Annotated in this window: 49 protein-coding genes and 1 pseudogene (2 of these 50 running past the window's edge); 28 read left to right on the top strand and 22 right to left on the bottom strand. The window is 69.2% G+C overall.

Annotated features, from left to right (window positions below; all coding sequences use genetic code 11):
- Together RNZ50_00565 and RNZ50_00560 are read right to left on the bottom strand one after the other, a co-directional pair.
- On the bottom strand, positions 1–892 hold the beginning of the coding sequence (locus tag RNZ50_00565) for a S8 family serine peptidase (GenBank protein MDT8853546.1). The gene continues 3,296 nt to the left of window position 1, outside the view; the window shows 892 of its 4,188 coding nt (coding positions 1–892); it begins with the start codon at positions 890–892; its stop codon lies beyond the left edge, outside the window.
- A 58-nt stretch (positions 893–950) separates the two neighbouring features.
- Positions 951–1,199, bottom strand: coding sequence for a hypothetical protein (locus RNZ50_00560; protein MDT8853545.1), 249 nt, complete (start codon positions 1,197–1,199; stop codon positions 951–953).
- Positions 1,200–1,654: 455 nt separating this feature from the next.
- Between RNZ50_00560 and RNZ50_00555 the strand changes: the two genes are divergently transcribed.
- The 4 genes from RNZ50_00555 to RNZ50_00540 all read left to right on the top strand — a co-directional run bounded on the left by RNZ50_00555 (position 1,655) and on the right by RNZ50_00540 (position 5,733).
- Entirely contained in the window at positions 1,655–1,879 is a 225-nt protein-coding gene (locus tag RNZ50_00555; GenBank protein ID MDT8853544.1) for a hypothetical protein, read from the top strand.
- Positions 1,880–2,138: 259 nt separating this feature from the next.
- Positions 2,139–3,977, top strand: coding sequence for a glycosyltransferase (locus tag RNZ50_00550; GenBank protein MDT8853543.1), 1,839 nt, complete (start codon positions 2,139–2,141; stop codon positions 3,975–3,977).
- Between the two features lie 4 nt (positions 3,978–3,981).
- Complete coding sequence (locus RNZ50_00545) at positions 3,982–4,743, top strand: sulfotransferase domain-containing protein (protein ID MDT8853542.1); 762 nt, start codon at positions 3,982–3,984, stop codon at positions 4,741–4,743.
- Between the two features lie 33 nt (positions 4,744–4,776).
- Positions 4,777–5,733: a hypothetical protein gene (locus tag RNZ50_00540; protein ID MDT8853541.1), complete on the top strand. Its 957-nt coding sequence runs from the start codon at positions 4,777–4,779 to the stop codon at positions 5,731–5,733.
- Positions 5,734–5,807: 74 nt separating this feature from the next.
- Here the strand turns inward: RNZ50_00540 and RNZ50_00535 are convergent, their stop codons facing one another.
- On the bottom strand, positions 5,808–6,086 hold the full coding sequence (locus tag RNZ50_00535; GenBank protein MDT8853540.1) for a hypothetical protein: 279 nt from the start codon (positions 6,084–6,086) through the stop codon (positions 5,808–5,810).
- A gap of 233 nt (positions 6,087–6,319) precedes the next feature.
- Between RNZ50_00535 and RNZ50_00530 the strand changes: the two genes are divergently transcribed.
- The 3 genes from RNZ50_00530 to RNZ50_00520 all read left to right on the top strand — a co-directional run bounded on the left by RNZ50_00530 (position 6,320) and on the right by RNZ50_00520 (position 8,907).
- Positions 6,320–8,212, top strand: coding sequence for a hypothetical protein (locus RNZ50_00530; GenBank protein ID MDT8853539.1), 1,893 nt, complete (start codon positions 6,320–6,322; stop codon positions 8,210–8,212).
- Between the two features lie 26 nt (positions 8,213–8,238).
- Complete coding sequence (locus RNZ50_00525) at positions 8,239–8,475, top strand: hypothetical protein (GenBank protein ID MDT8853538.1); 237 nt, start codon at positions 8,239–8,241, stop codon at positions 8,473–8,475.
- 84 nt (positions 8,476–8,559) lie between these two features.
- Positions 8,560–8,907: a hypothetical protein gene (locus tag RNZ50_00520; GenBank protein ID MDT8853537.1), complete on the top strand. Its 348-nt coding sequence runs from the start codon at positions 8,560–8,562 to the stop codon at positions 8,905–8,907.
- 185 nt (positions 8,908–9,092) lie between these two features.
- On the opposite strand, the gene RNZ50_00515 is transcribed toward RNZ50_00520, so the two are convergent.
- On the bottom strand, positions 9,093–10,166 hold the full coding sequence (locus RNZ50_00515) for a ParB N-terminal domain-containing protein (GenBank protein MDT8853536.1): 1,074 nt from the start codon (positions 10,164–10,166) through the stop codon (positions 9,093–9,095).
- A gap of 173 nt (positions 10,167–10,339) precedes the next feature.
- Here RNZ50_00515 and RNZ50_00510 point away from each other — a divergent pair, with 173 nt between their 5' ends.
- The gene (locus RNZ50_00510; protein ID MDT8853535.1) at positions 10,340–11,173 is read left to right on the top strand and encodes a hypothetical protein; all 834 of its coding nucleotides are present in this window, start codon (positions 10,340–10,342) and stop codon (positions 11,171–11,173) included.
- A gap of 65 nt (positions 11,174–11,238) precedes the next feature.
- Here the strand turns inward: RNZ50_00510 and RNZ50_00505 are convergent, their stop codons facing one another.
- Positions 11,239–12,699, bottom strand: a complete 1,461-nt coding sequence (locus RNZ50_00505) for an AAA family ATPase (protein MDT8853534.1) — start codon at positions 12,697–12,699, stop codon at positions 11,239–11,241.
- A 608-nt stretch (positions 12,700–13,307) separates the two neighbouring features.
- On the opposite strand from RNZ50_00505, the gene RNZ50_00500 reads away from it, so the two are divergent.
- A complete protein-coding gene (locus tag RNZ50_00500; GenBank protein ID MDT8853533.1) occupies positions 13,308–14,285 on the top strand; it encodes a replication initiator protein A in 978 nt (325 codons plus the stop codon).
- Positions 14,286–14,300: 15 nt separating this feature from the next.
- On the opposite strand, the gene RNZ50_00495 is transcribed toward RNZ50_00500, so the two are convergent.
- Both RNZ50_00495 and RNZ50_00490 read right to left on the bottom strand, forming a co-directional pair.
- Complete coding sequence (locus RNZ50_00495) at positions 14,301–15,407, bottom strand: polysaccharide biosynthesis/export family protein (protein MDT8853532.1); 1,107 nt, start codon at positions 15,405–15,407, stop codon at positions 14,301–14,303.
- Positions 15,408–15,691: 284 nt separating this feature from the next.
- The gene (locus RNZ50_00490; protein ID MDT8853531.1) at positions 15,692–16,996 is read right to left on the bottom strand and encodes a UDP-glucose/GDP-mannose dehydrogenase family protein; all 1,305 of its coding nucleotides are present in this window, start codon (positions 16,994–16,996) and stop codon (positions 15,692–15,694) included.
- Between the two features lie 165 nt (positions 16,997–17,161).
- Between RNZ50_00490 and rfbC the strand changes: the two genes are divergently transcribed.
- The 4 genes and pseudogenes from rfbC to rfbA all read left to right on the top strand — a co-directional run bounded on the left by rfbC (position 17,162) and on the right by rfbA (position 20,497).
- Positions 17,162–17,725, top strand: a complete 564-nt coding sequence (gene rfbC / locus RNZ50_00485) for a dTDP-4-dehydrorhamnose 3,5-epimerase (protein MDT8853530.1) — start codon at positions 17,162–17,164, stop codon at positions 17,723–17,725.
- Positions 17,726–17,728: 3 nt separating this feature from the next.
- Entirely contained in the window at positions 17,729–18,769 is a 1,041-nt protein-coding gene (gene rfbB / locus RNZ50_00480; GenBank protein ID MDT8853529.1) for a dTDP-glucose 4,6-dehydratase, read from the top strand.
- Positions 18,766–19,619: pseudogene (gene rfbD / locus RNZ50_00475) on the top strand (dTDP-4-dehydrorhamnose reductase). The gene rfbB and the pseudogene rfbD overlap by 4 nt, the downstream one beginning before the upstream one ends.
- Positions 19,616–20,497, top strand: coding sequence for a glucose-1-phosphate thymidylyltransferase RfbA (rfbA, locus tag RNZ50_00470; protein ID MDT8853528.1), 882 nt, complete (start codon positions 19,616–19,618; stop codon positions 20,495–20,497). Before rfbD ends, rfbA begins: the two are co-directional and overlap by 4 nt.
- Before the next feature lie 10 nt (positions 20,498–20,507).
- Here the strand turns inward: rfbA and RNZ50_00465 are convergent, their stop codons facing one another.
- From RNZ50_00465 to RNZ50_00450, 4 genes are all read right to left on the bottom strand, one after another.
- Positions 20,508–21,497: a hypothetical protein gene (locus tag RNZ50_00465; GenBank protein MDT8853527.1), complete on the bottom strand. Its 990-nt coding sequence runs from the start codon at positions 21,495–21,497 to the stop codon at positions 20,508–20,510.
- 43 nt (positions 21,498–21,540) lie between these two features.
- Positions 21,541–23,526 (bottom strand): FkbM family methyltransferase, encoded by a 1,986-nt coding sequence (locus RNZ50_00460; protein MDT8853526.1) that lies wholly within the window; start codon positions 23,524–23,526, stop codon positions 21,541–21,543.
- Complete coding sequence (locus tag RNZ50_00455; GenBank protein ID MDT8853525.1) at positions 23,516–24,496, bottom strand: glycosyltransferase family 2 protein; 981 nt, start codon at positions 24,494–24,496, stop codon at positions 23,516–23,518. The genes RNZ50_00460 and RNZ50_00455 overlap by 11 nt, the downstream gene beginning before the upstream one ends.
- A gap of 156 nt (positions 24,497–24,652) precedes the next feature.
- Complete coding sequence (locus tag RNZ50_00450; GenBank protein ID MDT8853524.1) at positions 24,653–25,483, bottom strand: ABC transporter permease; 831 nt, start codon at positions 25,481–25,483, stop codon at positions 24,653–24,655.
- Between the two features lie 349 nt (positions 25,484–25,832).
- On the opposite strand from RNZ50_00450, the gene RNZ50_00445 reads away from it, so the two are divergent.
- Positions 25,833–27,383 carry a sugar transporter gene (locus RNZ50_00445; GenBank protein MDT8853523.1) on the top strand — a complete coding sequence of 517 codons (1,551 nt, stop codon included), beginning with the start codon at positions 25,833–25,835 and terminating at the stop codon, positions 27,381–27,383.
- A gap of 33 nt (positions 27,384–27,416) precedes the next feature.
- Positions 27,417–28,115, top strand: a complete 699-nt coding sequence (locus RNZ50_00440; GenBank protein ID MDT8853522.1) for an ABC transporter ATP-binding protein — start codon at positions 27,417–27,419, stop codon at positions 28,113–28,115.
- Between the two features lie 12 nt (positions 28,116–28,127).
- Here the strand turns inward: RNZ50_00440 and RNZ50_00435 are convergent, their stop codons facing one another.
- The 3 genes from RNZ50_00435 to RNZ50_00425 all read right to left on the bottom strand — a co-directional run bounded on the left by RNZ50_00435 (position 28,128) and on the right by RNZ50_00425 (position 32,787).
- The gene (locus RNZ50_00435; GenBank protein MDT8853521.1) at positions 28,128–29,264 is read right to left on the bottom strand and encodes a glycosyltransferase; all 1,137 of its coding nucleotides are present in this window, start codon (positions 29,262–29,264) and stop codon (positions 28,128–28,130) included.
- Positions 29,261–30,406, bottom strand: a complete 1,146-nt coding sequence (locus RNZ50_00430; GenBank protein ID MDT8853520.1) for a UDP-galactopyranose mutase — start codon at positions 30,404–30,406, stop codon at positions 29,261–29,263. Before RNZ50_00430 ends, RNZ50_00435 begins: the two co-directional genes overlap by 4 nt.
- Positions 30,407–30,594: 188 nt before the next feature.
- Positions 30,595–32,787: a hypothetical protein gene (locus RNZ50_00425; GenBank protein ID MDT8853519.1), complete on the bottom strand. Its 2,193-nt coding sequence runs from the start codon at positions 32,785–32,787 to the stop codon at positions 30,595–30,597.
- Between the two features lie 17 nt (positions 32,788–32,804).
- On the opposite strand from RNZ50_00425, the gene RNZ50_00420 reads away from it, so the two are divergent.
- From RNZ50_00420 to RNZ50_00380, 9 genes are all read left to right on the top strand, one after another.
- Positions 32,805–33,635, top strand: coding sequence for a hypothetical protein (locus RNZ50_00420; GenBank protein ID MDT8853518.1), 831 nt, complete (start codon positions 32,805–32,807; stop codon positions 33,633–33,635).
- A 177-nt stretch (positions 33,636–33,812) separates the two neighbouring features.
- A complete protein-coding gene (locus tag RNZ50_00415; GenBank protein MDT8853517.1) occupies positions 33,813–34,217 on the top strand; it encodes a hypothetical protein in 405 nt (134 codons plus the stop codon).
- Between the two features lie 27 nt (positions 34,218–34,244).
- Positions 34,245–37,133: a hypothetical protein gene (locus RNZ50_00410; GenBank protein MDT8853516.1), complete on the top strand. Its 2,889-nt coding sequence runs from the start codon at positions 34,245–34,247 to the stop codon at positions 37,131–37,133.
- A gap of 51 nt (positions 37,134–37,184) precedes the next feature.
- A complete protein-coding gene (locus tag RNZ50_00405; protein ID MDT8853515.1) occupies positions 37,185–38,102 on the top strand; it encodes a WcbI family polysaccharide biosynthesis putative acetyltransferase in 918 nt (305 codons plus the stop codon).
- Positions 38,103–38,310: 208 nt separating this feature from the next.
- Positions 38,311–38,841 carry a hypothetical protein gene (locus RNZ50_00400; GenBank protein ID MDT8853514.1) on the top strand — a complete coding sequence of 177 codons (531 nt, stop codon included), beginning with the start codon at positions 38,311–38,313 and terminating at the stop codon, positions 38,839–38,841.
- A 127-nt stretch (positions 38,842–38,968) separates the two neighbouring features.
- Positions 38,969–39,679 (top strand): class I SAM-dependent methyltransferase, encoded by a 711-nt coding sequence (locus RNZ50_00395; GenBank protein MDT8853513.1) that lies wholly within the window; start codon positions 38,969–38,971, stop codon positions 39,677–39,679.
- Between the two features lie 174 nt (positions 39,680–39,853).
- Positions 39,854–41,242, top strand: coding sequence for a hypothetical protein (locus RNZ50_00390; protein ID MDT8853512.1), 1,389 nt, complete (start codon positions 39,854–39,856; stop codon positions 41,240–41,242).
- Positions 41,235–43,415 (top strand): hypothetical protein, encoded by a 2,181-nt coding sequence (locus RNZ50_00385; GenBank protein MDT8853511.1) that lies wholly within the window; start codon positions 41,235–41,237, stop codon positions 43,413–43,415. The genes RNZ50_00390 and RNZ50_00385 overlap by 8 nt, the downstream gene beginning before the upstream one ends.
- Positions 43,416–43,428: 13 nt before the next feature.
- Positions 43,429–44,424 (top strand): sulfotransferase, encoded by a 996-nt coding sequence (locus RNZ50_00380; protein ID MDT8853510.1) that lies wholly within the window; start codon positions 43,429–43,431, stop codon positions 44,422–44,424.
- 178 nt (positions 44,425–44,602) lie between these two features.
- Here RNZ50_00380 and istB read toward each other — a convergent pair whose 3' ends face one another.
- The 3 genes from istB to RNZ50_00365 all read right to left on the bottom strand — a co-directional run bounded on the left by istB (position 44,603) and on the right by RNZ50_00365 (position 48,150).
- Positions 44,603–45,418: an IS21-like element helper ATPase IstB gene (gene istB / locus RNZ50_00375; protein MDT8853509.1), complete on the bottom strand. Its 816-nt coding sequence runs from the start codon at positions 45,416–45,418 to the stop codon at positions 44,603–44,605.
- A complete protein-coding gene (gene istA, locus RNZ50_00370; protein MDT8853508.1) occupies positions 45,415–46,923 on the bottom strand; it encodes an IS21 family transposase in 1,509 nt (502 codons plus the stop codon). The genes istB and istA overlap by 4 nt, the downstream gene beginning before the upstream one ends.
- A 120-nt stretch (positions 46,924–47,043) precedes the next feature.
- A complete protein-coding gene (locus tag RNZ50_00365; GenBank protein MDT8853507.1) occupies positions 47,044–48,150 on the bottom strand; it encodes a hypothetical protein in 1,107 nt (368 codons plus the stop codon).
- Positions 48,151–48,371: 221 nt separating this feature from the next.
- Here RNZ50_00365 and gmd point away from each other — a divergent pair, with 221 nt between their 5' ends.
- The 3 genes from gmd to RNZ50_00350 are packed head-to-tail and all read left to right on the top strand — an operon-like array spanning position 48,372 to position 51,977.
- A complete protein-coding gene (gene gmd, locus RNZ50_00360) occupies positions 48,372–49,490 on the top strand; it encodes a GDP-mannose 4,6-dehydratase (protein MDT8853506.1) in 1,119 nt (372 codons plus the stop codon).
- Positions 49,491–49,525: 35 nt separating this feature from the next.
- Complete coding sequence (locus tag RNZ50_00355) at positions 49,526–50,506, top strand: GDP-L-fucose synthase (GenBank protein ID MDT8853505.1); 981 nt, start codon at positions 49,526–49,528, stop codon at positions 50,504–50,506.
- 49 nt (positions 50,507–50,555) lie between these two features.
- Positions 50,556–51,977, top strand: coding sequence for a mannose-1-phosphate guanylyltransferase/mannose-6-phosphate isomerase (locus RNZ50_00350; GenBank protein MDT8853504.1), 1,422 nt, complete (start codon positions 50,556–50,558; stop codon positions 51,975–51,977).
- Between the two features lie 28 nt (positions 51,978–52,005).
- Here the strand turns inward: RNZ50_00350 and RNZ50_00345 are convergent, their stop codons facing one another.
- The 5 genes from RNZ50_00345 to RNZ50_00325 form a co-directional block, all read right to left on the bottom strand.
- Positions 52,006–52,563: a hypothetical protein gene (locus tag RNZ50_00345; protein MDT8853503.1), complete on the bottom strand. Its 558-nt coding sequence runs from the start codon at positions 52,561–52,563 to the stop codon at positions 52,006–52,008.
- Between the two features lie 139 nt (positions 52,564–52,702).
- The gene (locus RNZ50_00340; protein ID MDT8853502.1) at positions 52,703–53,488 is read right to left on the bottom strand and encodes a sulfotransferase family 2 domain-containing protein; all 786 of its coding nucleotides are present in this window, start codon (positions 53,486–53,488) and stop codon (positions 52,703–52,705) included.
- A 196-nt stretch (positions 53,489–53,684) separates the two neighbouring features.
- Entirely contained in the window at positions 53,685–54,125 is a 441-nt protein-coding gene (locus RNZ50_00335; GenBank protein ID MDT8853501.1) for a hypothetical protein, read from the bottom strand.
- A complete protein-coding gene (locus RNZ50_00330) occupies positions 54,122–54,451 on the bottom strand; it encodes a hypothetical protein (GenBank protein ID MDT8853500.1) in 330 nt (109 codons plus the stop codon). Before RNZ50_00330 ends, RNZ50_00335 begins: the two co-directional genes overlap by 4 nt.
- Position 54,452: 1 nt before the next feature.
- Positions 54,453–56,015 carry a DUF2793 domain-containing protein gene (locus RNZ50_00325; GenBank protein ID MDT8853499.1) on the bottom strand — a complete coding sequence of 521 codons (1,563 nt, stop codon included), beginning with the start codon at positions 56,013–56,015 and terminating at the stop codon, positions 54,453–54,455.
- 182 nt (positions 56,016–56,197) lie between these two features.
- Here RNZ50_00325 and RNZ50_00320 point away from each other — a divergent pair, with 182 nt between their 5' ends.
- On the top strand, positions 56,198–57,190 hold the 5' portion of the coding sequence (locus RNZ50_00320) for a phosphomannomutase (GenBank protein ID MDT8853498.1). The gene runs 390 nt beyond the window's last position; the window shows 993 of its 1,383 coding nt (coding positions 1–993); it begins with the start codon at positions 56,198–56,200; its stop codon lies off the right edge, out of view.

The raw sequence follows: 57,190 nt of genomic DNA, 5'->3' as shown, positions 1-57,190 counted from the left end.
CGTCGCGCCAGCCCAGCCCGGCGTTGGCGTCATACATCAGCGACACCACGCCGGTCACCATGGGTGCCGCCGCCGAGGTGCCGTTGAACGACGAGGTGAAGTCGGTGCTGTTGTAGCCCGCCGAGCCGGAGCGGTCGGTGGTCAGCACCTGTCCCGGCGTGCCGAAGCCCGACACCAGGTTGGCCGCGCCATAGCTGGAATAGGACGACACGAACCCGTTCTGGTCTACGGCGGCCACCACCACCTGCCGGGTGTCGTTGGTCCAGTCGTCCGAGTTCACGTCATACTGGCTGCCGCGCGAGTTGCCGGCCGATTTCACGATGGTCATGCCAAGGCCGCCGCGGCCGAGGTTGACCGCATCGCCGATCGAGGCCTCGATCTCGTCGAAGCGCAGGGGGTCGTAGCCGAAGCCGAATTCGCTGGCGGAATCGTTGGCGATGCCCTGGCTGATGTTGGCCACATCGCCCTGCGCGCTGACCGCCGCATGGTGGATCGCATCGCGGATGTCCTGCAGCCAGGCATCGGTGATGAAGCCCGCCGTGCGATAGCCCACCAGAGACGCGCCGTAGGCCACGCCGACCACGCCCGAGCCGTTCGCCGCGGCGCCGATGATGCCCGACACCGCCGTGCCATGGGCATCCGACGAGGCGCCGAAGGGGTCGAGGGTGTTGAACTCGAAATCGAAATCGAGGCCCTGGTCATAGTTCGGGGCGAGATCGGTGTGGTTGTAGTCGAAGCCGTCGTCGATCACCACGACCCGGGTGCCCGCCCCGGTATAGGCCGGGCCTTCGGTCGGATTCCACACGCCGAATACGTTCAGGTCCAGAAGACCCGCGGTCGGATTGTTCAGATGCCATTGCTGGGCAAGGAGCGGATCGGTCGGGAGTGCCATGACACTGTCCTCTTATGGGTTTGCCGTTTGAAATCATGCCGCACCGAAAACCCGGTGCTCAGTCCTGGGGAATGCTTTCTTCTTCAACCACAAGAACAGTGCCGAGGCAGCGCGTCGTGATGGCGTAAAAGCCGCTGACCTTGACCCTGTCACCGATCGCCACCCCGGGCGAAAGGTAGGAAACCGTGTGGACCTTGCCGCTGTCATCGCGGATCTGCGGGCAATCCACGGCATTGCCCTCGGTGATGCGCACTCCGGTGACGGAACCCGTCTGGCGCGAATTCTGAATCGGAGCCGGTTCCCGCATCTGTCTTTCCTCGCTCTTTCCCGAAACGGGAGGGGCAGCGCCGACCCCGTCCGGCAATTGCGGCACATTGGCCCCGAGGGCAGAAAGTCCGCCCTGCGCGCAACTGGCCATGCACAGGAATGCTGCACTGCATGTCGCCGCCAGAGAAACCCGTGATCTCATGGACATATCCAATGCAGAGAAACGGCGCGCCGCCCTGCCATAAAAACCGACCGGCCCTTCAAAAGGGGAGCTTCCCGCTCCCGACTCCCGAAGCGCCCAAATTGTAGCCATTAGATAGGATGAACAAAGAATCTCAAGAAATTTCTTTAACTATTCTGCCCCCCTGGACGCAGCCTCCGGCACGCCGCCGCAATCCGCAGCCGCAGCGCAAGGACCGCCCGCGTCCCGGCCCCGGAAACGGCCGAAAGCGTTCGGGTCCGGGGTCCGGCCCGGGGGGCGGAAGGGCGGCGTGCTTGACCCCGCGGACGTTCCGGGGCTTTGCTGCCGGACAGATTGCACCCCGGATGCGGCCTTCCCGGCGGCACCCCGACCCGGCCTGCGACCCGGCCCCGCTGGCCGAAACCCGCCTGCGCCCGCACCGCCTTTCCGGGCTGGCGCGGCTGGTGCGCTGTCGCCCGGCGCCGCCGGGCAAGCGCCCGATGCCGGCCGGGCATGACCCTGCGGCGGCCGGGGGCTGATCGCGGTCACAAGGCGGGCATGTGCCGGAAAGTTGCCTGGCAGACCGGCAGAACGGCCCCTGCGGCGGCGCAGGGCGGGGCGCTGCGGGGTTGAAACCACGGTGGCCACGGGCTAACGAGAACCGGCATGATCCGGCGTTCGCCCTCTCTTACCCCATGGTCCCCCATTGATGCATATCCTTCAGACGACCCTGCTGCCCACGCCCGGTCTGCCGAAGCACTTTATCTGCGGGTGCGCACCCCCAGGATGTCGCGCGCCGTGGCCCCCAGAACGGCCGCAGACGGGGAAAGCCATGTCGGGCTTGAAGCAGGCGACATCCTGTCTACCGACACCTTCTTCGGGTCGTTCTACCGCGCCTACTGGCAGGCCTTCACCGCGGTCAAGGATATCGCGGTCGTCGTGGGGTTCCGCGGCCGGGGCAAGGTGCGGGTGTTCGAGGATATCGGCCGCGGGGTGGTGCTGCTGTGCGAATACGACCTGCAGACCCCCGGCCTGCACCGCCACCTGATCCGGTTCCGCCCCACCAGCCTTGACACCACGCTGTTCGGCGGCGAGCCGACCAGCCGGCTGTTCGTCGAGGTCGAGGCGAAACGGTCGTCCGAGGTGCATTCGATCGACTTCGTCACCGAAGAGGCCCCCCAACGCCAGGCCACCCTGTCGATCGGGCTGTGCACCTTCAACCAGGAGGCGTATTTTGCCCGCACGCTGGGCCTCGTGGCCCGGCTGGCCGCGGGCAGCGACGCCATCCGCGCGGTGCATGTCATCAACCAGGGGGCGCCGTTCCAGTCCCCGGCGATCCTCGGCCTGCTGGAGGCCCCCAAGATCCACGCCATCGCGCAGCGCAACCTGGGCGGCTGCGGCGGCTTCACCCGCAGCCTGGCCGAGGAACTGGCGGCCCCTGCCCCGGCCAGCCATCACCTGATGATGGATGACGACATCGTGCTGGACGAACGGATGATCCTGCGCGCCCTGCGCTTTCTCGACTATGCCGACCGCGACATCGCCCTTGGCGCGGGGATGCTTGACAGCCTGCGCCCCACCGTCATGTACGAGGGCGGCGCCTTCCTGCGCAACGACAACACCATCCACCCCTATTGCCACAACGTCGATCTGGCCGACACCGCGCAGCTGTGGCACTTCAACACCCCGGTCAGGACCGACTACAACGCCTGGTGGTTCTGCATCCTGCCGGTGGAACAGGCGCGCAAGCTGGCGCTGCCCGCCCCGGTCTTCATCCGCGGCGACGATTTCGAATATGGCCAGCGGCTGGCGCGGGCGGGCGTGCCGACGGTAACCCTGCCCGGCATCGGCGTCTGGCACGAGCCGTTCTATGCCAAGCCTTCGGGCTGGCAGGATTATTACGACCTGCGCAACCGGCTGATCTTCGGCGCCACCTATGGCGACAAGGTGCAGCAGCTGTCGCTGGCGCATGTGACCGGGCTGATCACCACCGCGATCCTGACGCACAACTACATGTCGGCCGAACTGCGGATGCGGGCGGTGACCGATTTCCTGACGGGCCCCGACCGGCTGTTCGGCAGCGACCCCGAAGAGATCCACAAGGGCATCATGGCGCTGGCCAGACAGCACGCGCCCGAAAGGCTGGATGCAAGCTGGAAGCAGCGCCCGCTGTCCCAGGGCAAGCCCCGGCCGACCTCGATGCGCGGGCTGGCAATCGCCCAGCTGGTCTCGATGCTGCGCACCGGGCTGGGGCCGCTGCGCCGCGGCACGGCCATGCTGCTGGATGCCGATGCCCATCCGGGCAACACCGCCGGGCGCGGCTATGTGCTGACCAACGGGCCGCGCAGCTACCATCTGCGCTTCGTGCCGCGCCGGGGGCGGATGTGGTCGATGATGCTGCGCGCGGCCCTGCTGACGCTGCGCTACCGCTCGGGCCGCACGGCCGCGGGCGAGGCCTGGGCCGCAGGCATCGCCACCTACCGCGACCCGGCCTGGTGGGCCGGAACCTTCGGGCCCGCGGCGGCCCCGGCGCAACCCGGCACGGCCGCCCCCGCCCTGTCCCCTGCCCTGCCCGCCGTGCCCGGCGGCGCGCCAACCCCTGCGGCCAAGCCCCAAGAACAGCTGGAAAAGATCTGATCCGATGAAGGTTTACATCTACACGATCCCCAAGGCCGGAACCTACTTCCTCGCCGATTTCATTGCGCGCCTGGGGTTCAACAACACCGGGATGCACATCAATCAGAAGAGGTTCCTCAACACCGCCAAGCTGGACATGGAGACCAATGCCCGCTTTCCCTCGCGGGCGATGGAGCGGCAGCCCTTCATGAAGACGCTGCGCGAGATGAACGACCTCGATCTGGCATTCGGGCATTTCCCGGTGCCGCTGATGGCGTGGCTGTTCCCGGATTTCTTCTTCGTCTGCGCCTATCGCCATCCCAGAAAAACCCTGATGGCGGAATTCGTCGATTTCCGCTTTCGTCGCGAAGACCTGAAGTGGATGGCGCGCGACCAGATCCCCGATGACCGCGACGCCTTCTGCGCCTATCTCGAACGGCATGGCGAAGGCCACATGGCGGTGTTCTCGCAGATGCTGGCGCTCACGCTGCTGCGCAACGAACCGCTGTGCGGCCGGTTCCAGACCGATCAGTTCCACATGCTGAACTTCGAGGACCTTCTGAAAAACCCGCAAGGCGCCGCCGATCTGGCCGCCCGCTTCGGCATCGGGCCCGAACAGGCCGCCGAGGCGCTGGACCTGACCAGGAACGCCGAAACCAAGACCAAGGCCACCGGGCTGGAGATCGACCGCGAAGCCCTCTGGTCCGACCGGGCCGAGGATTTGTATGCCAGGATCAACGCCGAAGCCTATGTGACGCGCGGGCGCGAACTGGGCTGGACGATCTGACCGGATGTGCCGGATGAGAGGACGAGGGCGATCATGACGAAGAAGACGCTTCTGCTGCATGTCGGCACCCACAAGACCGCGACCACCACCCTGCAGGCCCTGATGGCGCAGAACCGTGCGGGGCTTGCGGCGAAGGGCTTCTGCTATCCGGCAACCGACCGGCCACCCCATCCGGAGCATCCCAAGCACAACAGCCTGTTCGCCGCCTTGCTGAAGGGCGGCGACGCCTTCACGGCAGAGCGGGACCTGCTCTTGCGCGAATTCGACCGCTCGGGCTGCGACACGCTGGTGCTGAGCGGCGAGGGGCTTTCCAGTCCTGCGGTGCGACGGAGCGGCCTGCTTGCCCAGATGACGGCTTTCCAACCCGATTTCGACATCAGGGTGATCTGCGTCCTGCGCCGACAGGACTCTTTCATCGAGTCGCTGTGGAACCAGTACGCAAAAAGCGCCAACACGACGAAGCACATCACCGACTTCATCACGGAACCCAAGATCATCCGGCACATGACCTACATGGACACGCTGGACGCCTGGGCCGAGGTCGCGTCGGTGACGGCGCTGGGGTTCGAGGCCTCGCTCGGCGCGGGGATCGTCGAAAGCTTTGCGGCGGCCACCGGCATTCCGCTGCGCCCCGACCCGAAAAGCCGCAATGTCAGCCCCAGCATGACCTGTGCGGCGATCATGGCGGCGATGAACCGTCTGGATATCAGGCATGACTGGCGGCGGATCGAGAAGGCCCTTGGCCCGGACACCAGACGCCATGCCCTGGGCTCGCGGTTGCGCGGCGAATTGCTGGCGCGCTTTGCCGACCACAACGCGCGGCTGCGCCAAACTTACGGCGTGGTGTTCCCCGACACGATGCCGGACGAGCCTGCCGAACCGATTGCAGAACCCGGCCGCAAGGAGATCCTGCGCATTGCCGAACAGATGGCGGCAACCCCGGCAGGGGTCGCGGGAAAACTGGTCAGCCTGCTGACCCGGCCGAAATGACCGAGGTTACCGCCCCGACGACAGGGGTCGCAGAGCGGTAACGTCCTGGCCCGGCCCGGATCAGGCCGTGCCGCTCACTCCTCGTCGGCGTCCACGTCCGTGCCGGGGGCGACGGTCAGCGTCACGCCGCGCCGTTCCAGGATGCGCAGGGCCTTGCGGGCGGTCTTGATGTGTTCGGCGCGGCTTTCGCGCACCTCCTGCCAGGCTGCCTTGCGGGCGCCGGGCTTGGCGTCGGGGTTGGCCGCGCTCCATTCGACCTGCCACAGGGCGCGCACCAGAAGGCGTGCGACCTTGCCCGCGTCCGATTTCGCGTCTGCCGTGTCGGTGGCGTCTTCGGCGATCTGATCTGCCATGGTGTTGATCCTTTCCGTGACCAAAATCTGCTGCGCAGAAAGGACATCAGGCCCCGCCCCTTGTCAATCGGCGATCCGTCGCCGGGCTGCCGCCGGAAGGGTGCCGCCGGGGCCGCGGGGGGGGTTGCCTTGGATTGTTGCCAAACGCCCCGTTTCGGCCGCATTCGCCTTAACCCGCGTTAAACCTTCTGCCCCAGTCTCGGCCGCGCACAGGGGTGTGCGGGGAACGTGGAATGGGTCTTTTCAGGCATGTGGCCACGTTCGTGGCCGCAATCGAGCAGTTTGTCACCGGCATAACCGATCTCGGCATCGCCTGGATCGGCGGGCAGCCGCGGCTTTATGCCATGACCCGCCCCGACGGCGGGCTGAGCGTGTTCGATCTGGCCGGCGACGGGGCGGCGGGCCTGCTGGGCACGCAGGCCCACCAGCCGGGGCTGGGCCATCTGGCCGTGCCGCAGATCGGGATGCTGACCGGGGCGGCGGGCAGCGTCATCCTGCCGGTCGGGCTGCAGAACGGCGCGGGCCTTGGCGTCGGGCTGACGGGCGATGGCCGGTTCGGCGGGCGCGTGACCTTTGCCGATGGCGAGAGGCCCGCCCCCGACCTGCTGGCAACCGCCAGCCAGTCGATCGGCGGGCACACCTTCGTCTATGCCAGCCGGCCGGGCAGCGACCGGCCGGTCAGCTACGAGCTGACCGCGGCGGGCGACCTGCGCCAGATGGCGGCGGCCGGCACCGGCACGGGCGGCAGCGGCTGCGCCGCCGAAAGCCTGATCACCCTCGATGTCGGCGCCCGGTCCTTCCTGATCGCGGCATCCACCCTTGGCGACCGGGTGACGGCCTACAGCCTGCAGGCCAACGGCACCCTGGTCGAGACCGACGTGCTCGACAGCGCCAGCGGCATCGGCCTGTCGCGGCCCGGCGCGGTGGCGGGTGTCACGCTGCACGGGGCGAGCTACGTGATCATGGCGGGCACCGGCAGCTCGTCGCTGTCGGTGGCGCGGCTGACGCCCGAGGGGCGGCTGCTGCCGGTCGACCATGTGATCGACGGGCTGGACACCCGGTTCCAGTCGGTCACCGCCCTGACCAGCTTCCAGATCGGCGAGCGGGCGTTCGTGCTGGCCGGCGGGGCGGATGACGGGATCAGCCTGTTCACCCTGCTGCCGGACGGCCGGCTGATCCACCTTTCCAGCATCGCGGACACGCTGGCGACCACGCTGACCAATGTCACGGCGCTGGCTGCGGCGGTGGTGGGCAACCGGGTGCTGGTCTTTGCCGCGGGCGAAGGCGAGGCCGGGCTGACGCAGTTCGACCTCGACCTAGGGAGCTTCGGGGTGTCGCTGGCCAGTGCTGCGGCAAGGATCGGCGGCACGGCGCGGAACGACCTGCTGATGGCGACCGGCAGCGGGGCCGCCGCCCTGACCGGCGGGGCGGGCGACGACATCCTGGTGGGCGGGGCCGGGGCTGCGCGCCTGTCGGGCGGCGAGGGGGCCGACATCTTCGTGATCCCGGCCAACGGCCAGGCCAATGTCATCACCGATTTCCAGCCCGGGGTGGACCGGCTCGACCTGACGCTGATGCCGATGCTGCACAGCGTGGGGCAACTGCAGATCACCGCCACCGCCACCGGCGCCTGGTTGCAGTTCGGCGGGACCGTCATCACCCTGATCAGCGCCGACGGCACGCCGATCCTGCCGGGCTTCTTCACCAGCGCGGGCCTGCTGGGCCTGTCGCGCTATGCGCCGGTGCTGCTGGCCGAAAGCCCCAGCGGGGCCACGACCGGCACGGCCGGCCCCGACCTGCTGCGCGGCACGGCCAGGGCCGACATTCTGGACGGGCTCGGGGGCGATGACACGCTGCGGGGGGCGGGCGGCAACGACCGGATGTTCGGCGATACCGGCGACGACCTGATCTTCGGGGCGGCGGGCGCGGATACGCTGAACGGCGGCAGCGGTGCCGACACCCTCAAGGGCGGAGGGGGCAATGACCGGATCGACGGCGGAAGCGGAAACGACCGGGCGGCGGGCGGGGGGGGCAGGACCGGATCGCGGGCGGGGCGGGCGACGACGTTCTTCTGGGCGGCGAGGGCAACGACACCCTGGGCGGCGGCACCGGCAGGGATCTGCTGACGGGCGGCCCGGGGGCGGACAGCTTCGTGTTCGGGCTCGGCGACGGGCGCGACCGGATCACCGACTTCGGCCACCGACAGGGCGACCGGCTGCACCTCGGCGCCGACCTGTGGGACGGCCCCCTGACCGCCGCCGCGGTGGTGGCGGCCTTTGCCGAGGTTTCGGGCGACAGGGTGGTGTTCGACTTCGGCGACGGCGACCGGCTGATCCTCGACGGTGTGACCACGCTGCACCAGCTTGCAAACTTCATCGACATCATCTGACCGGGCGGGAACCCGCCCCTCTTGACCGGGGCCCGGGTTGCCGCCCGATCATCGCCCGCAACCGCATCGCAGGGAAAACAGGCCATGCCCGAGATCACCGCTGCCGAACAGCTTCTGATCGAACTCGTCAACCGCGCCCGGCTCGACCCGCTGGCCGAGGCCCGGCGCTTCGGGACAGACCTGAACCAGGGCCTGAGCCCCGGCCAGCTGGGCCCCGAGGCACGCCAGGTGCTGGCCCCGAACGCGCTGCTGCATCAGGCCGCCGAGGCACATGCGCAATGGATGCTGGACCAGGACATCTTCAGCCATACCGGGGCCGGCGGCAGCGCCCCGCATGACCGGATGGAGGATGCGGGCTATGCCTTCACCGGCGCAGCTGGACCTCGGGCGAGAACATCGCCTGGGTCCGCTCCACCGGCGCGATCACGCTGAATGGCACGATAGAGACGCAGCACCGCAACCTGTTTCTCAGCGCGGGCCACCGGGTGAACATCCTGAACGACGCCTTCCGCGAACTGGGCGTCGGGCAGAAAACCGTCTCTGTTGCGGCGTTCAGAGCCGCTTTTCACACCGCGTCGGTCTTCAGCCATTGCGCCAGCCGCACCCGCAGACCGGGGTCAAGGGCCGGCCCCGACAGGGTCAGCCGCCCGCCGCGCGTGCTGAGAAACAGGCCGGGGCGGATTTCCTCGCCCTCGGCATCGGGCTGCGCCCTCCCCCCGGCATCGCTGCGCACGGGGGCAGGCCAGGACTGGGGGTGGGAACTCGGGGCCAGATTCGGGGCCAGATTCGGGGTTCACCCCAGGGTTGCCCACGGGATCGGGCACGGACTGGAGGTCGGGAACCGCCCCCGGGTCAGGCCTGCGCGCCAGCAGCGCCGCCAGGACCGCCTGTTCCGCCTCGGCGCTGGCCGGGGGGCTGTCGCGCAGCGCAATCGCAAGGCGCGGGGCAAGGGCCGCATCCTCATCCAGCCCGCGCGCCAAGGCCAGGCCCAGCCGTTCGGGCAGGGCTGCGGGAAAGCGCAACAGTCCCCGGAGGCCGTGATAGAGACCTAAAAACGTCCCGATCTTGGAGCGTTTCGACCGGCTGGCGGCCGCGAACAGCCGCTGCAGCGCGATTTTTTCCGAGCCGAATATCCCCGCCTCGACCGCCTTCGCCGCGATCCGCGCCCGTTCCCAGTAGGAAAGCCCCAGCCGGATCTCGTTTTCCTCGACCATCGCGACATAGGCGTCTTCCGACGAGGCATGGAGGCGCGCCAGCGCCAGCACTGTGGCAAAGCGCGGCTCGCCGGTCTCGGCCAGCAATTGCCGCAGCGCGGTCAGCCGCCGCCAGCCCGAGATCAGGCCATAGCGCCCGCCGCCAAGGTCGGCCACCTCGATCGGGGTGCGCTGGCCGTGGCTGCGCAGGCTGGCCATCAGGCTTTCCAGCTCCTCCGCATCGTTGCCCAGCCGGTCGCGCACCAGCCAGGCCTCCTCGATCGCGGCGAGGTCCAGCCGCAGCACCATGCGCCCCTCGCTGCGCGCCGCCGTCAGTTCGGCCGTCACCTCGCGCAGGGCGGCGGTGGCGGCGGCATCGCCGGTGACGCGGGCAATCGGCGCCGGGGCGACGCCGAGCGGATACATCGCCTTGGTTTCGGGGGCCGGGCCGTCGAAATAGTCGTCGCGCGCCGGGGTCAGGCGTCTGCGCTTGGCCATGGAGGCTCCTTTCCGGCGACCGGATGTTTCGCGCGCGAAACATTTCCACCGCAACCTGCTGATTTCATTGTGCCCCGCCCTGCCCCTGACGCGGCGATGCTTGATCTGGAACATTCCGGGCACCGGAGCGGAAGCCTAGACTCGGGGCAGGAAAAACCGAAAGGATCCGGGCGATGACACTTTCTAGCCTCTTCAATGCCGACCTGGCCGACCCGCTGTTCCGGGGCGATCCCGTGCCGGGCAGTCTGGGCGGGCTGGCCGAGCCGCCGGTCACGGCGGTGGACCTGTTCCGCTTCGATGCCGATGTCGGCGGGCTGGTGCTGCAGGCCTCTTACGACGATCTGGCGTCGGCGCTGAACGTGGCGGTGGCGGGTGACACGGTCGTGGTCAACGACCCGGCGGTGGGCGGCACGGCCCGCGTGCTGCTCGACGGGGTGACCGTGGCCGGCCCCGCCGGGTTTGTCGCCACGCTGACGCTGGCCGCCGGGGTGCATCATTTCCAGACCCAGGGGGCGGCGGATTTCCGCATCACCGGCAATGGCGAAAACAACGGCATCTTCGGGGCCGAAGGCAACGACATCCTGAAAGGGCAGGGCGGGGCGGATTTCCTGGAAGGCTGGACCGGCAATGACCGGCTGATCGGCGGCGCGGGGCGCGACATCCTGCTGGGGATGGACGGGGCCGACACCCTGCTGGGCGGTGGCGGGCGCGACGAGCTGATCGGCGGGCGCGGCGCCGACGTGCTGACCGGCGGTGTGGGGGCGGACAGCTTCGTGTTCGAGGCCAAAGGCGGCCGGGACCGGATCACCGATTTCGAGGACGACATCGACACCCTGCGGCTTGACCCCGCGCTGTGGGACAACGCGCGCCTGACGCGGGCCCAGGTGGTGGCGGAATTCGGCGCCGACACCGAGGCCGGGCTGGTGCTGACCTTCGGGCCCGGGCTGGTGGTGACGGTGGCGGGGATGGACAGCGCGTCGATCCTGAACGACCTCGCCTTCCTCTGACGGATGCGGGAAATGTTTCGCGCGCGAAACATTTCCCCCCCGTGCCGTGCAGGGGCTGCGGGCGGTCATTTCGCCGCCATCCCGCCGGCCGCCGCCAGTTCCTCGCGCCGCCAGACCCCCAGCAGCAGCCGCTTGAAGGCGGCATAGGTGGCATCGAAGGTCTCGCGGCCGCGGATGTAGGTGTCGCGGTTGAAGTCGCGGTAATCGGCCTCGTAGATGCCGTTGACCTGCTCGCCGGCCTGGCCGATCAGCGCGGTGAAATCCTGGCGCTGCGGCGTCATGGCGCGGCCCATGTGGGCCTGCATCAGCCCGGCCATCTCGGCCTGCTGGGCGGAATCGTAGCGGGTGATCAGCAGGCGCACCGCATCCCATTCGAACGCCAGCTCGGGGCGCCCCAGCGCGCGGGCGGCCATGTTCTCGCCCTCCTCGATCGACCGGAAGGTGGCGTGCAGCATGTCGAAGAACCGCCCCGTGCTGTCGAACTCCAGAAACGAGGCGCCCACCGGCACCAGCACGATATCGGCTGCCGCCAGACCGTTGATCGTGAGATAGCCAAGCGCCGGCGGGGTATCGAGAAAGATCACGTCATAGGCATCGAGGATGCCGTCGGCCGCCAGTGTTTCGGTCAGCGCATCCCAGAGCTTCCAGCCCCGCCCCTGCATCCGCCAGACCGGAATCTGGAATTCCGCCCAGTAAAGGTTCAGCTGGCTGCCGATCAGGTCGATGTTGGGCCAGTGGGTCTTCTGGATCAGGTCGGCGCTGCGCAGCTTCAGCGCCTCGGACAGGGTGTCGTCGAGCGGCAGGGGTGTTTCGCCGCGGGCGGCGCGGGCGCGGTTGTCGGCCTGCAGGTGGCCCGCATAGTGCCGCGCCAGCAGCGGGAACACCGTGCCCCATTCGTCGGCCACCCTGCCGCCGAAGATCGAGGTCATCGAGCCCTGGCTGTCGAGGTCGATCACCAGCACCCGGTAGCCGTCGAGGGCTGCCGACATCGCCAGATGCGCCGCCGTCGAGGTCTTGCCGACCCCGCCCTTGAAGTTCGCCACCGCCACGATCTTTGCGGGCAGCCCGGCCGGGCGGTAGGGGCGGTATTCCTTGGTCTTCGACCCCAACGCCGCGAAATGGTCGCGCAGGCGCAGCACCTCTTCGAGGGTGAACCACTTCGCCCCGCCCTCGGTTTCGGCGATGCCCTGCGGCAGGTCGGGGTTGGCCTTCAGCACCCGGCGGAAATGCGCGGTGGCCACCGGGATCAGGTAGCGGGTGATCTCCCAGGTCGAGAACAGCCGCAAGGACTTGCGCCCGTCCTCGTTCAGCCCGCGCGACGCCAGATCGTCGCGCCCGCGGCCGCAGGCGGCGGCGATGGTGCCGAAGCCCGCGGTGGTCAGGGGGGCGTCAAGCTCGGCCAGGGCGACATCGGGGGCGATGTTGAAATAGGGCGGCAGCGGCTGCGCCGCCTCGCGGGGTGCCGCGTTCCGGGCGCTGCCCGGTCTGGCGGCCTCGCCCTTGCCTGCCCGTGGCCTTGCTGCCATTGCCGCCTCCTTCGCCGTACCTTGGGCACCGCATCTTGCGTCATGTGCGCGGTTTTCCTCAATGTACCTGCTTTTTGCGCACATGGAAGGATTTATCGCATCCCGATTCGCATCTTGCTGTGTTTTCTGCGCAATTTCTGCAGCCCTGCCACAGGGGCGGCGGGGGCTGTTGCAGGCGGGCCTCAGTTATCTATGTGTTATCTAATAGTTAAGGGCGGGGGCCTTCTTGCCATCCTGCTGATATCACAACGGAAAATGCGCCATCGTCAGGAACGGGCGACTCTGAACCCCCGATGTGCCGACTCCGAACCCCCGCTCGGGCGACTCTGAACCCCCGATGTTCTGCGCCGCCCCGCTGCGTGATGCTGGACGGCTGCGGCGGGGCCGGCGTAAGCTGGGTGTCACTGAAACCCCGAAGTGCCCGCCGCCCCCGCATCGCCGGGACGGTGGGCACCGCGGGGGCAGGCAGAGGCAGAAACGGGCAGCGGCAGTCGCCGCAAAGATCCGGCAGGCAAGACGGCGGGCAGATGGCACGACAAGGATCACCGGGGCCGGAGGCGGCCCCCGGGCACGCACACGGACCGGGCGTCGCCGCGGCGGGGGGGCTCTTGCCGCGGCGGCACCCCGCGGCCGATTTCTTCGTCTGCGACATCCTGGGGGCGCTGCCCAAGGACGACCTCGCCTCGATGGAACACCCGCTGTTCTCGCTGGCGACGCGGCCCGACCTGCGGGTGCTGGCCTATGCCCACAACGGCGTGGCGATCACCGTCACGCCCTCGGTGCGCGGTCTGGCGACGCTGTTTGACAAGGACATCCTGATCTACTGCATCAGCCAGCTCATGGCGGCGCTGAACGCGGGCCGCGCCATCAGCCGCACGCTGCACCTGACGGCGCATGACCTGCTGGTGGCGACCAACCGCGAAACCTCGGGCGACGGCTATGCCCGGCTCTGCGACGCGTTCGAGCGGCTGGCGGGCACCCGCATCACCACCAACATCGTCACCGGCGCGGTCGAGACCACCAGCGGCTTCGGCCTGATCGACAGCTGGCAGATCGTGCGCCGCAGCCGGGGCGGGCGCATGGTGCAGGTGATGGTCACCCTGTCGGACTGGCTGTTCCGGGCGGTGCTGGCGAAATCGGTGCTCACGCTCAGCCGCGACTATTTCCGCCTGCGCAAGCCGCTGGAACGGCGGGTCTACGAACTGTCGCGCAAGCATTGCGGGCGGCAGCCGGAATGGCGGGTCTCGGTGGCGGTGCTGGCCAAGAAATCCGGCTCGGCCAGCCCGCTGCGGGTGTTCCGCAAGATGCTGCGCGACATGATCGCGGCCAATCACCTGCCCGACTACACCCTGGCGGAAGAGCCGGGCGACATCCTCTGCGTCACCCGGCGCGATCTGGTGCTGGCCCCCGGCGAGGGGCCGCACCTGCGCCCCGCCACGCTGGAGCAGGCGCGCGACCTGGCGCCGGGCTGGGACGTTCATGCGCTGGTCGCCGAATGGGGCGACATCTGGGCGCGCAGCGGCCGCCCCCGGCTGCGCTCGCCCGATGCGGCGTTCCTGGGCTGGCTGAAGAAGCGCGGCCCTTAGGCGGCGCCCGTCAGGTCAGAACCGGTTGGTCAGGCCGAGGGTCTGGCCGATCAGACCCATCACCGTGCGCACCGAATTGAGCGGCGATTCGGTCGCCAGCACCAGATCCTCGGGCTGGATGTTGAAGTTGCGCGCGCTGAACAGACCGTCGGCCGTCGTCAGGTCCAGCGTGAAGACCGCGCGGGCCCGGTCGGGGCCGCTGCCGTCCTGGCGCACCGCGCTGGCGGGGTATTCGCGCAGGATCAGCACGCCCTTCGGGTTGGCCCGCGCCTCCTCGACGCCGCCGATCAGCGACACCGCATCCAGCGCCGACACGCTGTCCTGCGGGAAATAGACCAGGTTCTGCTGCCCGGTGGCGCCAAGCGCGATGAAATAGCGCTTGTCCTCCTCGACGATCACCTTGTCGCCGCCGCGCAGCGTGGTGTCCATCTGCGGATTTGCGAACAGCCGCGTCATCGAGATGCCATGCGTGGCATTGCCCCGCACCAGCCGGATCTGCGGGTTGCGCAGCCCGGCGGTGACGCCGCCGCCCTGGCTGATCAGGCTCAGCAGGCTGAAGTCGCGGTCGGGCAGCGGGTAGGTGCCGGCCTTGCCGACGCCGCCCACCAGATCGACCGAGTTCTGCCGCCCCGGCGTCACCGAAAGCTGGACCTGCGGCGAGGCCAGGATAGCGCCAAGCTGGGCCTGGATCGCGCTGCGCGCCTGGTCGGGGGTCTGGCCGCGCACCAGCACCTCGTCGATATAGGGCACGAAGATGGTGCCCGCAGGCGAGACCGCGATCCCCGCGATCTCGACCACCTTCTGCTGGTCGGCGGTCAGCAGCGAGTTTTCGTCATTGTCCCAGATCCGCAGGTCGACCCGGTCGCCCGGCGCGATCGACTGGGTCGAGGGCCCGCGCGACCGGGCGATCCAGTTGTGGCCCGGCACGGCCCCGCTGGAGGGCCAGCGCGACACCTTGTCGATGTTCTCGCGCGTGACCGAGACGACCATCAGATCGCGGACCTCGCCCTCGCCATCCTTCAGGATCTCGCGCTGGACGGCACCGCCGCGCGGAAGGTCGCAGGCAGTCAGCAACACCATGCCGCAAAGCGACACGAAAATCCGGAAGGCGGGCAGGCCCATGGGTCTTTCCAAACATATTTGACGTGCAGAAATCCGGCTGAGCCCCGCACCAAGGGCAAGATACTGATCTGCGGGGACAGGTCAACGGTCACCCGGCCTGCCGAGGGTTTTCCGCGGGCCTGTGGTGGACGGGCGACGCAATCGGCGGTGGCCGGGCGGAAACCGGCCGGAAACCGGCCCGTCCGGCCCCGGGTCGGGCGGGCCGGACAGGCGCGGCGGGGCCGCGGCCCCCTGCGGGCCTGCGGGGCGAATCGGCGGGGCGAATCGCCGTGCGGCCCCCGCGCTCAGCGGCCGACCGAGACGTAATCCCCAAATCCTGCGTCCAGCACCGCCTGGCGTGAATAGATGTTGCGCAGGTCGGCCATGCGCGGGGTCCGCATCGCTTGCGCCAGACGCGGCAGGTCCAGCGCGCGGAACTCGTTCCATTCGGTCAGGATCACCACCAGGTCGGCACCCTCGGCCGCCGCATAGGCATCCGCCGCCCAGGTCACGCCGGGCAGCAGGGCGGCGCCCTCGTGCTGGCCCTGCGGGTCGGTGGCCTGCACCCGCGCCCCGCCCCCCACCAGGGCCGGCACGATGGTCAGCGAGGGCGCGTCGCGCATGTCGTCGGTGTTGGGCTTGAAGGTCACCCCCAGCACCGCGATGGTGCGCCCGTTGACGCTGCCGCCGCAGATGTCGGTGATCTTGTCGATCATCCGGCGCTTGACCTCGTCATTGACCTTGATCACCGCCTCGGTGATCTGCATCGGCACCGCATGTTCCTGCCCGATCCGGGCCAGCGCCCGGGTGTCCTTGGGGAAACAGCTGCCGCCATAGCCCGGCCCCGCGTGGAGGAACTTGTTGCCGATGCGCCCGTCAAGCCCCATGCCGCGGCTGACCTGCTTCACGTCGGCACCGACCTTTTCGCACAGCGCCGCGATCTCGTTGATGAAGGTGATCTTGGTGGCAAGGAAGGCGTTGGCCGCATACTTGATCATCTCGGCGCTTTCCAGATCGGTGGCGACGACCGGAAAGTCGCGCAGCGACAGCGGGCGGTAGATGTCGCGCATCACCTTTTCGGCGCGGTCGGTCTCGATGCCCAGCACGACGCGGTCGGGGCGCATGAAATCGTCGATCGCCGCCCCCTCGCGCAGGAATTCGGGGTTCGAGGCCACGTCGAAATCCAGCCCCGGGTTGGCGGCGGCCACCACCTCCTTGACCTTGCGGTTGGTTCCGACCGGCACGGTGGACTTGGTGACGATCACCACATAGTTCTTGGCGGCGCGCGCGATCTCGGCGGCGGCGGCCATCACGTAGGTCAGGTCGGCATGGCCGTCGCCGCGCCGCGTCGGCGTGCCCACCGCGATGAACACCGCATCGGCCCCGGTCACCGCCTGTTCCAGATCCAGCGTGAACGACAGCCGCCCCGCGGCGGTGTTGCGCGCCATCAGCACGTCAAGCCCCGGCTCGTAGATCGGCACCTCGCCGCGGTTCAGCATCTCGATCTTGCGCGCGTCCTTGTCGACGCAGATCACGTCATGCCCGAAATCGGAAAAGCATACCCCCGACACGAGTCCGACATAGCCGGTTCCGATCATTGCAATGCGCATGAAAAATATCCCGATGGTGACTATGGCCTGCAGAAGGCGAGTCGGCGGGCGTCTTGTCAAGGGGTTGGCAGGGGGCCGCAGGGCGGGGGGGCAGATCGCGCATGACAGGGCGCGGCGCTTCCGCTACCCCATCAGGCAGGAGTTCCGCCGCACCCGGAGGTTTGCTTGCACATCGAACAGACGGCCTTGCCGGGCGTGCTGATCCTGCAGCCGCGGCGCTTTGGCGACGACCGCGGTTTTTTCAGCGAGGTCTGGAGCCGCGCGACCCTGCAGGCCCATGGCATCGACATCGATTTCGTGCAGGACAACCATTCGCTCAGCCGCGCGGCGGGCGTGGTGCGCGGGCTGCACTACCAGTCGCCGCCCCATGCCCAGGACAAGCTGGTGCGGGTCGGGGCCGGGGCGGTGCTGGATGTGGCGGTCGACGTGCGGCGCGGCTCGCCCACATACGGGCGCTGGGTGGGGGTCGAGCTTTCGGCGGAAAACGGGCGGCAACTGCTGATCCCCAAGGGGTTCCTGCACGGCTTCGTCACCCGGGCGCCCGATACCGAGCTGCTTTACAAGTGTTCCGACGTCTATGCCCCCGGTTGCGACGGGGCGGTGCGGTTCGACGACCCCGATCTCGGCATCGACTGGGGCATCCGTGCCGATGCCGCGATCCTGTCGGCCAAGGACCGGGCGGCGCAGGGCTTTGCCGCTTTCGCCTCGCCCTTCGTCTGCGGAGCCTGAGCGATGAAGATCCTGGTCACCGGCGGCGCGGGGTTCATCGGCTCGGCGGTGGTGCGCCAGGCGGTGGCGGCGGGCCACCGCGTCGTCAATGTCGATTGCCTGACCTATGCCGCCTGTCTGGCCAACGTGGCCCCGGTGGCCGAAAACCCGGCCTATGCCTTCGAGCGCGCCGACATCCGCGATGCCGCCGCCATGGCGCGCATCTTCGCCGCCCACGCCCCCGATGCGGTGATGCATCTGGCCGCCGAAAGCCATGTCGACCGCTCGATCGACGGGCCGGGGGCCTTCATCGACACCAACATCACCGGCACCTACACGCTGCTGCAGGCGGCGCGAGGCTACTGGGAAGGGCAGGGGCGGCCCGGCACCTTCCGCTTTCACCACATCTCGACCGACGAGGTCTATGGCTCGCTGGGGCCCGTCGGGGCCTTCAGCGAAACCACGCCCTATGCGCCGAACAGCCCCTATTCGGCGTCAAAGGCGGCATCCGACCATCTGGTGCGGGCCTGGGCGGAGACCTACGGCCTGCCGGTGCTGGTGACCAACTGTTCCAACAACTACGGCCCCTACCACTTCCCCGAAAAGCTGATTCCGGTGGTGATCCTCAAGGCGCTGGCCGGGCAGCCGATCCCGGTCTATGGCACCGGCGCCAACGTGCGTGACTGGCTGTATGTCGAGGATCACGCCGACGCGCTGCTGACCGTGCTGGCCCGCGGCCAAGTCGGTCGGACCTACAACATCGGCGGCGAAAACGAGATGCGCAACATCGACCTCGTGCGGCTGATCTGCGCCATCCTGGACGGCAAGCGCCCGGATCACGCGCCCCATGCCCGGCTGATCACCTTCGTGGCCGACCGCCCCGGCCATGACGCGCGCTATGCCATCGACCCGACCCGCATCCGCACCGAACTGGGCTGGCGCCCCTCGGTCACGCTGGAGCAGGGGCTGGAGCGCACGGTGCAATGGTATCTCGACAACGCGGCGTGGTGGCAGCCGTTGCAGGCCCGTCAGGGTGTGGGCCGGCGGCTGGGGGGCGGGACATGAGGCTGCTGGTGTTCGGCCAGACCGGGCAGGTGGCTTGCGAGCTGCGCCGTCTGGGGCCGGGGGCGACCTTCCTCGGCCGCGCCGACGCCGATCTGGCCGACCCCGGGGCCTGCGCCGCCGCGGTCCGGCTGGCCGCGGCCGATGTGGTGATCAACGCCGCCGCTTACACGGCGGTGGACCGTGCCGAAACCGACGAGGCGCTGGCGATGCGGGTCAACGGCGCCAGCCCCGCCGCGATGGCGCGGGCGGCGGCGGCGCGGGGCCTGCCCTTCCTGCACATCTCGACCGATTACGTGTTCGACGGCAGCGGCACCCGGCCTTGGCAGCCCGATGACGCGCCCGCGCCGCTGGGCGCCTACGGCCGCTCGAAACTGGCGGGCGAGACGGGGGTGCGGGCGGCGGGGGGGCACATGCCATCCTGCGCACCTCCTGGGTGTTTTCGGCGCATGGCACGAATTTCGTCAGGACCATGCTGCGGCTTGGCGCGGCGCGGCCCGTGCTGGGCGTGGTGGCCGACCAGACCGGCGGGCCGACGCCTGCCGCCGATCTGGCCGCCGCCCTGCTGACGATGGCGCGCGCCTTCCATGCCGGGCAGGGCCGGCCGGGCACCCATCACTTCGCGGGCGCGCCCGACGTGTCCTGGGCCGGTTTCGCGCGCGAGATCTTCGCGCAGGCGGGCATGGCCACCACCGTCACCGACATCGCCACCGCCGCCTACCCCACCCCCGCCCGCCGCCCCGCCAATTCCCGGCTGGACTGTTCCGGGCTTGCCGCCGCTTATGGCATCGCCCGCCCCGACTGGCGCGCGGGCCTGCGGGCGGTGCTCGACCAGATCGGAGACATTGCATGAAAGCGCGCAAGGGCATCATCCTGGCCGGCGGGACCGGCACCCGGCTTTACCCGATCACCGTGGCGGTCTCGAAACAGCTGCTGCCGATCTATGACAAGCCGATGATCTATTACCCGCTGTCGGTGCTGATGCTGGCGGGCATCCGCGAGATCGCCATCATCACCACCCCGCAGGATCAGGACCAGTTCCGCCGCGCGCTTGGCGACGGCTCGGCCTGGGGGCTTGCGTTCACCTACATCGCCCAGCCCTCGCCCGACGGTCTGGCGCAGGCCTATCTGCTGGCCGAGGATTTCCTGGGCGGCGCGCCCTCGGCGATGGTGCTGGGCGACAACATCTTCTACGGCCACGGCCTGCCCGAACTGCTGCACGCCGCCGATGCCCAGACGGCGGGCGGCACGGTGTTCGGCTACCGGGTGGCCGACCCCGAACGCTACGGCGTGGTGGCCTTTGGCCCCGATGGCCGCGCCGTCGCGATCGTCGAGAAACCGGCGGTGCCGCCGTCGAACTTCGCGGTGACCGGGCTTTACTTCCTGGACGGCACCGCCCCGGCGCGGGCCCGCGAGGTGCGCCCCTCGGCCCGGGGCGAGCTGGAGATCACCACCCTCTTGGAAATGTATCTGGCGGCGGGCCTGCTGACGGTGCAGCAGATGGGGCGCGGCTATGCCTGGCTTGACACCGGCACCCATGGCAGCCTGCTCGACGCCGGCAATTTCGTGCGCACACTGGAGGACCGACAGGGCCTGCAATCGGGCTGCCCCGAGGAAATCGCCTTCGGCAAGGGCTGGATCAGCCGCGACCAGCTGCTGGCCCTCGCCGGAGACTACCGCAAGAACGACTACGGCGCCTATCTGGTCCGGCTGGCCGGGGCGGGGGCCTGAGCCGCCCCTTTCAACCCTCGGCCATGTTGCGGATCAGGGCGGCGACCCGGCCCATGATCGCGGGGGTCGCTTCGGGCAGGCGGCTCTCGTAATCGGGCAGGGCGGGTGCCTCCATCGGCGGGAAGGGCGTGCGGTCGGCGCCCAGAAAGGTGCGGGCCGCCTGATAGTTGGTGTCGCGGAACCGAAGGCGCAGGGTCTGGCGCGCCTTGAGCGACAGAAGGCCCGCCCGGGTCTGCTGCAGGCTGGCGGCATTTTCCTGCGCCATCTGCACCAGCCGCACCACGAAGGCGTGATGCCCCTCGGACCGCGTCAGCCAGGGGTTGGACAGCCGCAGGTAATCCAGCGCGTCGGGCGGCAGCGACACCTTGTGCAGGATCGACAGGTCCGGCGGGGCGAAGTCGGGCAGCCGGGTGCAGCCGAGGGTGCGCAGGAAATCGGCAAGGATGCCGTCGGGCAGGTGGGCCGCGCCGAACAGCCGCAGGCGCACGGCGCCCACCCCGAACAGTTCGCTCCACGGGCGCAGCAGCTTCATGGTGTCGAGGAAGAACAGGGTTTCCTCGGCCATGTACTGTTCCAGCGTGCGGGCCTCGCGGTTCTCGAAATCCTTGACGAACTGGTTGTAGAAGCTTTCCAGATAGCTGTCGGGGCTGCGCAGGTAGAAGATCACGGCGACCTCGTAGCGCGTCGCCAGCACCGCCAGCCGCGCGGGGTCGAGGCCCAGCCCGAATTCCTCGCAGCTCAGCACCACCACCGGCTGCGGGGCGGCGTCGATTTCCGCGAACAGCGCGGCCCAGTGTTCCAGCGCCTCCAGCGGGCGGTCCTTCAGGCCGGGGTTGCGCAGATCCCAGCTCAGCCGGAAATGCGCCTGATAGATCCGTCCCGACTGGGGATAGAGGATGCCCAGATCATCCAGCGCCGCCGCGTTGCGCGCCAGGCTGCTTTGCAGGAAGGTGGTGGCGGTCTTGTGCGCGCCGATGTGCAGGAAAAGCCGCTTCTTCATCGTGCCCCCTTTCCCCCCGGTGTCGCCGGGCCCGTGGCGGCGGTCATTTGCGGGCGGCCCGCAGCATCGGCACATGCATGTCGATCGCGTCGAGATAGGCCCAGCCATGCGAGGGGCCGATGTCGTGCAGCAGGCGGTGAAGGCGCCCGGTGTAATGGCCGAAATCGGGCAGGTGGATCTCGCTGTCGGGCAGGTCGCGGAACGCCGCGGGCCCCAGCGCCTTCTGCATCCAGACCCACAGTTCCGCCGCGGCCTTGACGAAGACCGGCCGCAGGTCGGGGCGCAGGCCCGACCAGCACCAGTTCACCGTGTTGACATAGGACCGCAGCAGCGGGCCCGTGTCGTTCCAGCCCTCGGACAGCGCGCGCTTCAACATCAGGCGATACATTTCCAGCGAATAGAAGCTGCGCTCGTCGCCCTGCTTGATGTCCTGCCCCGGGTGCTGGCGATAGCCGTAATGCACATGGTCCAGCATCGGCACATGGCGCAGGGGTTGCAGCGTCAGCAGCTGGAAGATCTGGTCGTCGAAGGCGCGGATGTGTTCGGGAAACCAGATCTTGCGGTTGTCGAGATAGTCGCGCCGGTAGACCCGGCGCCAGATCGTCGGCTGACCGATGCTCAGCAGGGCGGCGGGCAGGGTGCAGCAGGTGCCGCCGCCGAAGGCGTGGCGCCGGGCGGCCAGAAACTCGGGGTCTTGCGCCTCGTAGGAGGGGTCATGCCGCAGGCCGCCGGTGTCGTCATGCAGCGTCTCGAACCCGCCCTGCACCACCTCCGCCCCGGTGTAGCGCGCGAGGTCCAGCAGGCCGGAATAGAGCCCCGGCCCCGGCACGTCATCGGCATCGACAAAGGCGATGTGGCCCGCATCCGACATCAGCCGCCCGTAGTTGCGCGCCGAGGCGCAGCCGCCGTTGGCCTTGCGGTGCAGCGCGACGCGGGGGTGCCCGTCATAGCCCGCCGCCACCAGATCGCCGCCGCCATCGGTCGAGCCGTCATCGACCACCAGCACACGCACCTCGTCGGACGGTCCGGCCAGGATGCCCTCGACACAGTCCACGATCCAGTCGCGCGCGTTGTACATCGCCACCACCACATCCAGCCCCGGGCGGTGCCCGGTCAGGTCGGCACTGCGCCGCAGTTTCAACAGCGGCACGCCCGCCACCGGCAGCCAGGTCTGGCGCAGGCCACGGGTCGTGCCATGCACCAGACGCGAGGGCACCTGCGTCCACAGCTCGCCCAGCACATGGTCGAGCGGGGCCTGCGCCAGATCCTCCAGGATGGCGGTCTCGGCATGGGGGGCGGTCAGCTTCAGCAGGCGCGGCGCCAGCCCCGCAAGGGCCGCGGCGGGCAGGGTGGGAAAGCGGCAGGGCTCGAACAGGCCGGACGCAGGCGCGCCCCGCTCGATCACCCCGCGCAGGTCAAGATGGCGGCGGTAATCCTGCGCCGGACACAGCGCCAGCAGCGCCGCCATGGCCCCGGGGGCCTGCGGGGTCTGCGCCACAGCACCCAGGGCCTCCTGCACCGCCGCCAGCGCATCCGGCACCGGGGCCGCGCCCTGCGCGCCCCCGACGGCGACGTTCAGCGCCAGCACGTTCCGCAGCCCCAGCGTGTCGATGTTGATCTTCAGCCGGGCGAAGGCCACGGGTTCGGGCTCGAAGCACCACACGGTCCAGCCGGGGAAGGCGCAGGCGAAGGGCAGCGCGAAGCCGCCGAACCCCGCGCCGATGTCGAGGGCCACGCCTTCGGCCGCGAGGGTCTGGGTTGCCAGCGCCGGTTCGTAGATCTCGCGCAGCCGCCACAGCGTGTCGTCGCGCAGAAAGGCATCCTGCGGCGCGGCCAGCGTCAGGCTTTGCCCGAAGGCCGCCACCGCCACGGTTTCGGGCAGCGGCACGAAATCCGGCGCCTCCCCGGCCGGGGCCGGATCGGCCAGCGGGGTCAGGTCTGCCGGGGGGGCCGGGTCTTCGGGCAGGGCCAGCGCGGGCGGGGTCGGGACGGGCGGGGTCAGGGTTGGCGGCAGGCTGTCAGTCGGCATGGGTCAGCCCCTCCAGATAGCGGTGCAGGGGGGCCAGATCGTCGTCCGTGCCCGGCGGCGGCAGATGCAGATACAAAGGGTCGATCATCCGCAGCATCGCCCGCGCCGTCTGCCGGAAGGCCCCGCGATGCGCGTGTCCGATCGAGGCGCCGCACCATTCCATGATCTTGAGACAGGAGGCCAGCACCGCCGCCCGGTACGCGGGGTCGTGGAACTGCGGCCGGCGGGCAAAGCCTTCCAGCGTCAGCCTGGTCACGGCGATGATGTCGAAGCGCAGATCGCCCGCGGTCGAGGTGATCTGCGGCCGCAGATAGCGGCGGAAATAGGTGAAGCAGGGGGTGTGCAGGAACGACACCCGTTCGGCGGCGGCAAGGACGCTGGTGTGAAAGTAGATGTCCTCGAAGAAATGCGTGTCGGGAAAGCCGATGCCGGTTCTGGTCAGCAGATCGCGGCGCACCGCCTTGTTGGCCGATTGCGGCTCCATCCGCTGGGCCAGCGGCCAGATCGCGGCGGCCCCGGGGCTGTCGCGGGTGGCAAGGCCCGCAGGGCAGAGCGCCGCCACCTGCGCGAAGCGGGCGCTGTCGTAGAACGGCCCCAGATCGCCCCGGACATCCGACAGGATGCCCCGGCACAGGATCAGGTCTGGCGCGTCGCGGTCGATCACCGCGGCCATCGCGGCGAAGGCCCAGTTCGGGCGGCTGTCGTCGGCATCCAGAAAGCAGACGTAATCGCCGCGCGCCTGTTCCAGCGCCTTGTTGCGCGCCCCCGACAGTCCGTCATTGGCCTGGCGGATGACGCGGATGCGCGGATCGTCGAGGGTGGCCAGCAGGGCGGGGGTGTCGTCGGCCGATCCGTCATCGACGATGATGTATTCGAAATCCCGGAAGCCTTGCGCCAGGACCGAGCGCACGCTGGTCAGCAAGGCCGGGCCGTCGTTGTATGTCGTTGTAATACAGGTCAGTCGTGTCATTCTTGGCGTTCGATCCTGCGCGGGATTTCCCCTGTGGCCGCCCCTGCATGGCGTGTCCCGGACTCTAAGCGTATTGCGGGACGCGCTGTCCAGCCCGAAAGCGCCCCGGGAGTGCGGCCCGGCGGTTGCGGCGCGGGGGCCAGGGCGGGGGGTGGCCTAGCGGTTCATGATGTCGCGGTGATAGCGGCGCAGCAGGAACAGCCCCGCGACCAGGAAGACCAGCGAAAAGCCCACGACATACATCGGGCTGGCCCAGACGGCGTCATAGGTCGGGTAGAAACCCCGGCGCATGATCCCGATGATGTGCACCAGCGGGTTGTACCACAGGATCGCCTGCCCGTCGGGCGGCAGCGATTCATAGGTGAAGATCACCGTCGACAGCAGGAACAGCGGAAAGGTCAGGATGCCCCAGACCGTGTCCCACAGCGGGAAGGTGGGAAAGAGATAGGCATTCAGGCTTCCCACCCCCAGCCCCAGCAGCGCGGCCAGGCCCAGGGCAAGCATGATCGACGGCACGTCCAGTATGGCCCGCGTCTCGAACAGCAGCAGGATGCCCCCGAACACCAGGTAGCTGATCACCAGATAGGTCAGCAGGTTCACGAAGAACCGCGCCAGGATCGCGTCGAGATAGGTCACGCCAGGGTAGGAAAGCAGCGCGCTGGAAAACGTGATCGCCGAGGCCACCACACCCGAGCCGCGCTGGTACAGCATCAGCGTCAGGATGCCCGTGGCATAGAACAGCGGAAAGTTGATCCCGAGCATCGGCGTCCTGATGCGCAGCCCCAGGGTCATGACCAGGGTGAACAGCGCGATTCCGCCCACGGGTTCGAGGATCGTCCAGAGATAGCCGCCGGGGGACCGCCCGTAGGTGGTCGACATCTCGCGCAGCATCAGCGCCACGATCGTGCGCGGCGTCCTGAAACGGCGGGCGGTCAGCGCGTTGCTGTCCCGCCGGCGCTTTGGCGGCTCATGTTCGCTCGTTGTCATCGTGATGCCCGCATCGATCCGCGCCCGGTTGTCCGCAGATGGCCTGCGGCACTGGATTTACCCCATCGCCTTCTGTAGAGAGAGGCCAGGCCCGAAGGCGGCGCTGCCGGAGACCTTCCATCAGTCGGAGAGCTTCTATCAGGCTGTGCCGCGTCGCGAAAGACCTGCCCACGCATTCCGCCCCTTTCCCCATTTCCCTCCGTCGTCCAGAGCCGTTGTCCGGAACATGAAACCGAAATCCCTGATCAACCTGATGAAACCCCGTGCCGCCGACGCACCGCCCCTGGCCAGGGCCCCCCTCGGGGGATCTGCCGCGGGGATCCTCGGGGCGGGGGGAAGTCCGGGCCAGATGGGGCCGGAACAGGTCGGGCCAGAACGGGGCGGGCCGGAACGGGGCGGGCCCGGGGACATCGCGGGTGGCGCCTTCGCGGGCGAAGATGGCGAGGACACGCGGCGCGGCGCGGGTGCCGAAGATGCGGGTGCCGAAGACACCGGCGGCGGCGAGGCGGCGAAATCCGCCCTGCGCGCCTCGCGCCAGGCCGAACGCCGGGTCCGGCAGGACGGCGGGCGGCAGGACGGCGGGCGGCTCGAAAGCGGGCGGCGGGCCGATCAGGAGGATGACCAGGATGACGAAAGCCGCAGCGGCCCCGGACGGGGCGGCCTGTTCCAGTCGCCGCAGACCGGCGGCCCGATGAACCGGCCCCTCGGCCGCAAGGGCGGACGCGTGGCGGGCAAGGGCAAGGGCGATCCCGACCTGACGCCGATCATCATCCGCCCGGTCGCCCCGGCCGCCCGCGCCCGGCGCCGCCACTGGATGATCCTGGCAAGCTTTCTGGGCATCGTGGTCCTGCCCGCCATCCTGGTGGCGGGGTATCTGTGGATCTTCGCGGTGGACCAGTATGCCTCGACCGTGGGCTTCTCGGTCCGCTCCGAGGAAAGCCGCCCGACCTCGGATCTGCTGGGGCAGCTGAGCCAGCTGTCGGGGGCCTCTTCAGCCGACACCGACGTGCTTTACGAATTCATCCAGAGCCAGGAACTGGTCACGCGGCTCGATGCCAGGCTGGATCTGGCGGGCCGATATTCCCGCCATCTGGCCCGGGACCCGGTGTTTTCCTACCACCCCGACGGCACGATCGAGGATCTGGTGGACTACTGGTCGTGGATGGTCCGCATCGCCTATGATCCCGGCACCGGCCTGATGGAAATCGTCGCCAAGGCCTTCGACCCGCAGGATGCGCAGGACATCGCGCAGGCGATCTTCGACGAAAGCACCCTGCGGACCAACGAGCTTTCGGCCATCGCGCGCGAGGATGCCACGCGCTATGCCCGCGAGGAGCTGGCCCTGGCGCTGGAAAGGCTGCGCAACGCGCGCGAGGCGGTCACGGCCTTCCGGATGCGCTCGCAGATCGTCGATCCCGCAGCCGACATCCAGGGGCAGATGGGGCTGCTGAACACCCTGCAGGCCCAGCTTGCCGCAGCCCTGATCGACCTTGACCTGCTGCGCGACACCACCCGCGAAAGCGATCCCCGCATCGGCCAGCTGGAACGCCGGATCGAGGTGATCCGCGCCCGCATCGCCGACGAACGCTCGCGCTTCGGGGCGGGCGGGCAGGGGCCGGGGGGCGAGGATTACGCCACCCTGGTGGCCGAGTTCGAGCGGCTGACCGTGGACCGCGAATTTGCCGAACAGGCCTACATGTCGGCGCTCTCGACCTATGACGCGGCGCTGGCCGGGGCGCAGCGCACCTCGCGCTATCTGGCCGCCCACATCAAGCCGACCCTGGCCGAAAGCCCGCGCTATCCCGAACGCGGGGTGATCCTGGGGCTGTGCGTGCTGTTCGGCTTCCTGATCTGGGCGATGGGCGTGCTGATCTACTACTCCGTGCGCGACCGGCGTTGATCGGTTGAACGGGGCGGAAACGGGGCGGGCAGGATGATCCGGCTGAAGAACCTGAGCAAGACCTTCTGGGTGCAGGGCGAACCCCGGGTGGTGGCGGCCGGCATCAACGCCACCTTCCCCACCGGGGCGCGGGTCGGCCTGCTGGGCATCAACGGCGCGGGGAAATCCTCGCTCCTGTCGATGATCGCGGGCACCCTGGAACCCGACACCGGCGAGGTGCTGTCGGACGGCACGATTTCCTGGCCGGTCGGGTTCAGGGGCAGCTTTCACCGCGACCTGACCGGGGCGCAGAACACCCGCTTCATCGCGCGCATCTACGGGGTCGACACCGAGGCGCTGAGCGATTTCGTCGAGGATTTTGCCGAACTCGGCCGCCAGTATCACCAGCCCTTCCGCAGCTATTCCTCGGGGATGCGCTCGCGGCTGTCGTTCGGGGTCTCGATGGGCATCCGCTTCGACACCTATCTGGTGGACGAGGCGACCAGCGTCGGCGACGCGGTGTTCAAGACGAAAAGCAACCGGGTCTTCCTGGAGCGGATGCACGAAAGCAGCGCCATCGTGGTCACCCATTCGATGGGCAAGATCCGCCAGCTCTGCACCATGGGCGCGGTGCTGGATCAGGGGCAGCTGCATGTCTATGACGATGTGGACGAAGCCATCGCCCATCACGAGGACATCGTGGCGCAGACCCTGGGAACGCGGGGCGACGACGAGGACCCCGAGGACGACTGAGGGCGCCCCCGGTCAGGAAGACCGCTGCGCCCGCGCGGTGGCGACCCGGCCGATGTGGCGCGCGATCACCCGGATCTCGCGGTGCGGGCGGTCGCGCCGGTTGCGCAGCCCGTCGCCCACCGCCAGCCCCAGAAGCTGCAGGTAGCCGCGCCATTCCGGCCCGTAGGCCGGCGCCTTGAGCGCCCATTTCGGCAGCACGATCAGCAGCACCGGCCAGAACATCACCGGCCCGGCCGCCGCGCGATAGCCCAGCAGGCCGTTGCGGTAGTTGTAATAGACCTTCCACAGCGGCCGGTGGACCTGCCCGCCGCCGCGGCGGAAGGTGGTGCAGTCATGCTCGAACCGCAGCCAGGGCGCAAAGCCGATCGGCCCGCCCGCCCGGCTGAGCCCGAGGGTGTAGAGCACGTCATCGCCATAGATGAACAGGTTGCCATCGGGATAGCCCACCCGCAGGATCGCCTGCCGCGACAGGAACAGGCCGACAAACGAGGTGGCGTCGATGCGCTGCACCGCCTGCGCATCATAGGCGGCGTCGGCCATGTGGAACCCCATGCGCCCGCCCCCCATCAGGGTGCGCAGGAAGCTTTTCAGGTTCCAGAACGGGTTGCGCGACGGGCGGTTCATCTCGCAGATCGCCCCGTCGGGATAGAAGACGCCGGCCGCCAGCGCCTCCCAGCCGGCTTGCGTCAGGGCTGCGGCCTGATCGCTGAACCGTGCCATGATGCCCGGTTCGGGGCGGGCGTCGTCATCCATCACCACGCACCAGTCGGGATCGAAACGCGCCATGACCTCGCGCAGCCCCTGCTCGAAGCCGCCCGCCCCGCCGCAGTTCTGCGCCAGACGGATCAGGCAGAGCCGGGGGTCGTCGACGCCTTCCAGCCAGTCGGTGCTGCCGTCGTTCGAGGCGTTGTCGACCACCAGCAGATGATCCAGCCGTTCGTCCAGCAGGCGCCGCACGGTCCGTTTCAGCTGCACCCGCCGGTTGTGGGTGACCACCACCGCCGCCAGCCGCGGCGCACCGGGTTGGCGCAGGATGCGGCCCGGGTCGGCACCGGGATCGGCCCGCAGTCCGTCAGGGTCGGGATCTGGCGCCGGATGCGCGGGCCTTGCGGGCGCGTCCGGCAGCAGATCCGGCCCCACATCCGTCATAGCGGCCTCGCGCTGAAGGCGGGCAGGGCTGCGCCCGCGGCAATCTGCTCCAGCGCGCCCCGGGCGCAATCCAGCCCCTCGCGGATCGTCACATCCATGTCGAGATAGCGATAGGTGCCAAGGCGCCCGATGAATGTCACGTTCCGCTCGGCCTCGGCGCGGGCGACGTATTCGGCCAGCAGCGACTGTTCCGCGACCAGCCGGATCGGATAGTAGGGAATGTCGTCGGGCCCGCAGGCGCGCGAGAATTCGCGGTAGCACACCGATCCCGCATGGCTTTCCCAGGGCGAGAAATGCTTGTGCTCGGTGATGCGGGTATAGGGCACCTGCACCTCGCCGTAGTTCATCACGGCACAGCCCTGATAGTCGCCGTCATGGGTGAAGCGCTCGAAATCCAGCGTGCGGTAGCCCAGCCGGCCGATGTCGTAATCATACCAGCCATCCAGCGGCCCGGCATAGAACACATGGTCATGATCGCCCGCCTGGTCGCGGGTGAAGCGGGTTTCCAGCTTCACGGTGATGCCGGGATGGTCGAGGATGCGCTCCACCATGGCGGTATAGCCGTTTTCCGGCATCCCCTGGAACCTGTGGAAGAAATAGTTGTCGTCATAGTTGAAGCGCACCGGCAGCCGCTTCAGGATCGAGGCGGGCAGTTCCGACGGATGGCAGCCCCACTGCTTCTGCGTGTAGCCCTTGAAGAACGCCTCGTAGAGCTGCGGGCCGACAAAGCGCAGCGCCTGTTCCTCGAAGGTCTGCGGATCGGTGATCGAGGTGTCGGCCTGTTCGGTCAGGAAGGCGCGGGCCTCGTCGGGGCGCATGGTGCGGCCGAAGAACTGGTTGATGGTGTGCAGGTTCACCGGCAGCGCATAGACTTGGCCCCCCGAGATCGTCTTGACCCGGTTCTTGTAGGGCAGGAACGTCTCGTAGCGGTTCACGTAGTCCCAGACCTCGGCATCGTCGGTATGGAAGATGTGCGGGCCATAGATGTGCACCATGACGCCGGTTTCGGGGCAACGCTCGGTGTGGCAGTTGCCCGCCACATGGTTGCGCGCGTCGACGATGGTGACCTCATGGCCCGCCTCGGCCAGGTGGCGGCCGATCACCGCCCCCGACAGGCCCGCACCCACCATGAGAAATTTCATGCCCGCCATGAAGGCCCTCTGTCATTGTTGTTCGTTGCAGAAAAAGCGCCGGAACCCGACTTTTCGGATGCTTAGCAGATCATTTCGGTCAGGAGAACAGCGCAATCCGGCCGACGGCGGAATCAGGGCAGCGGTGCAGACCGGCACGGGCGGGGCCTTGCCGGGGGCCTTTGCGCACCGGGTCGGGGCTAGGGCGCGCTGCGGTTGCGGGGGATGACCAGACCTTCCTCCAGATCCGGCGGGTCGGCCCGCAGGGTGGCTGCGGGGCTGAACCGGGCCAGCATGTCGGCCTCGGCCGCATCGGCAGACAGGAAGACCTCGGCCTGGGTGCCCGCAGGCACGCCGGACAGGCTGATGGTCATCGTCGCCGCCCCCTCGCGGCAGTCGGCGGGGACCGTGCGGAAGTCCAGCATCCGGGGGGTCAGGCCCTCGGCCGGGGCTTCGACCCCGATGCCGCAGGCCGCGAAGGTGGCCGAGATCCCGACCGCCGCCCCGGGCACGTCGGTTCCGGCGGCGAAGGTCCGGGCATTGACGAACAGCCGGTCCGGCAGGCCCTGATAGGTGGCCGTCACCCGGGCGTCGGTCTGGCCCGTGCCCTGGCCCAGGTAGGCGACCCCGCGGACCGAGTCGTAGAACCCGTAGGTGCCGCTGTTGCGCGCGCACCCCGAGATGCCGGGCAGCGCCAGCTTGCCGGTGCAGCTGTCCGCGACCCGGTCGGTGAAGGACCGCGTCTGCAGGAAGCGCGTCCCGCCGTCGCCGTCCGGGGCGCCGAGGGGATGCCTGCGGGCCAGCGGGTCGGGAATCTGCGCCGCCTCGATTTCCAGCAGGACCATGCCATGGGCGGGAAGGGCGACCTGGCGGCCGTCGAACCCGGTCCGGTCCGGCTCTCCGGCCCCGTCGAGCGTGGTGACGGTTGCCTGCGCGCCGCCATCCAGCAGCGCGGCCGGCAGGCCCGCCAGCGCGAGCGGCACCGACACCGCCGCATCGCCCTCGTTCCACAGCAGCACCGCCGCCTTCGCCTGGTTGAGCCCGGCCAGGCCGCGCACGCCCTGCGCCGTCAGGCCGGTCCCGGCGAAATCGAGACGGGTGCGGACGACCGGCAGATCCGCCAGCATCCGGATCGCGTGATAGCGCACGGTCGGCCTGAGCTTGCCGTTCCGGCTTTGCAGGAAGCCGTATTCCCCTCCGACCCAGTAGGACATGCAGACATGCTGCACGTCGGTTGCCCGGTTGAACTGCGCGACATCGCCGATCATGTCGACGGCCACCTGCAGCGGCGTGGAGTCGAGGTCCTCTTCCCGCGTCCGGGCGCCGTCGTTCAGGTTCTGCCCTGTCAGCGGGGTGCGCGGCGCATATTGCGTGAAGATGACCGGTCCGAAATCGGTGCTGGTGCCCAGGACGTTGCGGACCCCGCTCAGGATGATCGCCCATCTGTCGCTGAAGCTGTTGAAGCTGAGAAAATCGACCGGTGCGCCGGGTGCCGTAGCGCGCAGGGCATCGATCACCTCGTCAAGATAGACTTTCCGGTTCGAGGTCATTTGGACCGGCGTCAGATTGGACGCAAGAAAGCTTGCCAGCCCGAACCGGGAATGGGGGTCCATCACCGGCCGCATGGCCGCGCTGTAAAGCGCGAAAAGCTCGACAATGCCCATCGAGCTGCCGTCGAGCAGCGCGGCGTTGTCGGCCTTGCGCGCCTTGGCGTTCTTCTTGCCTTTGTCGTTCGACGCCCTGCGCTCCAGCGCCCCCAGCAACGTATGGCTGGGCTCGTTCCACAGCGACCACAGCACCGGGTAGGGATGCTTTGCCTCTGCCGTCCACGCCGCCATCAGCCGTGCCGCGGCCTCGGGGTCGACGGGGGCAGGATGCGCGTCGGACCGCTTCTTGCCAGGCTCGAAGAACCCGTCGGACGGGGCCTGATACTGTGCCGGGGCCCCCGTCAGCTGATAGAGCTGGGCGACATCGAGATCGCCGACCATGCGCTGATACCCCGTCAGCCAGGCGCCGGGCGTGTCATGCAGGTAGGTCGGGCGGCTGGAGGCGTCACCGGCGATCTCGAAGTCCTCGGCCAGGGCCGGAACCGGCGTGCCCGGATCCTTGTACCAGTGGTCGAACTCGATATTGGAACACATCAGTCCCGGACCCAGATCGTCGATGTAGGGTCCGGCATCGGCCAGTTCCGTCCGCCGGATGTTGGTGGCGAAGCCGATCTTCGACTTCAGGTTGGGGTAATACTCGACGACGCCGAAATCCGCGACGACCGGGCCCTTGGTGCCGGCCTGAACCAGATGTTCCGGGCCGGGGCTGCCGGGCGGCACCGGGGCCGGAGGAACGGCCGTTGCCAGCAGGAAGGCGATGCCGCCAAGCGATGCGATAAAGGTCATGGGTCAGGCTGCCTGTCATGTCGCGCCAGAGCGCGCGGCCGTTCCCGAAACGGCGAAGCCCCGAGCTTGGGCCGATCCTGCGCGGCTTGCAACGGCAATCCGGGGCCGGGCGCGGTCTCGGGGCGGACCGGCGCCAATCCGCCGGCCCCCCTGGCGCAGGGCGGGTGCGCAAGGCGGGCGATCAACTTAAGGGGTGCAACGCCAGAGAAACCCGGCTAGATTTTCCGCGCCTTCTCCCTGCGGACAGACGGAACCGACGACAGATGGAGCACGTATTCGAGACCCTGGCGAACGCCCGCCTGATGCAGTTGCGCAGACTTGAACAGGACGGCGCGGTGGTATCGGGCCGCCACATCGTGCCGGGGGCGTGGTTCGTGACCGATACCGAAGCGGGCGAGATCGACGGCACGTTCGCCTCCGCTCAGGGCATCCTGCTGCGGTTCGGCTTCGATGTGCGCAGGCCGGGGCGCTGGCTTGCGTTCAACCTGGCGCTGGATGGCGCGGTGTTGACCGCGGATCAGGTGATCGGCGTGATCGTCGATGCCGAGGCCCCGACCCCCGTCCCGTTCCATTTCAGCATCCGTTCCGGGCAGACCGGCGCGGCTTTCAGCGACAGCCGGTTCGCAGAGACACACAGTGCGGGGCCCGGCCGCCGGACCCGGGTCAGCCTGTTGCGCGTCCGCGATGCGCCTGCGTTGCTGGAACCCGCGCCGTGGCGCAACCTGAGAATGGTCTTCAGCCCTGCCAGCTTCGAGTTTTGCCTGCATGATGCGCGCGTCTTCATCGCGTCGGGGCACACCCCGGCATCCCTGGCCGGAACGCCGGATCCGGTGGCGGCGTCAGCTTGACATCACCCCGCGGATATTTCATCCGGCATCATCAAGCCGTTTCATCTTCATGCGATTTTCAGGTCGGAACATAGCGGATCCCCGCCGTTCGCACCGCGATGCGAGTGCGGGTCGCATACGGGCCTTTACGATGGCGCCCCAGGTGACCATGGTGGCCGGAACGATCGGGAGCACAACTTGAACTTGTTTTCGGAAACCCACGCACAACTTCTGCCCGTTCTGCGGCAGGACGGGTCCGCCCTGGAATCGGACCCGGTCCGCAGCGTGCTGCACGGTCTGCGGCAGCGCCTGATGCTGGCCTATTGCGTGCATGCCTTCGTGGCCTACGAACGCTATCTCGACATCTTTTCGCTCCGCCTGGGAAACCGCAGCCTTCAGGAGGCGTTCACGCTGGCAGGATGGGATTTCTTCGAGGAGGAGTTCCGGAAAGACCCGTCACGGCCCGACATCGCGATCGGTCTCGCGGTCGCCAGGATCAGGGCCGGCGACATCGGCCGGGGTCGGCATCTCTTGCGGCGCGTTGCCGCCTCGGGTTTCAGGGAGCGCGATCTTGCACGCCAGCTTCTGGGCAAACTTGCATGAACACGCCGGTATTTTGAGGATGCGTCCGTGATTTCTGTCTTGATGACCGTCGGTGACATGCCGGAGGCGCGCCGTGCGCCGGTGCTGGCCGCGCTGCATGAAAACCTGGCGAACCCGCGGGTGCGCGACATCCACGTGATGACCGAAGGCAGCATCGGCTGGATGGCCGAGGCCGCCGGGGCCGGGGCGTCGCGGCTGCACCTGCATCCGGCGGCGGCGCGGCCGACCTTCGCGGCGCTGTTCGGACTTGGCAACACGCTGCTGGCCAACGGCGCGGGCACGGTGGCGCTGATGAACGGCGACATCAGCATCGCCACCGCCGGGGATGCGGCCCGGATGCTGGAGGCCTTCGAGAGCCTGGCCGACCTGGCCGAGCCGGTGGTGCTGGCCCTGTCGCGCCACGAAGCCGAAGCGGGGGTGCTGCAGATCGCGCTTTACGATGGCAGCGGCCTGCCGAACTGCCTGTCGGCCGACTGCTGGGTGTTCCAGACGCCGGTCAGGGTGACGCGCGAGCTGTTCTACGCCCCCGGCCAGATGAACTGCGACATGTTCCTGGCCTCGGACCTGCTGGCCGCGGGATACCGGCTGTTCAACCCCTGCCTCGACATCGTGGTGAAACACCACGAACCGGCCAAGGACGACGCCTTCTACGCCGGGAAGCTGCAGGAGGACGGGGTCAGGAACCTGACCGACCGGCACCTGAAACAGAACGGCATCGACCCGTTCAACTACTTCGGCGTACCCTGGACCACGACCGGATGGCTGCGGCAGGGCTATCGCCCCGTGCCGCAGAGCACCAACCGCAGGCGGCTGATGCTGGCGGTGCCTGCGGGCCGCGAGGACGGCATCGGCGGGCAGATCGAACGGCTGGCCGCGCTGGGGGCCGGGCATGGGCCGGAGTTGCAGATCCTGTGCGAGGGCGACATCGACCGGCTGGTTGCGGCGAATGCCGCCCTGCTGGCGCGGCATCCGCAGATCGTGGTGACCAAACCGCAGCACGGCCTGGCCGAGGTGCGCGCCGCCCTGCTGGAGGGCCGGCAATACAGCTTCCGCCGCCTGGCCTTCGTGGGCGAGCTGTCGCGCCTGACACCCGCGGTGCTGGCCGAGGCCGAGGGCTTCTTCGTCGGCCTGGGCGAGACCGAGGCCCCGGCAGGGCCGGCCATCGGCTGCACGCTGATCACCTCGGTGTTCCGGTCCGACCCGTTCATCCGGGGCTTCATCAACAATTCGCTGGCGCTGGAAGGCTATGACCGGCTGGTCGACCACATCTTCCTCGTCGCGAAACTGTCCGAAACCGAGGTCGCGGCCTTCGCCGACCTGCTGGGCCGCCAGCGCAACGCGCTGGTGCTGTGGCACCAGACCGACCCGGGGCTTTACGCCTGCTGGAACGCCGGCATCCGCATGGCGGGGCGGACCTACGTCTCGAATGCCAACGTCGATGACCTGCGCGACCCGGCGCAGGTGGTCACGCTGATCCGCGATCTGGAGATGCACCCCGAGGCGCTGGTGGCGGCCACCGCGATGAACCCGTTCCACGACTATCCCGCCGACGGCACGCTGCCCGCCGAGCGGCTGGCGTGGTATGGCGACCGGGCGGGATATTTCGGCTTCTTCGATCTGGCCTATCTGTCGGGCGACACCCCGCCTGCGCTGGTGCCGCACAACATGCCCCATTGCATGCCGATGTGGCGCCGGTCGCTGCACGACCGTTACGGCTGGTTCGACGAGCCGCGGTTCGGCACCTTCGCCGACTGGGCCTTCTGGCTGAAGGTGCTGCGCGACGGAGGCTCGGGCTGGCTGGAGCGCGAGGCGCTGAGCTTCTATCTGGTCAACCCGACCTCGCACAACCGCCGCGGCACCGACCTTGACCGCCATCATGCGGTGGTCGAGGCCGAGTTCCTGGCGGATTTCGTCGCCCGCCGCGAAGGCCGGCCGGCCTGGGCCACCCGGAAACCCGCCACCGTTCCGCGCAAGCTGAACCTGACGGGGCACGAGACGTTCTTCGGCACCCACCGCAACAACTTCAACGAACTGATCCACGCCCTGGCCCCGCTTGACCGGGGCGACGGCACCGGGTGCCGCCTGATCCCCTTCGTCGAGCGCCAGTTCGTCTGGGGCACCGACCCCGGCGAAGCGCGGTCGGACACCGCCGCCCCGGTCACCGAAGACTGGGTCGGCATCCTGCATGTGCCCTTCGATGCGCCCGAGTGGTACAACCCCGAGGTCAGCCCCGAGCATTTCCTGACCTCGCCGCTCTGGCGGCAGTCGCGGCCGTCGTGCCGCGGCATCATCACGCTCTGCGCCGATCTCGAGGCCGACCTGCGGGCGTTCGACCCGACGCTGCCGACGCTGGCCGTGCGCCACCCCACCGAGATGGAGGTGGAGATGTTCCGCATCGACGCCTATCTTGCCCGGCCGCGGGTGGTGCAGGTTGGCGACTGGCTGCGCAAGCTGCAGGCGATCCACCGCCTGCGCGCCCCGGGACACGAGCGGATGATCCTGCTCAAGCGCTGGACCGAGAACTATCTGGAACACGAGGTCAAGGTCTTCGGCGACCACCGCGACCCGGCGGTGACGGTGGGCCGCATGGTGCCCAACGAGGAGTACGACCGCATCCTGTCAAGCTCGGTCGTGCTGTGCCTGATGTATGCCACCGCCGCCAACAACGTGGTGGTGGAATGCATCGCGCGCGCCACGCCGCTGCTGATCAACCCGCTGCCCGCCGTGGTCGAATACCTTGGCCCCGGCTACCCGCTTTACGCGCGTGACGAGGCCGAGGCCGACCTGCTGCTGTCCAGCCCCGCCCGGGTGCGCGAGGCGCATCTTTACCTGCTGCAGCGCCGCGCCGAGATCGACCTGACCTACCGGGGCTTCTGCCGCGAAATCGCGGAGTCCGAGTTCTATGCGCGGTTGTAGATCACCCGAGGCACCGGGGCGGGCACCGATGCCTGAAGGAAAAGAACAGGAATGGCCGAACCCATGACAGCCCCGCAGCCGACCGTGATGGTTCTTGCAAACTGCACGCACGCAAGCATTGCCGCCGCATTGCGCAAGAGCGGGCACTTCTCGAAGGTCGAGTCGGCGGTCGTCTACAGCATGCCGCCCGACAGGTTCGAGCCGCAGGCACAGGCACTGGAAGCCCATGATTTCATCCTGACCATCGAACACGGCGCCGCTTTCGGACCCTTGTCGACAAAGGCGCTGAAGGAAAGATACGCCGGCAAGGTCGTCACCCTGCCGACCCCGTTCTTTTCCGGCCTGATGCCCGACATGGCCTACCTGAGAAAGAACAACCAGATCGCCCGCCCCGAAGGGCCTTTCGGGGGGTATCACAGCGGGCTGATCCTGCGGGAATGTCAGGACGGGCTTTCGCAGGACGATGTGGTGGGCCGCTACGAAAGCGGCGAGGCCTTCGGGCGTCTGGACATTCGGGGCGTCTGGCACGACAGCCTGAACGAGTTGAAAGCGCGCGAGGCGCACACCGATATCGCCCTTTCCGGCTATATCGAAAGCCGGACGGAGTCGGACATGATCGGGACCGATTTCCTGACGATGAACCATCCGGCGGAAGGGCTGATCAACCACATTGCCCAAGCCTTCCTGTCGATCGCGATCGGCGCACAGGCCCGGATCGTGCCGCTGGAGGCATCCGAGCACGGGCTGAACAGCGGCGCCCGCTGGCCGCTGCATCCCGCAGTGGCCGCAGAAATGGGTCTGCACGCACCGGCAGGGGTAACCTACCGAATACGGGCAAGCGCGGGAAATGAAGAATTCTCGGAGGCTGAGTTCGCAAGGCGCAGTTTTGAATACTTCTGCATCCTGAACGCTCCCGACAGCTTCGAGATACATTCCCCGCGCTATATCGGGCCGCGCATCCGGCATTGACAAAAGGATGCGCAGCCTCCGCAAAAGGGAGAACTGAAATTTGCCCGCATGGGTATCACAAGGGCAAGATGGCCAGACGATGAGAAAACACCAGGAATTCCGCACCTTCGACCGTTCGAAGCCCCTTGTTTCCCTGCATGTGCCCAAATGCGCAGGCTCCGGCCTGTGGCAGTCCTTGCAGGATGCCTGCAAGCCCCGGTTCAGGACGATGGCCTATTATCCCGACATCGGCTATCTGCTTCCGGCGGGCTGGAACGCGCCGGAAACGATCATCCACGGTCATTTCGTCCGGCGCAACGGACAGGCGGTCGAAACCGTGTGCAGCGGTGCCGATCAATACATCACGGTGCTGCGCGACCCGTTCCAGGTTGTCGTTTCCGCGTATTTCTACGGCAAGAAGGAAGGAATGAGCTGGGCCACAGCCCACAGCCTCGAATGGTTCATGGAGTGGTGGCTGAAACAGGAACAAGGCCCGCTGATGAGCGCATTGCCGACCATCAAGGGCTATCGGTCGGTAGAGGACTATGCCGCCAGCTTCATCCAGATCGGCGTCGTGTCCCGCATGACCGAGTTCTATGCCGCGCTGGGGGGCATTCTGGGTGTGGAGTTCGCCGGCGAGAAGATCGTCAACGCCTCGGCATACGGGGAAGACATTCCGGATCTCGAACCGGCGTTCCGGAAAAGGTTCCCCCTCGATTTCGACCTGTTCGACTTCGCGGACCGTGCGACTGCGGGCTGAAACCGGGCCAGCGGCCCCCGGAGGACGCGTCGCTGGCAGGCGAATTGGCGGCAGCCATTTCTGCTTGACGGGTCAAGGTTTTCATGGCGAGGGTGACGGGATTTTCCAGAGGACGGAACAGACGCAGATGGATTACGCCGAGTGGATCAAGGACTGGCAGGCCAACCGCGCCCCCGAGGTGGAGGGCTGGGTGGATGGCCGCCTCTATCCCTCGCTGGTCTGGCTGCACGAGATCCAGACCGAGCTTGGCGTGACCGGCGGCGCGCTGGAGATCGGCGTGCATCACGGGCGCTTCTTCCTGCCGCTCAATGCCATGGTGGCCGAAGGCGAAGGGCCGTCCTTCGCGCTTGACCTGTTCGGGGATCAGGCGCTGAACATCGACCACAGCGGCCGGGGCAACCTTGACATCTTCCGCGCGAACCTCGCGAAGCATGACCGCCACGGCGGTGCCAACGTCGAATGCGTCGCGGGCGATTCCACCCGGCTGCGGCACCGCGACCTCGCGCGCTTCACCGCGGTGCGGCCCAAGGTGATCTCGGTCGATGGCGGCCATACGGTCGAACACACCATCAGCGACATGGAATTCGCCGAGGCCATCGTGCATGACTCGGGCGCGGTGTTTCTGGATGACATCCTCAACCCGCACTGGGTCGGCGTGTTCGAGGGTGCCGTGACCTACATGCAGCGCCGCCCGACCCTGTGGCCGCTGCTGATCGGATACAACAAGCTGCTGTTCGTGCCGATGTCGGTGCATGGCGCCTACATGAAGGCGTTCCGCAAGCGCCTGCCCGCGGCCAAGACGGTGTCGCTCTGCGGGTATCAGCTGCTGGCCCACTAGGGGCTGTCGGGCCTTTCCGGCGGCGGAGGCGCGGCGGCCGCCCCGGCGCGACCGGTTCGCATCTTGCCTTCGCAGGGGAATGTCCGCAGAAAGAGCGGGTGCCGTGGTTTTCCTGCCCTGCGATCGACCGATCGGCCCTCACCACTGACACCTGAACGAGCGATGGTCCGAACGATGGATGAAAGACAAGGCGCGCGGGCCCCGGGCAACGGATCGGCGGCAACCCCGGTGACGCTGCTGCTGGTGCCCGGCCCGGGGCAGGAAGGCGACGCCGCCCTGGCGCTGCGCGGCAGGCTGGCGGCCCCGGACGGCAGCGCCGTTGCCCTGGCCGTGATGCCGGATCTGGCGGCGGCGCTGGCCCGGCCGGGCGACGCGCCGGTGATCGTGCTGCACCAGCCGGCCGAGACCGCCCTGACCGGCGCGATGGCGCAGGGCACCCCCCCGTCCGAGGCGCTGGCGGCCTGGATGGCGGCGACGGCGGCGCAGCTGGGCGCGCTGCGCCGGAACCGCCGCCGGATCACCCTGGTCGAGGCCGCGGCGCTGACCGGGGGCGAGGCTGCCGGGGGCGTGCTGGCCCGGCTGGCGGCGCGGCTGGGGCATGCCGTGGCACCCGCCGCCGATGCCGCGGCGGCGGTTCCCACCCCGCCCGTCTTGTCGCTTGCACCAGCGCCGCCCGCCGATCCCGTGCTGGCGGCGCTGGCGCGGGTCTGCCTGGCCGACAACGCCGACGCGCAGGCGCTTGCCTCGGAGCTGGAGGCCCTGGTGCTCGGCCCGGCCGAGGGGCCCCCGGCCCGGACAGAGGGCCTCGCGGATGCCGCCTTCGCCGCGCATCTGGCGCCGGGGCGCGACGCGGGCGGGCGGCTCGGGGCCGAGCGCGAGCTGCTGCTGGACCAGATGCGGCACATGCAGCAGCAGATGGACCAGGCGCAGGCCGAAACCGACGCGCTCGCCCGGCTGCTGCTCGACACCCGGGTGCAGGGGGCCACCGAACATCTGGCCGCACAGGCCCGTCTGGCCGAGGCCGAAACCCGTCTGGCCGAGGCGGAAACCCGGCTGGCCGAGGCCGATACCCGGGCCGCCACGGCCGGGGCGGGCCTTGATGCCTGGACGGCAGAGCGCGGCCTGCTGCTGGATCAGCTGGGGCACATGCAGCAGCAGGTCGAACAGGCGCAGGCCGAGGCCGCCGCCTGCGTGCGGCTGCGCGAGGAGATCCGGCACGAGGCGCCCGCCATGCACGCCCTTGTCCAGGACGACCGCGAGGCGCGCGACAGCCTGCTGGGCAACGAGATCCTGCGTCTTGGCCGGGCCCTGCAGGATGCGCTTGACGCCCGTGCCGCCGACGCGGCACGGCTGGCCGAGGATGCCGCCGCCACCGCACGGCAGCTGGCCGAGCGCGACGCCGACCTCGACCGGCTGCGCCCGGCCCTTGACGCGGCTGGCCGCGACCTGGCCGACACGCGCCGCGAACTGGCGGCCGTCTATGCGTCGCGGTCCTGGCGGATCACCGGCCCGATGCGCAAGGCGCGCCTGGCCGTGACGAAGAAAGACAACCCGGATGGATGAGGCGGTTTCCAGCCACCTGCAGCGCATCGCCCTGGACGGCCCGGTTGCGCTGGTGCTGCATCTCGGGGCCGGGGCCTGCGCGGAACTGCCGGCCTATCTGGCGATGCGGGCGGCGCGGATCCATCTGGTCGAACCCCATCCCGCGGTCGCCGGGGCCCTGATGCGCCGCGTGCAGGCAGAGCCGTCGGTCACGGTCGATGCCCGGGCGGTGGCCGGTCAGGACGGCGTGGCGGGCCTGCACGTCTTCAACTTCGCCCCCCTGTCGAGCCTGCGCCTGCCGACCGGGCTGGCCGAGCTGATGCCCGGCCTGCGCGAGGTCGCCCGCCCCGAGGTCGAGACCGTCAGCGTGGCCGGCCTGATGCGGGGTCTGGACCCGGAGGCCGGAACCGGGGCCGCCGTCCTGGTGATCGACGCGCCGGGCGAGGAGGGCCGCATCCTGGCCGACCTGCAGGGCGGCGGCTTCCTGCACCGGTTCGGCCATATCCTGCTGCATTGCGGCAGGGTCAGCCTGTATCAGGACAGCCCGGCCTGGGATGACCTGCAGCCGCTGCTGCACGCCGGGGGATACCGGGTCGAGGGCTGCTCGGACGCCGATCCCGACCGGCCCTGCATGATCCTGCGGCTGGACCGCCTGGCGCTGGAGGTCACCGCCCTGACGACGGCGCTGGCCGAGCGCGAGGCCCGCCTTGCGGCGCAGGAACAGGCCGCCGCCGAGGCACGGGCCGCCGCCGAGGCACGGGCCGCCGCCGAGGCACGGGCCGCCGCCGAGGCACGGGCCGCCGCCGAGGCCGAAACCCGGGCCGAAGCCGCCGCGCGGGCGCGCGAGGGCCAGGAGGCCGCCACCCGCGATGCCGCCCGCGCCGCCCGCATCGCCGGGCTGGAGGCGCAGGCCACCGCACAGGTGCAGGCGCTGGCCGAGCGCGATGCCCGCCTTGCGGCGCTGGAACAGGCCGCCGCCGGGGCGCGGGCCGAAGCCGAGGCCGAAGCCGCCGCCCGCGCCCATGAAGGCCAGGCGGCCGCGAACCGCGACGCCGTCCGCCTGCAGCGCATCGCCGGACTCGAGGCGGAGATCGCCGCCGCAGCCGCCGCACAGGCACAGGCGCTGGCCGAGCGCGAGGCCCGTCTTGCGGCGCTGGAACAGGCCGCCGCCAGGGCCCGGGCCGAAGCCGAGGCCGAAGCCGCCGCCCGCGCCCATGAAGGCCAGGCGGCCGCGAACCGCGACGCCGCCCGCCTGCAGCGCATCGCCGGACTCGAGGCGGAGATCGCCGCCGCAGCCGCCGCACAGGTGCAGGCGCTGGCCGAGCGCGATGCCCGCCTTGCGGCGCTGGAACAGGCCGCCGCCGGGGCGCGGGCCGAAGCCGAGGCCGAAGCCGCCGCCCGCGCCCATGAAGGCCAGACGGCCGCGAACCGCGACGCCGCCCGCGCCGCCCGCATCGCCGGGCTGGAGGCGCAGGCCGCCGCACAGGCACAGGCGCTGGCCGAGCGCGATGCCCGCCTTGCGGCGCAGGAACAGGCCGCCGCCGAGGCACGGGCCGCCGCCGAGGCCGAAACCCGGGCCGAAGCCCGGACCGAAGCCGCCGCGCGGGCGCGCGAAGGCCAGGAGGCCGCCACCCGCGAGGCCGCCCGCGAGGCCCGCATCGCCGGGCTGGAGGCGCAGGCCGCCGCACAGGCACAGGCGCTGGCCGAGCGCGATGCCCGTCTTGCGGCGCAGGAGCAGGCCGCCGCCGAGGCACGGGCCGAGGCCGCCGCCGCAGCTGCCGAACAGCGGCGCCTGACCTCCGAAACCAACGACCTGAAATCCGAACTGGAGGTCGGCAAGGGCCGCATCCTCGCGCTGATGTCGGAGGTCGAGAAGCGGATCGGCGAGGCCCGGGCCGCACGGCAGGATCTGTCGCTGGCGATCCGCAACCACGCGCTGGCCCAGGGCGACCTGCGCGACCTGCAGGCGCGCCATCAGCAGGTGAACGACATCCGGGCGCGGCAGGAGGATCTGCTGCGCAGGCTGACGCAGCGGCTGGGGGATGCGGCGCAGGTGCTGCAATCGCTGTCGCCGCCTCCGGGCACGGCGGTCATGCTGACTGCGGCGCCGGGGAAGGCGGGGAAGGGCGGAAAATCCGGCAAGAAGAAATCGAAGGGCGGCGCTTCGGCGGGACCGGGGGTCTTGCCAAGATGATGGCGGATCGGTCATGAAAAAGGGCCGGGACCGCGGGCTGCCGCCCGACGACCCGCGCCTCGCCGCCCCGGCCCTGGCCGGAATCGTGAGCGACGCGCTGAGCCTGCTGTCGGAATACGCATCGGCAGACGGCCTGCGCCCCATGTCCAACCGCGTGTCGGACCCCTTGCCGAGCCTGCTTGACGAGTGCCGCGCGCTGTGCGGTCCGGGGGCGGCCTCTCGCGCGCCGGTCCGCCTGCTGCTGCACCAGGCCTGCACCGGCGGGTCGCTGATCGCCAAATGCCTCGCGGCCATGCCCGGCACCACCCTGCTGAGCGAGATGGACCCGCTGAGCGAGAATCACCTGCAGATCTCGCAGGTGGCGATGTATGCGCCCACGGATCTGATCAAGCAGTTGCGCTACAGCCGCCACCCGGCGGATCCGGAGCTTTATGTCGAGATCTTCCTGGCCGGTCTGGCCGTGCTGCAGGACCGCCTCGACCGGCAGGGCCGGAGGCTGGTGATCCGCTGCCATCCGCATTCGCAGTTCTTCACCGCGATCGACCCGGCCTCCCGCCCCGGCGTGACCGAGATGATCGCGCGGCAACACCCGGTCCGCGCCGCCCTGACCGTGCGCCACCCGCTCGATTCCTGGCTGTCGCTGAACAACAACCAGTGGGTGCAGTTCACGCCGCCCACGCTGGAGGAATATGCCCGGCGCTATCTGGCGTTTCTTGACGCGGTGGCGACGCAGGAGGGCGGCAACCCGCCCCCGATCCGCTACGAGGATTTCGTGGCCGACCCCGAGGGGGTTCTGCAGGACCTGTGCGCCCTGCTCGATCTGCCCTTCGTCCCCGGAACCCCAGACCTGATCGCGGTGATCCGCGTCTCGGGCGACAGCGGGCGGTCGGATGCGGTGATCGGGCCGCGCCCGCGCCGGGCAGTGCCGCAGGACATGCTGGACGCCATCGCCGCCAGCCCCGCCTACCACGACCTGTGCGACCGGCTGGGCTACGACGCAGCGCCCTGATCCCGAACGGTCGTTCGGAAACGGATTCAGAAATCCCGCCCGCTCATCTCGGCCGCGCGGATGTCGCGTGACAGGCGGCGGGCGAGGTCTGTAGCGCGTCAACCAGCATGTCCGTGACCGTCAACCACGTTGGCCGGTTTTAGGCCGCTGGGTTGGCGTATCTGGAATTGTTTTTCGCTCAGCCTTCTCCTTTGTCCTTGTTGTCGGCGATGGTTGTCGTTGGCGGTCTGCTCAGCGCCTCTTTGTTGGAGGCGGCCGCGCGCTGGCGGAAGCTTTCGGCATTCATCTCCAGGATCGCTGCGTGATGAACCAGCCGGTCGATGGCGGCGACGGTCATCGCCTTGTCCGGGAAGATCTGGTCCCAGCCGCTGAAGGGCTGGTTGGCGGCGATGGCGATGCTGCGGCATTCGTAGCGCCGGGCGATCAGCTCGAAGAGCACGCCTGTCTCGGCCTGATCCTTGTGGGCGTAGGTGATGTCGTCGAGGATGATCAGGTCGAACTTGTCGAGCTTGGCGAGCGCGGCTTCGAGCACCAGATCGCGGCGGGCGGCCTGAAGTCGCTGCACCAGATCGCTGGTGCGGGTATAGAACACGCGGTGTCCCCGCTCGATCAGGGCATGGCCTATCGCGCAGAGAATGTGCGTTTTGCCCGTGCCGGAATTGCCGATGGCGATCAGATTGCCGCCACCCTCCAGCCAGTCGCCGGCCGCCAAGGCCTCGATCCGGGCGCGCGGCAGGGTTGGCAGCGCCTTGAAGTCGAAGGTCGCCAGCGTCTTGCCAGCCGGTAGCTGTGCCTCGTTCATGTGGCGCTGAATGCGGCGCATGTCGCGCTCGGCCAGTTCGTATTCCGCGAGGACAGCCAGAAAGCGGGCAGCGGGCCAGCCTTCGGTGTCGGCACGGGTGGCGATGTCGGCCCAAAGCTTGTGGAAGCTGGGCAGGCGCAGCGCGGTCAGCATGCCTGGCAGCGTGTGGATGTCGATCTCGCGGGAGGTCATGCGCAGGCTCCCAGAAGGGCATCGAAGCTGTCGAGCGAGGGATGGGCGACGGCAACATCTCTCGGCAGCGCCGTTTGCCGCGGGTTCAGGCAGGATGCCAGAGGTCCGGGATCGGGCACCCGGCCCGCGTCCAATTCTGCTGCCAGCAGATGTGCCAGTTCCGCCTCGCAGGCCCGGTCGTGGGCGATGAACAGCAGGTCGACCATGCGGCGGCAGGCGTCGCGGCGGGGCAGATCACGCTGCAGCACCTGCCAGGCTGCAGCGTATTCGGTTCGCGGGAACAGGCTGTCGCGGTAGATCGAACTCCACAGGGCTTGCGGTTTGCGCCGCAGCGCGTGGATGACGTGATGGTAGTTGATGACATGCACGCGATGGCCGTCGCCGCGACCACGCGCCCTTGTATGGCTGACGACCAGGGTGCTGCCGAGAAAGGCCTCAAGGCGATCGTCGTAAAGGTGGACCCGCAAGCGCTGCCCGATCAGCTGCGACGGGGCGCTGTAGAAGATGCTCTTGACCAGAAAGCCGCTGGTGCGGGTGACCGGAACCACGGTCTCTGTAAAGTCGGTGGTGCGCCGGGACGGCAGGGGCTTCAGATGCGCCTGTTCCGCCTGAACCGCGATCGCCCGCTGCCGGTTGCGCCGTGCCACCAGAATGTCGATGAAGCGGCGGTAGTCCTCAATGCTGGCGAAGTCGCGGCTGCCGCGCAGGATCAGCGCCTGTTCGATGGCCTTCTTCAGGTGCCGGTTCTGGGATTCCACCGCGCCGTTCTCATGAGCTTCCCCGCGGTTGTTGCGACTGGCCTCCATGCCGTAATGGCCGACGAAGGCATTGTAGCGCGTGGTGATATCCTGGCGCTGGTCAGCCGTCAGGTTGCGGAAAGCGGCCGAGAGGCTGTCGGTGCGATGCTCCTGTGGTGCCCCGCCGAGCGACCAGAGCGCCTGCTGCAGGTTCTCGGCCAAGGCCGTGAAGCTCTCCCCGCCCAGGACCACCCCGACATGCTCCCACCGGCTGTAGACCATGACGAAGTGGTAGAGCAGATGCGGGAATAGCTGGCCCGCGATCGTCACCTCCAGCTCCTCGGCATGAGTGAAGTCGGACTGGGCCATGCGGCCCGGCTCCGGCGTCTGGCGGAAGATGATGTCGCGCTCGGGTCCGTTCAGCGCCCGCCACTGCCGCACCCGCCGTTCCAGGGTGCGCCGGATCCGGTCATCGGGGAAGGCCAGCGGGTGCAGGCCCTGAAGGTGGCGCAGCAGGGTGACGGCCTGCAAGGCGCTGTCCCTCTCCAGCAAGGGAAGGATGTCGCCCTCCCAATAACCCTCGAGGGGATCGGCCACCGTGCGCCCGTGAACGATCTTGCGGTTCGAGGGCAGCGTCGGGTTGGCATCGAACCGTCGGGCCGTGCGCTCGCTGAACCCGGCGCGGGCGGCCGACGTGCGCTGACTGTGATATCGGAGGTCGGACATGTATAATCTCAATTGCTGGTCGTTGATGGGTTTGTAGGCCAACCCGGATCCTCCGTTTGACGGCAGAGGAACCCGGCTTACCAACCCGCAGCGACCAGCACCTTCCCCGAAATCAATCAGGCCGGTGGGGCTGCCCTCCAGACGGGCATGCCCGTCTTCCGTTCAGCCCCACCGGCCAAGGTGGTTGTCGGCACCGGCCAAGATGGTTGTCGCGCAACAGAGGTCGGTCATCGAACTCCAGGTGCTGCCAAGGAACCGCCCGGCCCGGCCCAGCAGCAGCGTGTCGGCCAGCGCATACTGGGCCTGCCTGGCCGAGCGGTCGAACAGGCTGCGCGGCAGCACGGCCAGCCGCGCGCCATAGCGTTCTGCGAACAGCGCATAGGTCTCCGGCAGGTCGGCGGCGAGGAACAGGCTGTCTGCCTGGCCCTCGGCGATCAGCGCGTCGATCCGGGCGATGAAATGGCGGGCGTGGCTGCGGCCGCGCCATTCGGCCAGCGCGGCATGGGCCTCGGGGGTCCAGTTCTCGGGGGCCTCGTAGGGCAGATGCTCGAAAGCCGGCCCGCTGGCCATGCGGACATGGGCCGCGACCTGGTTCGGGTGGCGCACCGCGCGCATCAGGTCGGTCACCTCGGGCACCGGCACAAGGGCGTGCAGGAACTGCCGTTCCAGCTTCCACGAGGTCTGCGGGCTGACCAGCGGATAGGCCGAGCGCACGTAGATGTCGCCCGCCGCCGGGGTCTCGCCGGGGATCGGTGCATCCTTGCAGGCGCCGGGCTCGACTTCCATGTAGTTGAACAGGTGGCAGCCCGCCTGCGCCGCCTGCTGCGCAAAGCTGGCCTCGATCAGCGCCGCCCCGTGGGCGAACAGGTCGGGCCAGCGGCATTCGCAATGCACGTCGGGCTGCCAGACGATGACCAGCTCGCGCCCGGTCTGCCCGGCGATCACCGCCGCCGAGGCGATGGCGCGCAGCCGGTTGCCCAGCCCATGCTGCGCATCGACATAAAGCCGGGGGCGGGGATGCGACAGCATCGGGGCGGGCAGGGGGGCCGGGGCAGGCAGCGGCGGGGCAGGTGGCGGGGCTTCCAGGCGCAGCCCGTGGGCCGCGGCGAACCGCGAAAGGAACTCCAGCCGCAGCGCGCCGTCGCCCGCCGCCGCCAGATCGCGCTGCAACCCGGCCAGCAGCCGGGCGGCCCCGGCCCGGTCCTCCGCGGCGATCGCGGCCCGGGCGGCGGCGATGCCCCGCGCATAGTCCGGCACAGGCCCGGTCATGGCGATCTCCGGCGGGCGGGGGGCGGCAGGGGGAGGTGCGGCCCTGCGGCACGCCGCCGGGGGCCGGGCCTCGGGGCCGGGCGGGCGGGCGGCAGGCGGCAACAGGGGGCACGGGGCTGCAGGCGCGGAATGGCATCTTGTTTCCAGTGGATGACCTGACTATCACTTTTGCAGTCCGCATCCCAGACACCCCAAAGACATATCAGGCGAACAGATAGCAAATGAAAAAGGCGTTGATAACCGGGGTCACCGGTCAGGACGGATCGTATCTTGCCGAATTCCTGCTGGAGAAGGGCTACGAGGTTCACGGCATCAAGCGCCGGGCCTCGCTGTTCAACACCCAGCGCGTCGACCACATCTATCAGGACCCGCATGTCGACAATGCCCGCTTCCGCCTTCATTACGGCGATCTGAGCGACAGTTCCAACCTGACGCGCATCCTGCAGGAAGTGCAGCCCGACGAGGTCTACAACCTCGGTGCGCAAAGCCATGTCGCCGTCAGCTTCGAGGCGCCGGAATACACCGCCGATGTCGATGGCATGGGCACGCTGCGCCTGCTGGAGGCGATCCGCCTGCTGGGGCTGGAAAGGAAGACCCGCTTCTACCAGGCCTCGACCTCCGAGCTTTACGGCCTGGTGCGCGAGATTCCGCAGACCGAGACCACGCCGTTCCACCCGCGCAGCCCCTATGCGGTGGCCAAGATGTATGCCTACTGGATCACGGTGAACTACCGCGAGGCCTATGGCATGTATGCCTGCAACGGCATCCTGTTCAACCACGAGAGCCCGCGCCGGGGCGAGACCTTCGTCACGCGCAAGATCACCCGCGGCCTCAGCAACATCGCGATGGGCCTGGAAGACTGCCTCTACATGGGCAACATCGACTCCTTGCGCGACTGGGGCCATGCGAAAGACTATGTGCGGATGCAGTGGATGATGCTGCAGCAGGAGGAGGCCGACGACTTCGTGATCGCCACCGGGGTGCAGTATTCGGTGCGCGAGTTCATCACCTGGACGGCCGCCGAACTGGGCATCACCCTGCGCTTCGAGGGCGAAGGGGTGGCCGAGACCGCCACGGTCGAGAAGGTCTCGGGCAACCTCGCGCCGCTGGTGCGCGAGGGCCAGGTGGTGATGCGCATCGACCCGCGCTATTTCCGCCCCGCCGAGGTCGAAACCCTGCTGGGCAACCCCGCCAAGGCCAAGGCGAAACTGGGCTGGACCCCGGAGATCACCGCGCAGGAGATGTGCGCCGAAATGGTCGCCTCCGACCTGCAGATCGCCCGCCGTCACGCGCTGCTGAAGGCGCACGGGCTTGAAATGCCGGTTTCGCTGGAAATCTGACCCGCAGACCGGGCAGAACGAGGAAAGGGCTTGCTTTGAAAATCTACGTCGCAGGTCACCGGGGCATGGTGGGGGGCGCGATCCTGCGCCGGCTGCAGGCGCGCAGGGATGCGGGCGAGGACATCGGCCTTGTCACCCGCACCCATGCCGAGCTGGACCTGACCGATCAGGTCCAGGTGCGCGACTTCATGCAGGCCGAACGCCCCGACGTGGTGATCCTGGCCGCGGCCAAGGTCGGCGGCATCCATGCCAACAACACCTTTCCGGCCGAATTCATCTATGAAAACCTGATGATGGAATGCAACGTCATCCATCAGGCCTTTGCGGCGGGGGTGCGGCGGCTGCTGTTTCTGGGGTCGTCCTGCATCTATCCGCGCAACGCCCCCCAGCCGATGGCGGAAGACGCGCTCTTGACCGGCACGCTGGAGCCGACCAACGAACCCTATGCCGTGGCCAAGATCGCGGGCATCAAGCTTTGCGAAAGCTACAACCGGCAGCACGGGCGCCAGCACGGGGTCGATTACCGCAGCGTGATGCCCACCAACCTTTACGGGCCGGGCGACAACTTCCACCCCGAGAACAGCCACGTGCTGCCCGCGCTGATCCGCCGTTTCCACGAGGCGGCGGCAGAGGGGCGCGACGAGGTGGTGATCTGGGGCACCGGCACGCCGATGCGCGAGTTCCTCCATGTCGACGACATGGCCGAGGCCAGCCTGTTCGTGATGGACCTGCCGCCCGCGGTCTACGCCGCCAATACCAGCCCGATGCTCAGCCACATCAACGTCGGCACCGGGCAGGACGTGACCATCGCCGAGCTGGCGCGGATCGTGGCGCGGGTGACCGGCTACACCGGCGCCACCCGGTTCGACACCACCAGACCCGACGGCACGCCGCGCAAGCTGATGGACGTGTCGCGGCTGGCCGGCATGGGCTGGCGCGCCCGCATCGGCCTCGAAGACGGCATCGCCGATGCCTATCGCTGGTTTCTGGCACATGCGGCCGAGGCGCGGATGTGACGGCACCCCGCGCCGCACCCCCGGCCCGATGACAACGGAGTTGACCAAGATGCCCACCATCCACCCGATCCTGCTCTGCGGCGGTTCCGGCACGCGGCTGTGGCCGCTGTCGCGCAAAAGCTACCCCAAGCAGTTCTCTGCCCTGATGGGAACCGAGACGCTGTTCCAGGCCAGCGTGCGGCGGCTGGCGGGCCCGGGCTATGCCCCGCCGGTGGTGGTCACAAACTCCGACTTCCGCTTTCTGGTGACCGAACAATTGACAGCGGCCGGCGTCGATCCCGGCGCGGTGCTGATCGAACCTTCGGGGCGCAATACCGCGCCCGCGGTGCTGGCGGCCGCCCTGTGGCTGGCGAAAAGCGACCCCGGGGCGCTGATGCTGGTGGCGCCGTCGGACCATGTGATGCCCGACGTGGCCGCGTTCCGCGCCGCGGTCGAGGCCGGGGTGCCCGCGGCGATGGCAGGGCAGATCGTGACCTTCGGCATCCAGCCGGTGCGGCCCGAAACCGGCTACGGCTATCTGGAACTGGCGGCGGGGCAGGGCGGCGAGGGGCCGCAGCCGCTGGTGCGCTTTGTCGAGAAGCCCGATGCCGCCCGCGCCGCCGAGATGCTGGCGGCGGGCCGGTTCCTGTGGAACGCCGGGATCTTCCTGTTTTCGGTGCAGACCATCCTTGCCGCCTTCGCGGCCACGGCGCCGGCCCTGCTGGGCCCGGTCGGCCGCGCGGTGGACGAGGCGAAGGCCGACCTCGGCTTCCTGCGTCTGGCCCCCGGCCCCTGGGCCGAGGCCGAGGACATCTCGATCGACTATGCCGTGATGGAGCGGGCCGCGAACCTGTCGGTCGTGCCCTTCGCGGGCGGGTGGTCGGATCTGGGCGGCTGGGATGCGGTCTGGCATGAAAGCGGGCCCGATGCGGCGGGCAACGTCTGTTCCGACCATGCCACCGCGATCGACTGCCACGACACGCTGCTGCGCTCGGAATCGCCGCGGCTGGAACTGGTCGGCATCGGGCTGGAAGACATCGTGGCCATCGCCATGCCCGACGCGGTGCTGGTGGCGCGCAAGTCCGACGGGCAGCGGGTCAAGGAGGCGGTGGCCGCGCTGAAGGCGCGCAAGGTGCCGCAGGCCGAAACCTTTCCGGTGGATTACCGGCCCTGGGGCTGGTTCGAAAGCCTGGTGGTCGGCCGGCGCTTCCAGGTGAAGCGCATCGTCGTCCACCCCGGCGCGGCGCTCAGCCTGCAAAGCCACCACCACCGCTCGGAACACTGGATCGTGGTCGAGGGCACGGCAAAGGTGACGGTGGACGGCGAGGCGAAGCTGGTGAGCGAAAACCAGTCGGTCTACATCCCGCTCGGCGCCGTGCACCGGATGGAAAACCCCGGCAAGGTGCCGATGGTGCTGATCGAGGTGCAGACCGGCAGCTATCTGGGCGAGGACGACATCATCCGCTACGAGGACATCTATGCGCGCAGCTGAGAAGGATGTGTGACCGGTGAAGGAGCCCTCAAGCCTGCCGCTCTACTATGAAGGGCAGTCCGTCGCCGACATGGAAGCCGCGCTGCGCCGCACGTATCTGACCGGGTCGGGTTGGCTGGAAAGCGCCACGACCAAGCTGCCGCAGAAGGACGGCAAGCCGCTGCCGTGGTTCACCTACGCCGCCATCCGCTTTCTGGAACAGGAAATCGGCCCCGGCCTGTCGGTGTTCGAATACGGCGGCGGCAACTCGTCGCTGTGGTGGGCAGAGCGCGTGCGCCGCGTGGTGACGGTCGACCATGACACGGCCTTCGTCGAGCGGATCCGGGCGGGCCTTCCCGCCAATGCGTCGCTGCTCGCCTGTGGCGAAAACGCGCCCCCGTCGGGGGTGCAGGCTGCCCGCCTGCTGGCCGCGGCCCCGAAGATCGTCGACCCCGAACGCAGCCCGCAGACCCTGCGCAGCGGCCAGATCAACGCAGGCTTCGAGGGCTATGCCTCGCGGATCCTGGAGTTTCCGCGTGACAGCTTCGACATCGTCGTGGTCGACGGCATGGCGCGGGTGCTCTCCACCTGGGCCGCGCTCGAACATTTCCGGACGGACGGGTTCATCGTCTTCGACAACTCCGACCGGGATTTCTACCGACAGGCCTACGACATGCTGGCCGACCGGGGCTATCGCCGCATCGACTTCTGGGGGGCGGGTAGCCGCGGACGCGCGCGGCGGGGGATCAGCCGGGCGCTGCGTCCTTCCGCTGCCGGCGCTGCCGGGCGAGCCGGGCCAGCCGGGGATGGCGGTGCGGCCGCAGGCGGGTTTCGGCAAGGGGGGCCGGGTCGCGGGCCGGGTCGGGGTCATAGCCGAACAGCTCGAAATCCCCGGCATAGAGACGCTGCATCCGGGCGACGGTGCCGGGATCGGTCAGGTGGCTGCGGTAGCTGTCGCCGGCCCCGGTGCCGTGCTGGCGGCGGGCCACGCTGCCCGCGATCCGGCCCGGAAGCAGGCGCGCCAGCAGGTCGGGCAGCAGCGTGTCCATCCGGTCGAGATCGCCGACGAAATTCGGCGTGACGAAGGGGTGCAGCGTGTTGATGTGCTGCGGGCGCCAGTGCGGATCATGCGCTTCGGGGGGGATGCCCGAGATGAACTCCACGAAGGCGTCAAAGCCGATCGGGCGGTCGGGGTCGAGACCGTGCCTTGTGGCGAATTCGGGCCAGACCCGGTCCCGCGGCGGCAGGACCTTGTTGAGATAGGCCGAGACCAGCCGGGCATGGGGGTTGCGCACGAAGGTGAAGATGAAGGCATCCGCGGCCCAGTCCAGCTTGCGGATGTCGTTGTCGAAGGGCGAGCCTTCAAGGACATGGACATTGCCGATCTTTGCGGGCGGACTGCCTGTGATGGCGGCCCAGAGGCTGGCCTTCACCGTCGAACAGCCGACCTTGGCGTTGTTGAGGTAGATGAACCGGTTCGCGCGGTTCGCCCGCAGGCTTTGATGCAGGATCTTCGGCCGGGGTGCTGGCAAAGGGGGGGCTTGCGGACGGGGTGCTGACGGGTTGGGAGCTGTCTGCATCGGAGGCGCAAGATATCCGGATGGGGGCGCGGCCGGGGGCGGTCACACGCAGTTTGCCGTCTGGCCCGCAGGAAAGCCCGAGAATGGCGCCGGGGTCAAGGGGCCCGCCAGAAGCGACGCGCCTGGCGGGCCTGTCACCGGGGCAGGATCAGACCTCCTGTGCCATGGCGGCCCATTCCGCCTGTGCGCGGTCCAGGGCGGCTTCGGCCTGCTGCGGCGTCGCGGCGTGGTGTATCGCCGCCGTCGCCCGGCGCCGGATGCCGGTCAGGGCGGCGATGATGCCGCGCCAGGCGTCGGCGTTGTGCAGGATCTTGCCGCAGAGCGCGGTTTCGCTTTCACCGAAGACGGCCGCCTCGTCGGCGATCAGCACGGCCTGTTCCGGGGTGGCCCGGCAGGCCAGCACGGCGCGGGCGGCGGCCTCCTTGGCCGTCCAGCTCAGCCGTTCGTCGGCAGGCACCGGGCCGGTGATGGCTTGGGTGGTGGCGTCGATCCAGGCGACAAGGGCGGCAAGCGCCGCGGCCTTCGCGGCGGACAGCCGGGCCTTCGCATGGGCTTCGGCGGTGATCAGTTGCCCGAGGTCGATGTTCATGCGTCATGCTCCGCGATCGGGCCGGGTTCGGCGTCATGGGGGGGAAGGGCCACCGGCCCGTCGCCGGTCAGCAGCAGCGGCGCGGGGAACAGCGTCCCGGGCGGCGCATCGGGCCCGTGCGGCAGGATCAGCGTCAGGTGCAGCACGCCGCCCGTGCGGGTGATGTCGGAGCCGAGCCAGTCGCAGGCCACCGCCGCGCGCGGCAGGGTGGCGCCCTCGGGGATGCCCGCGAGGTCGAACGGCTCGCCGTTGACCGTCAGGGTGTCGCCCGCACGGTGCAGGGTCAGGGTGCCGTCGTGGCGGCAGGGGGACAGGGTGATGTGCATGTCAGGCTTTCCAGCGGCCGATGAAGGTTGCGGTGACGGTGGCGTCGGTCCCGGCGTAGCTTGCCGCCCGCACCAGCGTGACGAACCCGCCGAGCGTGGCGCTTGGGGCCGAGACGCCTTGATACCAGCAGGGGTTGGTGGAAACGGTATGGGCGCTGAGGCATCGCACCGGGGGGGCGTGGAAGGCGGCGGGCAGCGTGCCGAGGTTGACGCCCGCAGAGATGAAGCAGGATCCCGACGCGGTGTTGACCGGCCCGAGCCCGGATATGATCCTGGTCGCGATCATCGTGCCGTCCGCCCATTTCGTGTAGGAGCCATTGGCGTTCGTGCCGCTTTCGATGACCGCCCCGGATGGCACGCCGCCACTGTCGGTCACGGTGCCCACGATGTTGCCCTGGTGGAAAAGCTCGGTCCAGGTCATCGCCCCGGCGTCGGTTCCGCGCCAGCCGACATGCACCCGCTGCGTCGCCCGGCTCGCACCCGCGATGCGCCCGGCCAGCACCAGATGCCCGCCTTCCGCCCCCGCCTCGGCCCCGCCGGCCCGCGCGACGAACGCGCCCCCGAAATACGGCAGGTTGACCGGATAGCCCGCAACTCCGTTTTCCGTGAACCGCCAGAACCCGGCGCGCAGTTCGGCGGTGAAGTCGGTGATCGGGGGGCTGTAGTCCGATCCCAGGCCGAAGGGGCCCCGCCCGCCGACCATGCGCAGCAGGCGCCCGTCGGTCGCGTCGGTCACGCCCGACTGCACGGCGGTTCCAGTCACCGGCAGGTCGATCTGCAACGCGGCCGAGGACAGCAGCGCCCGCAGCACCCCGCCGGCCGACAGGCCGATCTGGTGCGCCCCGGGGGCCCAGAGGCCCGTGCCCGGGCTGGCGGCAAATGCCAGCGACGGCGCGGCGGCGGTCCCGTCCGCCACCAGCGCCCCCAGCGGCAGCGAGACCCTGCCCGTGGCCGCCGCCACCGTCAGCCCGGTGTTCCAGGCCGCGCCGTCGGCGCTGACCTTGATCGCGAAATCGTCGCTGCCCGCCGTGCCCATCTCGGCCCGGCCGGAAAATCCGGTCTGATACAGCAGGCTGGCGGTGTCGCCGGAGGCGGCCTTGTTGACCTTGAGCTGATGCCCCGCCCCGGCGTGGTTCAAGAGCGTGGCCGGGCTGCTGACCGACAGCCGGTTGGTGGCGTCGGGGGTGGCCGCGACCCCCAGCCCGGCCACGCGCAGCGGCTGGTCGGCGGGCACCTCCCAGCCGCTGCCGGCATGGGTGGCGCGGCTGTTCTCGGCCAGCACATGCGCCGACCAGCCCGGCTGCGGCACCAGGAACTCCCAGTGATCGGTCACGAACACCGCGATGTCGCCGTCATGCCCGGCCCAGGCCCCGGTCGCGCCGGGGGCCACGATATGGCGGTCGCCCGGCTGCGGCCCGGCGGGGGGCACGGTCAGATCGCGGGTCTGCACCACGGTCTGGACCAGCACGTCCAGAATCCGCAGCGCCTCGTTATGCGTCACATGTTTCTGGGCCTGCGCAGGCATGATGAACGGCAGGGCCAGAACCGGGGACAGGTCGGACATCGATACCTCCAGGACACGGGTCTGCGCCAAGGGGTAGCCAAGGACGGTAAGCATCCGGTAAGGGCACCGTGCGCTGCCCCCCCGTTACCGCCCCCGCCTTGCCGGAAAATCGGCCTCCTGCTAGGTTCCGGCGCGGCGGCGCACCACCGCCACCCCGCAAGCAAACCGCCGAAGGAAGCCCCATGCCCCCCAAATTCGGAACCAGCGGCCTGCGCGGCCTTGTCACCGAACTGACGGCCGATCTGGTCGCCGCCCATGTCGGGGCCTTCATCCGGTCCTGCCCGACCGGAACCGGGCTGTTCGTCGGGCGCGACCTGCGCCCGTCCTCGCCCGCGATCGCGGCCGGGGTGGTGCAGGCGGCGCGCGCCGCGGGGCTGGCGGTGACCGACTGCGGCGCGGTGCCGACCCCGGCACTGGCGCTGGCCGCGATGGGGGCCGGGGCGGCGGCGGTGATGGTGACCGGCAGCCACATTCCCGCCGACCGCAACGGGCTGAAGTTCTACACCCCCGCGGGCGAGATCACCAAGGCGCACGAGACCGCCATCCTGGAGGCCCTTCAACAGCCTGCCGCCCCCGCCGCGCCCGGCCCCGTCCCGGTGGCTGATGGCGGCGCAGGGGCGGCCTATGTCGCGCGCTATGTCACCGCCTACGGTCCCGACGCGCTGGCGGGGCTGCGCATCGGGGTCTATTCGCATTCCTCGGTGGGCAGCGACCCGCTGCTGGCCGCACTGGCGGCGCTGGGGGCGGCGGTGACCGACCTTGGCCGGTCGGACAGCTTCATCCCGGTCGATACCGAAGCGGTCGATGCCGCCACCCGGGCGCAGTTGCAGGGCTGGGCGGCGGCGGGGGTGTTCGATGCCATCGTTTCCACCGATGGCGACGGCGACCGGCCGCTGCTGACCGATGCCGCGGGGCAGGTGATCCCGGGCGATGTGCTGGGCCAGATCACCGCGGCGGCGCTGGGGGCGGAGGTGGTGGTGACCCCGGTATCCTCGAACACCGGGGCCGAGGCGTCGGGCCGCTTTGCCAGGGTGGTCCGCACCCGCATAGGCTCGCCCTTCGTGATCGCGGGGATGGAGGCGACCGGCGGCCGCGTCGCGGGCTACGAGGCGAACGGCGGCTTCCTGCTGGGCTTTGCCGCCGATGGCCCGGCAGGCCCGCTGCCGCCGCTGATG

This window comes from Paracoccaceae bacterium Fryx2 (assembly GCA_032334235.1).
Lineage (GTDB): Bacteria > Pseudomonadota > Alphaproteobacteria > Rhodobacterales > Rhodobacteraceae > JAVSGI01.
The sequence above is the reverse complement of the archived record's forward strand: the minus strand, read 5'-3'. Positions and strand labels throughout refer to the sequence as shown.

What these genes read in the sequence shown, in the direction of transcription:
- RNZ50_00560 (MDT8853545.1), bottom strand. Translation starts at nt 1,199, where the DNA reads ATGCGGGAACCGGCTCCGATTCAGAATTCGCGCCAGACGGGTTCCGTC.
- RNZ50_00545 (MDT8853542.1), top strand. Translation starts at nt 3,982, where the DNA reads ATGAAGGTTTACATCTACACGATCCCCAAGGCCGGAACCTACTTCCTC.
- RNZ50_00540 (MDT8853541.1), top strand. Translation starts at nt 4,777, where the DNA reads ATGACGAAGAAGACGCTTCTGCTGCATGTCGGCACCCACAAGACCGCG.
- RNZ50_00535 (MDT8853540.1), bottom strand. Translation starts at nt 6,086, where the DNA reads ATGGCAGATCAGATCGCCGAAGACGCCACCGACACGGCAGACGCGAAA.
- RNZ50_00530 (MDT8853539.1), top strand. Translation starts at nt 6,320, where the DNA reads ATGGGTCTTTTCAGGCATGTGGCCACGTTCGTGGCCGCAATCGAGCAG.
- RNZ50_00520 (MDT8853537.1), top strand. Translation starts at nt 8,560, where the DNA reads ATGCCCGAGATCACCGCTGCCGAACAGCTTCTGATCGAACTCGTCAAC.
- RNZ50_00515 (MDT8853536.1), bottom strand. Translation starts at nt 10,166, where the DNA reads ATGGCCAAGCGCAGACGCCTGACCCCGGCGCGCGACGACTATTTCGAC.
- RNZ50_00510 (MDT8853535.1), top strand. Translation starts at nt 10,340, where the DNA reads ATGACACTTTCTAGCCTCTTCAATGCCGACCTGGCCGACCCGCTGTTC.
- RNZ50_00505 (MDT8853534.1), bottom strand. Translation starts at nt 12,699, where the DNA reads ATGGCAGCAAGGCCACGGGCAGGCAAGGGCGAGGCCGCCAGACCGGGC.
- RNZ50_00495 (MDT8853532.1), bottom strand. Translation starts at nt 15,407, where the DNA reads ATGGGCCTGCCCGCCTTCCGGATTTTCGTGTCGCTTTGCGGCATGGTG.
- RNZ50_00490 (MDT8853531.1), bottom strand. Translation starts at nt 16,996, where the DNA reads ATGCGCATTGCAATGATCGGAACCGGCTATGTCGGACTCGTGTCGGGG.
- rfbB (MDT8853529.1), top strand. Translation starts at nt 17,729, where the DNA reads ATGAAGATCCTGGTCACCGGCGGCGCGGGGTTCATCGGCTCGGCGGTG.
- rfbA (MDT8853528.1), top strand. Translation starts at nt 19,616, where the DNA reads ATGAAAGCGCGCAAGGGCATCATCCTGGCCGGCGGGACCGGCACCCGG.
- RNZ50_00465 (MDT8853527.1), bottom strand. Translation starts at nt 21,497, where the DNA reads ATGAAGAAGCGGCTTTTCCTGCACATCGGCGCGCACAAGACCGCCACC.
- RNZ50_00460 (MDT8853526.1), bottom strand. Translation starts at nt 23,526, where the DNA reads ATGCCGACTGACAGCCTGCCGCCAACCCTGACCCCGCCCGTCCCGACC.
- RNZ50_00455 (MDT8853525.1), bottom strand. Translation starts at nt 24,496, where the DNA reads ATGACACGACTGACCTGTATTACAACGACATACAACGACGGCCCGGCC.
- RNZ50_00450 (MDT8853524.1), bottom strand. Translation starts at nt 25,483, where the DNA reads ATGACAACGAGCGAACATGAGCCGCCAAAGCGCCGGCGGGACAGCAAC.
- RNZ50_00445 (MDT8853523.1), top strand. Translation starts at nt 25,833, where the DNA reads ATGGGGCCGGAACAGGTCGGGCCAGAACGGGGCGGGCCGGAACGGGGC.
- RNZ50_00440 (MDT8853522.1), top strand. Translation starts at nt 27,417, where the DNA reads ATGATCCGGCTGAAGAACCTGAGCAAGACCTTCTGGGTGCAGGGCGAA.
- RNZ50_00435 (MDT8853521.1), bottom strand. Translation starts at nt 29,264, where the DNA reads ATGACGGATGTGGGGCCGGATCTGCTGCCGGACGCGCCCGCAAGGCCC.
- RNZ50_00430 (MDT8853520.1), bottom strand. Translation starts at nt 30,406, where the DNA reads ATGAAATTTCTCATGGTGGGTGCGGGCCTGTCGGGGGCGGTGATCGGC.
- RNZ50_00425 (MDT8853519.1), bottom strand. Translation starts at nt 32,787, where the DNA reads ATGACCTTTATCGCATCGCTTGGCGGCATCGCCTTCCTGCTGGCAACG.
- RNZ50_00420 (MDT8853518.1), top strand. Translation starts at nt 32,805, where the DNA reads ATGTCGCGCCAGAGCGCGCGGCCGTTCCCGAAACGGCGAAGCCCCGAG.
- RNZ50_00405 (MDT8853515.1), top strand. Translation starts at nt 37,185, where the DNA reads ATGGCCGAACCCATGACAGCCCCGCAGCCGACCGTGATGGTTCTTGCA.
- RNZ50_00400 (MDT8853514.1), top strand. Translation starts at nt 38,311, where the DNA reads ATGGCCTATTATCCCGACATCGGCTATCTGCTTCCGGCGGGCTGGAAC.
- RNZ50_00395 (MDT8853513.1), top strand. Translation starts at nt 38,969, where the DNA reads ATGGATTACGCCGAGTGGATCAAGGACTGGCAGGCCAACCGCGCCCCC.
- RNZ50_00390 (MDT8853512.1), top strand. Translation starts at nt 39,854, where the DNA reads ATGGATGAAAGACAAGGCGCGCGGGCCCCGGGCAACGGATCGGCGGCA.
- RNZ50_00385 (MDT8853511.1), top strand. Translation starts at nt 41,235, where the DNA reads ATGGATGAGGCGGTTTCCAGCCACCTGCAGCGCATCGCCCTGGACGGC.
- RNZ50_00380 (MDT8853510.1), top strand. Translation starts at nt 43,429, where the DNA reads ATGAAAAAGGGCCGGGACCGCGGGCTGCCGCCCGACGACCCGCGCCTC.
- istB (MDT8853509.1), bottom strand. Translation starts at nt 45,418, where the DNA reads ATGACCTCCCGCGAGATCGACATCCACACGCTGCCAGGCATGCTGACC.
- RNZ50_00365 (MDT8853507.1), bottom strand. Translation starts at nt 48,150, where the DNA reads ATGACCGGGCCTGTGCCGGACTATGCGCGGGGCATCGCCGCCGCCCGG.
- gmd (MDT8853506.1), top strand. Translation starts at nt 48,372, where the DNA reads ATGAAAAAGGCGTTGATAACCGGGGTCACCGGTCAGGACGGATCGTAT.
- RNZ50_00350 (MDT8853504.1), top strand. Translation starts at nt 50,556, where the DNA reads ATGCCCACCATCCACCCGATCCTGCTCTGCGGCGGTTCCGGCACGCGG.
- RNZ50_00345 (MDT8853503.1), bottom strand. Translation starts at nt 52,563, where the DNA reads ATGTTCGAGCGCGGCCCAGGTGGAGAGCACCCGCGCCATGCCGTCGAC.
- RNZ50_00335 (MDT8853501.1), bottom strand. Translation starts at nt 54,125, where the DNA reads ATGAACATCGACCTCGGGCAACTGATCACCGCCGAAGCCCATGCGAAG.
- RNZ50_00330 (MDT8853500.1), bottom strand. Translation starts at nt 54,451, where the DNA reads ATGCACATCACCCTGTCCCCCTGCCGCCACGACGGCACCCTGACCCTG.
- RNZ50_00325 (MDT8853499.1), bottom strand. Translation starts at nt 56,015, where the DNA reads ATGTCCGACCTGTCCCCGGTTCTGGCCCTGCCGTTCATCATGCCTGCG.